Source organism: Flavobacterium sp. FG19, from assembly GCF_057809475.1.
In genome coordinates this window covers 57,672-115,342 of the sequence record NZ_JBMDKA010000021.1, presented here as the reverse complement: position 1 = coordinate 115,342, position 57,671 = coordinate 57,672, and the positions used below count along the sequence as shown (strand labels likewise).

Here is a 57,671-nt window from a genome sequence, read left to right as displayed (position 1 = left end):
AACTTATTTTCTTCCGGTTTTAAAACTTTCCATTTTACTTTCATGATTCCATAAAAACATGACAATTATTAACTAGTAAAAAAAAATGAAAACATCACATTATTTATTAATTTTTAAACTTCATGTCATGAATTTTATTAAACAAATTGAAAGGATAAAAAGGATCCACAAACTAATTTGTGGGGAAAAAACAGGGGCACCTACTGTTTTTGCCCGAAAACTGCATTTAAGCAGGAGCCAGCTTTATAACCAATTAGAGGTAATTAAAGAATTGGATGCTCCTCTTAAATACTGTAAAAAAAGACAGACCTTTTACTACGAAACCCCATTTGAACTGGTATTTAATTTATCACTTAAAATCATTAAAAATGATGAATCTAGAGAAATTTTTGGAGGTTCTTACTTCCGTCCAAGTTTATTGGACGGAACTATGATAAGTTTGCCTTAACAAAAACGTTCCCGGGAAAATGATTTTGTTGAAATTTATTAATTAACCATTTAAAATTTAAGAACTATGAATTTAGAAGAATTAAATTTAGTAGAGCTCAATACTCAGGAAGTACAAGAAATTGAGGGAGGAATCTGGTTAGTAGTTCTTGGAGCTATTGCGACTGCATGTATAGCAGATTGGGATAATTTTGAGAGAGGACTAAAAGGTCTGCCTTGTAAAAATTAATTATGTCTTAAAAAATTTAATAGAATTATTATGAAAAATCAAGGTAAATTAACCGGAAAAAAGAGAATGATAAATGTTTTTTTTAAAATTATACTTTTTGTTTTTCTTTTATTTGTTTTTTCACGATGGGATTCTATAGAAGGATTTATTAAGAAATTTTTTAACTAAAATAATTTAATATGGAAAATTTGGAAGAAATAACAATAGAAGAAGCAAATGAAATTTGTGGAGGTGCAACCTTTGCGTACAGAGTAGGTGAATTTATTAGATTCTCGGGTCACGCATATTTATCTGGTGTCTCAAATGCATATGATATGGTTTATTCTTGGTAAACAAGTTTATTTTTAGATGAGGGATTTTTTAGATTCCTCATCTAAATTTTTTTTTAGTATGAAAAAGGTATTCCTCGTAAGCATATTAATCTTTCTTTTTAGAGTAATAGATTTATATACAACAAAAGCAGGTATTAAAAATTTTCAAAAAGAAGAACAGAATCTTATTGTAAAAATGACGGGAATGGAGATGGAAACTTTCTTTTTAATGGAAGTGATTTTGGCACTTCTCTTAGTAGCCTGTTATGTGTTTTATGTTAAAAATAAAAGTTTGTTTTTTATAAAAGCAACTAATTTAAAAGAATATTTCAATTTATTTTTTTTCGATAAATCCACCTCAAAAATAAAAGATTGGCTTACTTATTTTAATTTAAAAAAAATACTTGTTTTGTTTGGATCCTGCATTCCTGTTTTTGTAATAACTACGAGCATTGTATTTTCATTAAATAATTGTTGGGCAAGTTTATACAATCAAAATAATCAAACGGCAATACAATATTATTTGCTATTAAATGATTACTACTTTTTTGATTTTATAATTTTTGTTTTTCCTGTATTGCTCCTTGTGTTTTTGTTACTTCGAAAATTATATATAGAATTTAGAAAAAACAGCAGTAAAGAATTTAGTAAGACCTATGAAGTAGGTTAGATATAAACAAAATTATAAAAACATGAAAAAAACGGATAAAAAATATTGGTTAATTATGCTATTAACTATGGTAGTTCTGGTGCTTTCAATTTGGTCTTTTGAAAAAGGCGCTGTAATTGGAACTCTAATGGCAAAGTAAATCACTAGGGTTTAAGAATTTTTGAGTTCAAAAAAAGAAAAAATTAATTATTAAAGAAAAACATGAAAAAGACAACCAGCAAAATTGCTCTTTATGCAAGAGTAAATACACTTAGTTTTATTTCTTATCTCTTTATTACAGCCTTTGCTTTATTCTATATAGGGTTCTATTTAGGAAGAATCATGGCGAAATAAAATTTTTGGATAAAAAATGACAATAATTATAAAACTATGTAAAAATGAAAACTAGTATAAAATTAGAAATTATCGCGGCTGCTTTAAGTTTAGTAATTTTTTCGTACTACGGTGGAAAAGTTATGGGTAAAACTATTTATTACCTGTTAAACTAAAATCGTTTGTAATGTTAAAGTACAGAAAAATCTATAGTATTCAATATGTCATTTATATAGCTTTTGCATTATATGTTCTGGGCTATATAATTGGAAGAGTTTGTAATTATTTGTTCTAATTAATTAAATGGTTAAAACACGATAATAGCTCAATAAAATTATTTTTAGATTTCTTAAATTAAAAAGAAAAGTATTATGGAAACACCTGCCTTAAAAATTATCAGATATGCTGTCCTTATTGCGGCATTTGCGTACTTGTGTGGTTATGCTATTGGTCAGTTTCTAAACTCATAATTATTTTTTTATAATAATTATATACATTGAAATAGTATATTCTCAATCAAAATTTCTACCTATAGTATTCTCATAACAAACACTACAGTAGTTCAATAAATGCTATTGTAGTGTTTCGTTTTTTATAAGTAAAAAGTTTATGAATTTCAGTTCAGCCTCGAAAAGTACTTATAAAAACCTTCGCAAAAAATAAATCAATTTTTTTATGGGCATTTTCCTTTCTTTTAAATCATTAAAAATGATGAATCTATAAAAAAAATGGTGATTTATACTTCCGTCCAAGTTTATTGGACGGAAGTATGATAAGTTTGCCTTAACAAAAATGTTCCCGGGAAAATGATTTTGTTTTAATTTATTTATTAACATTTTAAATTTTATAATTTATGGAACTAACAATGATAAATTTAGAAGATTGTGGTTTAGTCGAACTAAACACTAGGGAGAAACAAGAAATTGAAGGAGGGATTGCTCCTTTATTAGTTTATGGTGCTGCATGGTGTGTAGGTTTTGCTGTAGGTTGTGCAATTGTGTATTATTATTCTTAAATAACTAAAAAACATAAAAATGATAAATTTAATAGAACTAAATGTCTCTCCATTATCGACAGAAGAAATGATTGACATTGATGGGGGCATATTGATTGGTCTCGTTATTGTATGTTTTGCAGCAGGTATGGCTTGTGCATTATTGATTTAATCTTGCAGGTGGTGTCTTTCAGACACCACCTTAAAATGACTTATAAGTTTATGTACTCTTTACAGTTTAATTTAAGATTTGGAGAAAATAATATTTCACAAAAAATATTATTAAATGATTCCATCGTACTTATATTTTTAGAAAATAAAAAAAGTGTTTATCTAAAAAAATATGATAAAATTTATTTAATAAACTCAGAAACATTTCATTTATCACCAATAGATTTTTCGCATTTACAAAAACAAAATGAAATTATTTCAAAAAGAATAGGATTTTTTCAGAGAACTAAAAAAACAAATTCTGAAAATATTTTTGAATTTGAATCGAATCTTTATAATTATTATAATGAAGATGACACTTTTAAATGCGTAATAAAAACAATTTTTAATGCAGATTTTTGCCAGACAGCTTATTCGGCTTATTTTAATTTTAACATGAAAAATCAGCTAATGAGTTTTGTTAGACCAAAATGAAATTTTAGCTTATAATAAAACGGAAATATGTTTAAACCTAATGAAGCAAACTGTCGAAACAGAACTAATATCGATTGAAAAAATCGAAATTCCACAAGAGTTGTTAGAAATTGAAAATTATAAAATAATTGAAAATGAAGGAAATTTCTATTGATTCAAAAAAAGTACAATTTTTAGGAATTATAATAAGCATTCCCATTATTATACTCTTTTTGTTGATTTTATATTTTACATGGAATGAACATTTTACAGAGAACTTGAAAAGCATAAAAGCACTATTTCAGGTTTCTGATAACAAAAAAATTAATACTTTTTTAGTTCTAATGATGCCTAACTTAATTCTTTTTGCGGCAATAATTTTACATGAACTTGTTCACGGCTTTTTCATGGCACTATTTTCAAAAAAAGGATGGGAATCGGTGAAATTTGGGTTTTTAAAAAAGTATTTAATGCCTTTTGCAAACTGTATAGAACCTTTATCATCAAAAAGAATGTTGATTGTTGCACTTGCACCCTTTTTTATATTAGGTTTATTGCCTTCAATCTATGGATTTCTTTATAATAATTTGTTTTTTTTATTTATTGGGTTTTCGATGACTTTAGGTGCTGTTGGAGATTTTATTTACTCTTATTTGATACTTAAAGTAGGATTAAATCATAATATTTTAGATCATAAAAGTAAAGTAGGGTTTATAATTATTGATTAAATACATAAAATAAAATGATTGAGCAGCAAAATAGACTGTCCGTTTATCAAGGAAGTAAAGAGCAAGCAATAGTTTTAAAAGCATTACTTGAAAGTTTCTCCATTATGGTTTTTGAAGATTATAATGAAGCAAAAAAAATAATCGATGATTTTAGGTCTTTACAGTTTTAAATGTAACATTTAAAAATACCAAAAATAATTCAATCTCTTTATGAATTCAAGTTATAGGATTGATAATATTCTTAGCTGTAATCTTTTGTTTATTGGATTATTCAGTTGGTTTTTTTTAATAATTATATTTAAATCTTAAATAATGCATTTCAGTTCAGACCCAATAAATACTCTCGAAAATTTAAGGGCAAAAAACAAAACAAAGAGTTTTTCAATCTATTTTATTATTCTCTTAGCGATTCTAATTTTTTTAGGATTACTGCCTGTAATTAAAATCGACATCAGCAGTCAGAGCCGTGGTATAATTCGCAGTAAAACCGATAATGTTCCTGTTTTTACAATGGTAAACGGCAGAGTGGAGGCGATAAATTTAAAGAATAATGCCTTTGTAAAAAGAGGAGACACACTTTTAAAAATCTCTAAAGAAAACCTCGAAAGCGATAAAGGAACTCAGGATACATTGTCTCGTTCTGTTTCATTGCTGCTGCAGGATATTTCAAATCTTTTGAAGAATCAAACAATGTACTTACGCACCTCTACGGCTCGTGAAGATTTTTTTAAATTTCAATCAGGTAAAAATGAACTGCAGAGCAAAATCTCGCAAGCTCAAATAAATTACGATCGGAATAAAGTTTTGTACAATAAAGAAATTATTGCCAAGGCAGAATTTGAAAAATACGAGCATGAATTGCAAATAGCCAAACTCGCTATGTTAAGTTTTATAAGTCAGCAAAAAGTAACATGGGAAAACCAGAAAAGAGATTTAGAGGAGCGTTTAAAAAATCATAGCGGAACAGTCGCTAAAATTAATGCTGAGTCAAACAATTATGTTGTTTTAGCCCCTATTTCTGGCACAATAGAAAATTATTCAGGTATTCAAAAAGGTTCTTTTGTAAATGCTTCGCAATCTATTGCAGTCATTTCTTCGGCTGATCATCTAATTGTAGAAAGTACTGTTTCTCCAAATGATATAGGTTTAATCAGGAAGAACCAAAAAGTAAAATTTCAGCTTGATGCTTTCAATTACAATCAGTGGGGATTACTGGAAGGAAAAGTAATTGATATAGACAAAAACATTACCATACAGGGTGATCAGGCTTTTTTTAAAGTGCGATGCGCATTAAACTCTAAGACTTTGCATTTAAAATCTGGTTACAAAATCAATGTTTCTAAAGGAATGACTTTAACCATAAGATATACTATAACCCGCAGAAGCCTGTTTGATTTGTTATTTGACAAAATTGATGATTGGTTAAATCCAAAACAACGAAAATAATGGCTTCCATAAAAATAAAACAGCATGATATTAAAGATTGTGGTGCTGCTTGTCTGGCATCTATTGGAAACCATTTCAAAGTTAATCTTCCTATAGCGAGAATACGCCAGTATGCCAATACTGATAAGCGGGGCACCAATGTTCTTGGAATAATTGAAGCCGCTGAGAAAATGGGATTTACCGCAAAAGGTGTAAAAGGAGGTTTCGATTCTCTTAATAAAATTCCGCTTCCGGCTATCGCTCATATTGTTACAAAAGAACAGTATCATCATTATGTAGTAATCTATAAAGTTGAAAAATCTGCCATTACCGTTATGGATCCTGGTTTTGGAAAAATGGAAACCTACACTTTTGAAGCATTTCAAAAAATATGGTCAGGAGTTTTAATTCTTTTTGCTCCAAATGATGATTTTAAAATTAGAAACGAAAAAACTTCTCCTATAAAACGGTTTTGGAATTTAATTCAGCCGCATAAGATTGTTTTAGTTCAGGCTTTAACTGGGGCAATAGTCTTTACGGTTTTAGGATTGGCGATGTCTGTTTATATCCAAAAAATAACAGATTATGTTTTAGTAGATGGCAATAGAAATTTGTTGAATTTGCTGAGTATTTCAATGATTGCGATTATTTTGCTTCAAGCCTATATTGGCTCAAAGAAAAGTATTTTTGTCATGAAAACAGGGCAGTTAATAGATGCGAAATTAATCTTAGGTTACTACAAACATCTGCTTCATTTACCACAGCGTTTTTTTGACACCATGCAGATAGGAGAAATTACTTCAAGAATAAATGATGCGGTAAAAATCCGGTCTTTTATTAATGAAACTGCAATAGAAATGATTGTGAATATTTTCATTGTTATTTTTTCATTTGCCTTAATGTTTACCTATTACTGGAAACTGGCTTTGGTTATTGTTTTGGTTATCCCTTTTTATGTTTTAATTTATTTTTTACTCAATAAATTCAATAAGAAAGTCGAAAGAAACGTTATGGAAAATGCTGCAGAACTGCAAACCCAGCTAGTCGAAAGCATCACACATGTTAGAACTGTAAAAGAATTTGGAATAGAAGAATTTTCAAATTTAAAGACAGAGAATAAATTTGTAAAGCTTTTGTTTACCACCTATAAATCGGGATTAAATGTAGTTTTCGCTGCCACTTCTACACAATTTTTAGCTTCTCTTTTTACGGTAATTTTAATGTGGATTGGTTCTGGTTATGTAATTGACAGAGCTATTACTCCCGGAGAATTATTTTCGTTTTATGCTTTAATAGGATATTTTACTTCACCGGTTGCCTCTCTTATTAATATGAATAAAACAGCCCAAAATGCTTTGATTGCAGCTGACAGGCTTTTTGAAATAATGGATTTAGAAAGAGAAGAAACTGAAAATAAAGTTGAGCTGTCAAAAGAAAACTTAGGCGATATAAAATTTGAAAACGTTTCTTTTCGATATGGCTCTCGTGCGGAGGTTTTTAAAAACTTTAATGCAGTATTCAAAAAGAATGAAACAACTGCTATAGTTGGGGAAAGCGGGAGCGGTAAAACAACTTTGATTTCTCTGCTTCAAAATTTGTATCCGATAAAAGAGGGTAAAATTTATATTGGAGATTTAGATGTTCAATTTGTTCATTATAAAAGTTTAAGAAAAATAGTTGGTGTTATTCCTCAGCAATTAAATTTGTTTTCTGGAAATATTATCGAAAATATTGCATTAGGAGATTCGTTTCCAAACATCCAAAGAGTTTTAGAATTATCGCAACAATTAGGTATTAGTGATTTTGTTGAAAAACTGCCCAATGGTTTTGAAACACAGATAGGCGAAAATGGAACAATGCTTTCCGGGGGGCAAAAACAACGAATTGCAATTGCAAGAGCATTGTATAAAAAACCAGATATTTTATTAATGGACGAAGCAACTTCGTCATTGGATACTAATTCGGAAAGAATCGTAAAAGAGGCAATAGATGATTTTAAATCACAAGAAAAAACAGTAATTGTTATTGCACATCGTTTGAGTACAATTGCAAATGCTGATACTATATTGGTAATGAAAAATGGAACTATTGTAGAGTCGGGAAATCATTTAGATTTATTAGAACAGAGATCGGAGTATTATGAACTTTGGAATAAACAGAATCTGTTGTAAAATTGCTACAAATGTCCTATTCTAATGTTTTAGAAAACAATGAGTTCTTTTTAAATAAGGCAACTACCATAATATTATAAGAAAAATCATTATTTTTTGTTTCGAAGAAAACTAAAATTTAGTATATTGTGCCTCAATATTATAATGTAACGGCAGCTAAAATAGTACTTATGATAGTACCTAAGTTTGTAAAACAAGTAAGACTGGGATTAGACTTTTAGTATTTTTTTATTTTGCGGAATACGTATTTGGGCGTTTCCTGCACTAAGAAAATATTCGGTTTATATTTAAAGAACAGGTAAAAAACAGACAAATGATTATGAACTTACTAAACGGAAAAACGCTTAAACATGAAAAATTTTTAACAGCAGTCTTAATTGTTGTTATCAGTCTATTTATCATATATAAACTGGGATACATGGCTGGGAAATTTTACTTTTTATATACACATTAAGCTGCAGGATTTTAAATGCCTTTTTCAAAAGTTATTTAAACCCTGTCTTTTTTTAAGATAATTGTAGTAGTAGTGAAATAAGAATTTGCTTTAAAACTTTGTTAATTAATAAACATTTCAATTTCTCCTTTTAACAAGATGCCGTAACTTTACTTTTCTAAAAAAATGTCATTTCACTTGACATAAAACAGTAAAAGTTACAAATATGGCTTCACAATTATTTTCTCCCATAACCCTTAAAAGTATTACTTTAAAAAACAGGATTGTTATTTCGCCAATGTGCCAGTATTCGGCCATTGACGGCTTTGCAAACGACTGGCATCTGGTTCATTTAGGCAGCCGTGCCAGCGGAGGTGCTGCTCTAATTATTCAGGAAGCAACTGCCGTTTCCCCCGAAGCCAGAATTTCGCCTTCGGATCTTGGAATCTGGAAAGACGAACATATCGAAAAACTAAAAGTGATTAACGAATTTATTGTTTCGCAAAATTCGGTTCCTGGAATTCAGCTGGCACATGCCGGACGAAAAGCCAGTGTTTCGGCTCCCTGGCTGGGCAATAAAAAATTAGATTTCGACCATGAAGGATGGCAGACCGTGGCACCAAGTGCGATTCCGTATCATGAAGGAGAACCATTTCTTCCGGAAGCTTTGGACAAAAACGGAATACGGAAAGTCATTTCAGATTTTAAAACAGCAGCCAAAAGAGCTTTTACAGCAGGATATAAAGTAATAGAAATTCATGCCGCACACGGTTATTTACTGCACCAGTTTTTGTCGCCTTTAACCAATACAAGAACCGATGAATATGGCGGGAGTTTTGAAAACCGAATCCGTTTTACACTTGAAATCCTGGAAGCAGTTCAATCAGAATGGCCTTCTGATCTTCCGTTATTTGTCAGGATCTCAGCAACAGACTGGGCCGAAGGCGGATGGACGCCTGAAGAATCGGTACAGCTTTCCAAAATAGTAAAAGAAAAAGGAGCAGACTTAATAGATGTTTCATCCGGCGGATTGGTTTCACATCAAAAGATTACGTTAGGCCCAGGATATCAGGTTCCTTTTGCAGAAAAAGTTAAAACAGAAGCCGGTGTTTTAACAGGAGCGGTAGGTTTGATTACCGAAGCGGAACAAGCCGAAGAAATTCTGAACAAAGGACAAGCTGATTTAATTTTATTCGCAAGGGAATCTTTAAGAAAACCCAATCTGCCCTTAGATTTCGCCAGGGAATTAAACGATGATATTCAATGGCCTAAACAGTACGAAAGAGCTAAACTTTAATTTTTTTTCGCCGCGAATTCACGAATTATAAATTTTATTAAAAAAAATAAATTTGTGAATTCGTGGCAAACAAATAAACATAATAACATGCAAAAAATAAAAACAGCACTACTATCATACGGAATGTCGGGCAAGGTTTTTCATGCTCCTTTTTTAGACATTCATCCGGGTTTTGAATTATTAGGATCCTGGGAAAGAAGCAAAAAACTCATTCAGGCTGATTATCCAGAAGTTAAAAGTTACCCTTCGATAGAAGATTTATTAGCAGACGATGTTGATCTGGTAATTGTAAACACTCCAGTTGGTACACATTACGAATATGCCAAAAAAGTGCTTGAAGCAGGAAAACATGCTGTGGTTGAAAAAGCGTTTACGACAACAGTTGCCGAAGCTCAGGAATTAGCCAGACTGGCAGAAGAGAAAGGGGTAAAACTGGCCGTTTTTCAAAACAGGAGATGGGACAGTGATTTTAAAACCGTACAAAAAATAATCAACGACGGTGTTTTAGGGGAACTGATAGAAGCGGAGTTTCATTTTGACCGTTATAATCCGCTGTTAAGCCCAAAAGCACATAAAGAGACAGCAAATGACGGAGCCGGGGTTTTAAAAGATTTAGGACCGCATATTATAGACCAGGCAGTTTGTTTATTTGGTTCCCCAAAATCAGTTTTTGGCGATATCAGGATTACAAGAGAAAATTCGCTGGTAGATGACTGGATCGATTTATCCTTGATTTATGAGGATTTCAGAGTGCGTATAAAAGCAGGTTTTTTTGTGAGAGAAGCCAATCCGGCTTATACGATTCATGGCAGGAAAGGTTCTTTTTTAAAACCCCGCGGTGATGTTCAGGAAGATGAATTAAAAATAGGTAAAAAACCCAATTTAGAAGACTGGGGAACAGAGCCCGAAAATCTGCAGGGGCTGCTTCATACTGAAATTAACGGAAAAATAATCCGTGAAGAAATACCAACGCTGCCGGGCAATTATTTTTCATTTTTCGACGGTGTTTTCAATTCCATTACAAACAATGTTACAGAACCTGTCACGGCTCAGGATGGCGTAAAAGTAATGCAGATTATTGAGGCGGCGATTGCAAGCACTGAACAGCGTACAGTAATTAATTTATAAAAATAGAGATCAAATAATCGTAGAGACGCATAGTGCGTCTCTTTTTTTATACATGAAAAAAGGTACTTGCGCAGTCTGTAAAAATTAGAAGGCAAAAGCACGTAATTTATAAACAATAACGTTGTAAATAAGCCAGTGATTTGTAACTTTAAGTAAATAAGCCGCTTTTTTGTACTTTTATGTTATAATCCTTAAAATATACTGATTTTGATAAACTTCAATCCATTACAGCTTTTTCAGACTAAAGGAAAAATCAAGAAAGTTTTTAGAGAAGCCAAAGCCTCTTATTTAAACCGGATTCGTTTTGCCGTTGGAATGTTTTATTTTGGAATGGGATTAAGTTTTGCCACCTGGGCAAGCCGTATTCCGGATATCAAAACGGCGCTGCATTTAACTGAAGGAGATCTGGGTTCGATACTTTTTGCCCTGCCAATGGGACAATTGATTGTTATGCCGTTTTCAGGAAAAATGGTGACCAAATTTGGAAGCCACAGAATTCTGATTTTCTCCCTGATTATGTATGTTTTATGTCTGGCGAATCTGGGTGTGGCTACAACCGGGCTGCAGTTATCAATTGGATTGTTCCTGTTTGGATTGTTTGGAAACCTGGCCAATATCGCCGTAAACACACAAGGGGTTTATACCGAAGTGCTTTTCAAAAAAACAATCATGTCTTCTTTTCACGGTATGTGGAGTTTTGCCGGATTTACAGGAGCATTGGTTGGTTTGGGAATGCTGGCTTTAAAGCTGTCTCCACTGCACCATTTTTTGATTGTTGGAGGAATTGTTCTCTTAATGATAGCTTTCAATTTTCAGTTCTTAATCAGAGCCAAAGAAAAAATCAAACACAATACCGAAAAGAAAAAAATGTTCACCAAACCAGACAGCACTTTACTCTGGCTGGGGGTTATAGGTTTTTGCAGTATGGCCAGCGAAGGGGTTATGTTTGACTGGAGCGGTGTTTATTTTAAAGATGTTGTAAAAGCTCCGGGACCATTGGTAGTTTTAGGGTATACTTCGTTTATGATTATGATGGCCGGCGGAAGGTTTTTAGGCGATGGACTTATTAATAAATTTGGACGGGAACGTGTTATGCAGATCAGCGGTGTCATGATTTCTGCAGGACTTTTTGCGGCTGTTTTTCTGCCGTATATTATTCCGTGTACCATTGCATTCATGGCGGTTGGTTTAGGCGTTGCCACAATTGTACCAACTGTTTACAGTCTGGCCGGAAAAAATCCGACAGTTCCTGCGGGTGAAGCTTTAACCATTGTGTCCAGTGTGAGTTTCCTTGGTTTTTTAATGGGACCTCCGGTAATTGGGCATATTGCACAGAATTTTGGGCTTAAGTTCTCTTTTGCCTTTATTGGTGTTTTTGGTGTCCTGATTGCTTTTATGGTCTCTAAAATAAGAACTTCAGAACATAATTAATTTAAAAGTATTACGGCTTTCTTAATTTTTTTCACATATTTTTTGTAAGAATTTATTTTAAATGTAATTTTTTTTTATATTTGAATTCAGGTTATTTGTATCAATAATAAGACACATTCTTTTCCAAAAACCAATTTTATCTTTTGAATAGAACTGTAAGCCTATTTGTAAAGTAATTGGAATTCTAATGGAAAAAAAATGCACAGTCTTTTTTATGGTATGGTGTTTTGGTTTTGCCTCTGCACAAAAAGAAATAACAGTTACCGGAATTGTTATTGATGCCCGAACCCAGAATCCGCTGGAAAATGTAGTTGTAACGATACAAAATACAGCTGTAATGCAGCTTACATCAAAGTCGGGGAAATTTGAACTTCATATATTTCCTCAAAAAGAACAGCTGCTTTTACTTCGAAACCAGGGATACAAAGATTTCCTTTTAAAATTCCGGTCCAATTCCGGACAGGATATTAACCTTGGAATATTACCTTTAGAAGATACGTATTCAGATGAAGTGCCGGCGGCATTGATCACTTTATCCGATAATGATCTGTCAGAGGATAACAGTTCTTCCGAAATGACTTCTGGTCTTCTGCAGTCTTCAAGAGATATTTTTATGCAGTCTTCGGCATTCAGCTGGGGTCAGGCCCGATTCAGGATTCGGGGCCTTGACAGTGAAAACGGCACCATGATGCTCAACGGAATGATCATGAACAAAATGTATGACGGCAGGCCGCAGTGGAACAATTGGGGCGGACTGAACAATGTACTTCGCAATCAGGAATTTTCTGTTGGTACAGCAGCTTCTGATTATGCTTTTGGTGGTGTTTTAGGAACTCAGCAGATAATGACACGGGCATCTCTGTACCGAAAAGGAGCTCAGCTTACTTTTTCGGGCAGTAATACAACTTATATGTGGCGGGCCATCGCAAATTATGCATCAGGAATGACTGCTTCGGGCTGGGCCTATGCCCTTTCGGCCGGGAAAAGAGGGGCCGATGAAGGGTATTTTGAAGGTACCAGTTTTAATGCCGATTCTTTTTTTATGAGCATCGAAAAAAAGCTGAATGCGAAACATTCCCTCAATTTTTCCGGATTTTATACACCAAATTCCAGAGGAAGAAATTCTCCAAACACCAGTGAAGTAACCGATTTAATGGGAAAAAAATACAACTCGTATTGGGGATTTCAGAATGGTGAAAAACGAAACGCCAGGGTAAAAAACATTGAAGAACCCCTGCTGATGCTCAATCATTATTATAAAATGAACGAAAAAACAAAACTGAATACAGGCATTATGTATCAGTTTGGAAAAGTAGGAACCAGCAATATTGATTATCAAAATGCAGACAGCCCGGATCCGGTGTATTATCGAAAAATGCCGAGTTACTTTAGTTCGCTTTATGCCAAAGATCAGGGGGAATTTTCAGGTACATTTACTCCGGATTATGAAAATGCGGAGAAGAGTAAAACAGTATTTTTAGCCAATTCTCAAATAGACTGGGAATTGTTATACAGGGCTAATCAGAAATTAGGGGCCAATGGTTATGAACCGTCGCAAAGCCATTATGTAGTGTATGAAGACCGGACAGATGATAAGACTTTTGCAGTAAATTCAACTCTTAATACACAAATAAGTTCCAGTCTTTCTTTTGACGGAGGGATTTCCTTTCGGAATTTAAAATCACATAATTTTCAATACCTGCTGGACCTGCTTGGCGGAAAGTATTTTCTGGATATTGATCCGTTTTACAAAGGAAATTTTTCACAATCTGATTTGCAGCACCCGGATCGGGAAGTGCAGAAGGGAGATACTTATGGCTACAACTATCATTTTTTAGCCAATACTATTGATGTTTTTACACAGTTTAAATTCTCATATAATAAAACGGAATTCTATCTTTCACAGTCTTATACGGCATCCGGTTATCAGAGAGAAGGATTGTACCAAAACGGGATTTATGCGAACAATTCATTAGGAAAAAGCGAGAAAGTAAATTTTGAAAATTTTGGATTCAAAGGTGGATTCACCTATAAAATTTCGGGAAAACAATGGCTGTTTTTTAATGGTGCGCATTTAACGAGAGCACCTTCACTTCGAAATACTTTTTCAAATTCAAGACTTAATAATGCAGTAGTAAACGGAATTGAAAGTGAAAATATCAGCAGTGGGGAAGCAAATTATGTATATCGTTCGCCCAAATTGAAACTGCGTTTAACGGGCTATTATACTTTAATTAAAAATACCTCTAAAACTTCGTTCTTTTATGCCGAAGGAATTTTTGATAATGGAGCCGGTTATGATCCCACAGATGCTTTTGTGACGCAGACACTGACACAATTAGACAAGAAAAACACGGGAGCCGAACTGAGTTTTGAATACCAGATTTCATCAACTTTAAAAACCACTTTAGCAGCCGCTTACGGAAATTATATTTACAGCAGTAATCCAAATGTATGGGTAACCAATGATGCCAATGCTGCTAAAAACGGAGCACAAACCACGTTTGATTTTGGACGTGCTTACCTTAAAAATTATAAGCAGGCGGGGACACCTCAAAATGCTGTTTCGTTGGGTTTAGAATATCGGGATCCTAAATTTTGGTGGCTGGGGGCCAACATCAATTATCTGATGGATTGTTATATAGACGTATCGCCCATTGCAAGGACATCACAATTTTACAGCAATCCGGCCAATGGTTTTCCTTTTCCCGAAGCCACTGAAGAAAGAGGAAATGAACTGTTAAAACAGGAAAAATTTAATCCGGTTACTTTATTAAATGTCAATGGAGGAAAATCCTGGCGTATCCATAAAAAATATATCGGCCTTTTTGCCAGTGTTAACAATGTTCTGGACGGAATATACAAAACGGGAGGTTTTGAACAGGCCAGGAATGCTAATTTCAGATCATTAAATCAGGATATTTCCAGCGGTACGCCTTCTTTTGGACCTAAATATTACTATAGTTACGGAAGGACTTATTTTTTAAATCTCACAATTGGTTTATAAACAGAAAAATATAGTTATGAAAAATACAATCCTAAATTTCTTTTTGGTATCGACACTATTGCTGACCTTCGGCTGCAGTACAGAAATCGAGACACCTAAATTAGACTGTACACAACCGGATTTTGAAGTAAACAAAACCGTCGAAAAAGTGTATGAACTTTCAACAAACACGGCTAAACAGTATTCGTATGATGATATTATAGAAGCTTATGTCGTTTCAAGCGATGAAGGCGGGAATTTTTTTAAGACCATTTATTTTCAGACTAAAGGGACAGAAAGTACACCTGCCTTGGGATTTTGTGTTCCTGTAGAGGCATCAAATACTTATATTGATTACAGAATTGGCAATAAAGTATATGTAAAACTTAAAAATCAGTTTACAGATTTGTATTATGGCGGATTGCGAATAGGAAGCCTCTATGTCAGTAATTCCGGTGATCCTGCTGTTGGGCGGATTTCGCAGAACGAATATAAAAACGTGCTTAATGCTTCCTGTACGGTTATAGACGAAAATCAACTGGTTGAATCACTTACTATTGAACAGGCATTAGGAGATAGTAAATTAAACACTTTGATAGAATTAAATGACGTTGAATTTACAGAATCGGCCATTGGTCGTCGTTATTTTGAAGAATCAAATAATATTGGAGGTTCAACAAATTGGAGCCTGAGAGATAAAACAGGAAATCAGATGATCTTCAGAACCAGCAGTTATGCCAAATTTGCGGATCATTTTGTACCAGAAGGAAGCGGAAAAGTAAGAGGGATTTTAACCAAATATGGTTCTGATTATCAGTTGATAGTTCGTAATGAAAATGATGTCGTACTGGATGGAAAAAGAAGCATCCCTTTTTTTGCCGAAGATTTCCAGTCGGTTAAAAACAATGTCAATTTTGCGCTTCCGGGCTGGAGTAATATAGTCGAAAAAGCGGCTAAACTATGGAAAAGTATGGTATATAGCGGAAACGGCTATGCCGAGTTCAATACGACAAGTACAACCGCTGCCGAAAATATAGCCTGGCTTGTTTCTCCTAAAATCGACCTTTCGGGTTATAAAAATGCCGTGTTGTCTTTTAGAAGTGCACAGCATGATTTGAAAGTAGATTCGCCTTTAAACACGCTTGAAGTATATGTTTCGGAAAACTTTGACGGTGCGGCTGTTTCAAAAGCCAAATGGACAAAACTGGAAGCTAAAGTGGCTTCACTGTCTACACCCACAAGAGCATTTATTAGTTCAGGCGGAATAGATTTATCTTCCTATTCAGGAAAAGTTACTATAGCTTTTCGATATGTGGGATCCGGAAAAGATAAAACGCTTAACGGAGCTTTTATGGTAGATGATATAAAGATTTTTGGAGAGAAATAAGGATTGATTTTAAATAATGAAATTAATAGGCTGGTTTTTAGTTATTTATTGAAAAATAAATAGTTTTTGAAGTTTGAATTCCCGAAATATAAGAGAATTTTGTATTTTGGTCATCCCAAATCAATACAAAAACAACATGAAAACCTACTTTATTGCCATCCTAATGATGGTGTTTCCATTCCTGATGCAAAGTCAGGACAATGTTAGATTAAAGCAGATCAATATTGTAAAAACGAATTATCAGAATTCTAAAGACGGTGAAATTGTTAACAAAACGCTGGTTTTTAAAGACGGTAAACTACAAACGATAACCACTTCAGATGTAGTACAGCATTTCTTTTATAACAAAAAAGGACTACTGGATATGACGGTTAAAGATAAGGTAGGGAGCGACTGGAAAGAAGTAGTGAACTATACTTACGACGCTGATAATAACATCACCAAATTTGTAAAAAAATATCAGGAAGGGCCTAATTATATTACCAAAACTGTGGCATTTGTTTATGAAGGTGCGCGTGTAAAAGTAACTACTAAAAAGAGTACCAACCATCAGAATCTGGTAGACGATATTGAATATCTGGTAGAAAACGGAATTATTACAAGACGTACTTCCAGAGACCGAAACAAAGCCATTATTGGAAAAATCGAGTATGTGTATGTAAACGATAATGTTTCAAAACATAAAGGGCTGGTTGGGGATAAAATCTCGAAATCATATACATATGATGATAAAAAATCAGTTGATCAGTTAATTGTACAAAGTTTGTTTGGAGATAATTACAAAGTAATTGTGCCTATGATTTCGTATCATGAAGACGAATTTCCTTTTGAATCAATTTCGTATAACAACGAAGTAAATTTCAGTCCCTCATCAGCAGTTTTAGTAGCCGTGAGCAGGAAGTATAAATACAATAAATTAAACTATCCAATTTCCTGTTCCCAAATAGAAGAAAACGGAATTGTAAAAACAGAAAAAACATTTATTTACGAATAAAATAGTTTACTCATAAGTGCCAGACCATTTATAAGTTAGCTTTTAAGAGCTGATTTATAAATGGTTTGTTTTTTGTCAGAATTTAAAATTGAAATTCTATAATGGTAAGTAGTGTACAAATGATTAAATTTGCATCTTATTTTAAGATATGCTGGATAAAGAAATTATAAATTTTGAGAGAACGGTTGTTGTAGGTATCGTAACTCAAAACCAAAGTGAGGAAAAGCTTAATGAATATTTAGACGAATTAGAGTTTCTGACTTTTACTGCAGGAGGTGAGGTTATGAGACGCTTTTCGCAAAAAATGGAACGCCCGAATCCCAAGACTTTTGTAGGGACAGGAAAAATAGACGAAATCAATCTTTTTGTAAAAGAGAATAAAATATCGACTGTAATTTTTGATGATGAATTATCACCATCACAGCAAAAGAATATTTCGAGAATCATAGATTGTAAAATTCTGGACAGAACCAATCTGATCCTGGATATTTTTGCACAGAGAGCTGAGACTTCTTATGCAAGAACGCAGGTAGAACTGGCCCAATGCCAGTATTTGCTGCCAAGACTTTCCGGTTTATGGACACACCTTGAACGTCAAAAAGGAGGTATTGGTATGCGTGGTCCCGGGGAAACAGAGATTGAAACGGACAGACGTATTGTACGTGACCGAATTTCGTTGCTGAAAGAGAAAATTAAAACGATCGATAAACAAATGAGTATTCAGAGAAGCAACCGCGGCGCTATGGTTCGTGTTGCTCTGGTGGGATATACCAACGTTGGAAAATCGACTTTGATGAATGCCATTGGAAAAAGTGAAGTTTTTGTCGAAAACAAATTGTTTGCCACTCTCGATACTACTGTTCGAAAAGTGGTCATCAAAAACCTGCCTTTTCTACTTTCGGATACCGTTGGATTTATCCGAAAACTGCCAACACAGCTGGTAGATTCTTTTAAAAGTACACTCGATGAGGTTCGTGAAGCTGATTTGCTTTTGCATGTTGTTGATATTTCACATTCGGATTTCGAAGATCATATCGAATCTGTAAATCAGATCCTGCAGGAAATCAAAAGCAATGACAAACCAACGATTATGGTTTTTAATAAAATCGATGCTTATAAACACCTGACGATCGATGAAGACGATTTAATTACGGAAAGAACGAGAAGACACTGGACACTGGATGAATGGAAACAAACCTGGATGAGTAATGTAGGGCAGGACAAAGCACTGTTTATTTCTGCGGCAAAAAAAGAAAATTTTGAAGAATTCAGGGAAATTGTTTACGAAGCTGTCCGCCAGATTCATATTACCAGATTTCCTTATAATAACTTTTTGTATCCGGACTATAAGGATGCTGTTGAAAAGGAAGATGAATAAAATAGAAACGGTTTTTGATTTCCCAAAAGCCGTTTTTTTATTGCTGTTATCTGAGTGCGCTTTACTTTTTCTTTGTTTTAGCTCTTTTTACAGATTTAGCCTCGCCTGGACACAATAAATCTTCCAATGAATCAGGAGTTAGTTTGCCTTTTAACTTATTTAATAAAGAAAAGTGTCTATTAAAAAGTAATAGTATTACCTCTGGAGAGTCTAAATCAGACTTCTTTTCTGCAGCTATACATTCAGTAAAATTGGAAGCGGTTTTGTTGTCAATTGTTATATTTTTAAAAAAGCTGTTTTCAAAATACAGCGTCTTTCCTTCATCTAAGGAGACAATTTTATATATTCCGGCTTTTGCAATTTTTTCTCTACAGGGTTTGTCTTTATGCCCTTCGATACAGACCATGTAATTTGATGGACAAGAATAAAATCTTGCAAATAAAAATGGCTTTTTTGTTATATCATCATTACTTGTTTTTAAATTCTGTATAACTTTATTTTCCAGTGAATCTGCTGCTATGTTTTGAGCTTTACCGGCAAAACAAAAAAAGAACAGTAAAACAAGGATTGCAATTTTATTATTTTTCATTTCTGTGTTTTTTTGGCTGGATAATTTTAACCGGACTATTTTATTAAATGTTATAGATGTCCATACTTTTTCCTTATTCTGGCTCTTTCCAGTGATATGGGAATTGTTGGACATAGTATATCTTCTTCTGATTGTCTCATATTCATGGATTCAAATTCCTTTATTATAGAAAACTTAGCGTCAAGTAACAACATTCTAATGATTGGTTCGCGCCAGACCCTATTCCTGTCTTCTTCACACTCTTTGTCAGTAAGGAAAAAAAGGGTATTCTCTTCATTTAATGGTATTGGTGAAATGAAGTCATTTACAAAATATAAATTATTGTTTTTGCCATCAGAAATTATCTTGTAGACATAAGGGGCTGTATCTAAACATGGTTTGACATCAAATCCGTACAAACAGATGATATATTGGTTTCCGGGAATTGAATAAGTCATTATTACTTTTGAATACTTTTTTGAATCATCATTATTAATCAAATTTGGGTTTACAGTATGGTCTTTCTTTTTCTGTTTTTCCAGATAATCAAGAGCGGCCTTTTCTAGTGAATCTGATACAGTTGATTGAGCTTTAGCAGATATACAGAAAAGAAGTAAAAAGGTGAAAATTAGGGGTACTATCTTTTTCATTTTTAATAGTTCTATTGTATTCGTGATTTGAAATTTATTTCTACAGTAATAAATTTTCTGGAAGTTGCTTTTGAGGACAGTAAAGGAAAAATAGCTTTAGAAAGAAAGTCAGGAATACTTTGAACAATCTGTTTAAAAAAATGATTTAAGGATCTGTAGTTTGAGTTAATAGTATCCATGATATATTATTTTCCAGGTTATTTTTTAATCAAAGCTAAGATAAAAAAATACCCGTTTCTCTATTTTGAAAAACGGGTACATAAAAGTATGTGCCTTTATTAGGATTAAAATCCGAAATTGATTCCTAAACCAAACACTTCTCGGGTTTGAAGCCCTTTAAAGGCATTATCGTCATAAATGGCCTGAAAGGCTAAATTAGCCGAAAGGAACTTGTTTACTTTCATGATAATATTCAGAGAGTAATTGATGTCTACATTTTGAGGATCTTCCAGATAATTGGAATAAAGATTTAAGGTGTTTTCTGCCGTGACATTAGTCATAATAGCCAGTTTATAATACACAGAAGCATAAAAACCCAGCTCGTAACGCATGGTTTTGTTGGCATCGACACCAAAATAAGCTCCGTCGACATAAGGTAACCCCGTGTTTTGATCAATACCCGAGGTGTAAGCTCCGTCAACAAAAGTGAATTTCGAAGTTAAGGGTGCAAAGTTGATTTTTAAATTCTCGTCTTTAGACCAGTAAATACCGGGACCTGTAGTTAAGTAACCCGGAGACATAAACTTAGTGTTTTCTGTTCGGATTTCTTTACCATTGGCATCCTGACCGTAGATATAACCGGTTGTAAACTGAGTTCTGAAATTTAAGAAGTAAGAGTAATACCATTCGCCAAAGGCTTTTTTACCAAGAATGGAGTTAAACTCTAAACGGTCATCTGTCTTTTTTCCAAAATCAGAATTCTTTGTTTGTAAAAGCCCGTACGAAGCCAGAATTTTATTATCCCAGGTTAAATCGTCTTTTTTGTAATTGAAATCATAATTGATCCCCAAAGTACCGGAAAAACTGTCTTCACCTCCCGCAATCCAGTTATTAAAACTGGACTGGTTTAATAAAAGGGAAACAGTTCCTTTTGCTTTCCAGCCTTCCTCTTCAATAGTATCATTGATTTTTTTAACTGCTTTTTCTGTATTTTGAACGAGTTCTTTTTCCGAATTTTGTGCCTGAACAAAAGTAAAGTTCGCCACGATGCATAGTAAAAATGCCAGCTTTCTCATGGTTATTTAATTTAAGTGTATTACCAAATATACTAAAAACCAATTTAAAAATAAGGGATAAGGGCTTGTAAATGCAGGTTATTTCTTAGGTTCTTTGTATAAAGGTACTGCAGAACAAGCTTCGCCGTACATAATACTGCGGGCATATGGCTGTAAATAATTGGCAGCCAAAATATAAGCACGCATAGGTACCGGTTTTCTGGAACAGCCTTTTACTATAACAGGTTTACTTTTGTAAACAGAATAATCGATTTTACTTAAAATTTCTTCATATAAGCTGGCATCCAGATCCTCAAGGGTTCCGTTTACCACTTTTTTAGCATACGGTGCCAGATGAACACTCACGAGTATTAACGCCCAGGCCGGAATAATAGCATCTGTACTGCAGTGTACCGCAGCGTATTGATCCTGATATTGTGACCAGTCGTGATTTTTAAGATGTTCTCTAAAGTCTTTTTCTTTTAACAGGAATCCTTCCAAAAGCCATTGCGAAATATCAATCTGCACACGCATTCCTTTCGGATAATAATCCTCTAAATCAAAAACTTCTAAAGCACTGTTGGCAACTTTATTGATGATTTCTTCCATGTGAAAAATGGTTTCAAGTTTAAAGTTTCAGGTTTCATGTTACGCAGAACTTGAAACTTTAAACCTGAAACAAATATTAAAGCATTCCTAATTCTAATTTTGCTTCTTCGCTCATTAAATCTTTGCTCCAAGGCGGGTCAAAAGTAATTTCTACATCGACATCTTTGATGTTTTCAATGGTTTTTACTTTTTCTTCTACTTCTCTTGGTAAGCTTTCTGCAACCGGACAGTTTGGAGAGGTAAGTGTCATAAGGATTTTTACTTCGTAATCTGTATTGACCATCACGTCGTAAATTAATCCTAATTCATAAATATCTACAGGAATCTCAGGGTCGTAAATTCCTTTTAAAACTCTTACAATTGATTCTCCTAATTCGTTTGTGTCTATTTCTTGTTCCATTTGTTTTTGTTTTTTGAACACTAAGTGTTTTTATTTTTTACCATTAAGATATTAAGGAAATTAAGTTTTGCTTTGTGTATAAATAGTAAGCTTAATTTTCTTTTAACCAATAAGTAAATTAAGGATCGCATCTTTATGAAACTTAATGTCTTAATGGTTTTTAATTTAAAAAAATTAATTTTTGTTTTTTGAATCAAATGCCAAAGCGTACATTTTGATGTTTTTGATCATCGAAACCAAACCGTTGGCACGTGTTGCTGATAAATGTTCTTTTAAGCCTATTTCGTCAATAAAATCGGTGTCGGCTTCCAGGATATCTTTTGCTTTTTGATTAGAGAAAGCACGAATTAAAATCGCAATGATTCCTTTGGTCAGAATGGCATCGCTGTCTGCTGTGAAAACAATTTTATCGTCCTGTTCTTCTCCCTGAAGCCAGACTTTAGACTGACAGCCTTTAATGAGATTCTCGTCTACTTTGTAGTCTTCTTTGATTAACGGAAGACTTTTTCCAAGTTCGATGATGTATTCATAACGCTGCATCCAGTCGTCGAACATTGAAAATTCGTCTATTATTTCGTCTTGTATTTCTTTGATTGTCATAATTATTCTTTAGCAAAATCAACCAGTAAATTCACCAGTTTTTCTATTTCCTTTGGCGGGAAACCATTATCGAAACCTGTTGTTTCGTATGTTTTTTGATTTTGGGTTATTTTTAAATTTCCTATTGCGGCACCATCATAAAAACGTTTTTCGGTAGGCGCTTTTAAGGCAGAAAGGTTTTCTAAATTGATTTTAGCAAACTCAGCCGTAATTTTATTCCATTTCGAAGCATCAATTTTACTTTCAACAGGCTGCTGATCCCTTCCGTTTGTAACAGAAACAGTCTGATTTTGAACCACAATCTTTTTGAAATATCCTCTCGACATTGCGGAATATTCAATTTGAGTTGAAGTCATATCTGTTTTTTTCTGACTGCAGCATCCAGTCGCTATGAAAAGGGTTAAAAGCAATAAAGACAATATTCTCATAAAAATAGGTTTTAGCTTAACATGGTTTGCGCTTTCTTAACGGCTTCAACCATTAAATCAATTTCTTCTTTGGTATTGTAAAATGAGAAAGAAGCACGAATCGTTCCCGGAATACAGAAGAAATTCATAATAGGCTGGGCACAATGATGTCCGGTTCTGACCGCAATTCCTAATTTATCGATTATAGACCCAATATCATAAGGATGAATACCGTCAATATTAAACGAAATTACGGATGCTTTATTCTTTCCTGTTCCGTAGATTCTTAAACCTTCAATTTCAGACAGACGCTTTGTAGCATATTCTAAAAGCTCGTTTTCGTATTGCTGAATGTTCTCAAAACCAACACTATTTAAGTAATCAATTGCAGTTCCTAAAACAATTCCGCCTGCAATATTGGGTGTTCCGGCTTCAAATTTATGCGGCAGATCAGCGTAAGTTGTTTTTTCGAAAGTAACTTCTTTAATCATTTCACCGCCGCCCTGATAAGGAGGAAGTTTGTTTAACCATTCTTCTTTTCCGTAAAGAATTCCCGTTCCGGTTGGTCCGCACATTTTATGTCCTGAAAAAGCATAAAAATCACAGTCTAATTCCTGAACATCCGGTTTTAAATGCGGAACTGCCTGTGCGCCATCAATTAAAACTGCTGCTCCAGCTGAATGTGCTTTGTCAATAATATATTTAATTGGGTTAATGATTCCCAGCGCATTTGAAATATGATTTACCGTAACCACTTTTGTTTTTTCAGAAAGTAAAGCATCAAATTCTTCGAGGATTAATTCTCCATTTTCATTGATTGGAATTACTTTTAAAACAGCTCCCGTTTTTTCACATAACATCTGCCATGGCACGATGTTACTATGATGTTCTAAGGAAGAAACAATCACTTCGTCGCCTGGTTTTAAAATAGAAGCAAAACCGTTTGTAACTAAGTTAATTCCATGAGTTGTTCCTGAAGTAAAAAGTACTTCGTGAGCAAATCTGGCATTGATATGGTCTTTTACCTTGCCTCGGGAAATCTCGTAAGCATCGGTAGCTAATTGACTTAAAGTATGAACGCCTCGATGAATATTAGCATTGATTTCGTGATAATATTTTACTTCTGCCTCAATTACGGCCTGCGGTTTTTGCGAAGTAGCTCCGTTATCGAAATATACTAATGGTTTTCCGTTTACAGTTTGTGAAAGTATTGGAAAATCGGCTCTTATTTTTTGGATATCTAACATGTCTTATTTAGAAAAAATCTATGTACAAAAGTACTAAAACTAAATTTGTTTATACAGCAATTCTATAATTTCCTTTTATGATACCATTGTTACAGGCCGTAAATGCTGATTTGGTAAAAAACAATTCGGTTTTCTGAATTATCCGAACCGGATTTGTAATTTGTACTGTAAAAACGTGAACATAAATTATTTATATTGCAATAAAAATACTAACATATCATGAAAAAATTTCTCAAAGTATTGCTGCTTGCAGTGGTTCTCGCTTTTTTGTATTTCGGATTTACGACCTATCCGAAGCTTGATTTGATTTCTGGTTTTTCTGCCAAAAGTGTTGCATCTGGACACTTTATTGACAATCGACCGTTGGATTTAATCCAAAAAACAGACAATGATATCGACATGATTGATTTGGCGAAAAACTCGATTGACGATGCAGGAAAATTTGCTATTTCTTCTGTTTACGGACTTAAAGAAAGAAAAGCCATTTATCGCGAAGGTTTGGGAGCAACTTTGATTAATGATAACTATGATCTTTCAAAACCTTATCTGCTTCCAAAAAGAACGAAGCTCGAAAACAATCTTCCTTTCCCGTACGGGAATAACGAACCTAAAGATACTGCATTTTCGAATGTTGATTATTCGAAATTAAAAAAAGCGGTAGATAATGCTTTTGATAAAACGGGTGCAAGAATTAAAAGAACCCGCGCTGTTGTGGTTTTGTATAAAGATCATTTGATTGCTGAAAAATACGATACTGGTTTTAATAAAGACAGTAAGATTTTAGGCTGGTCAATGACTAAAAGTATCACAAGTTCTGCTTTTGGGGTTTTGGCAAAACAAGGGAAAATTGATATTTATAAACCTGCTCCAATCAAAGAATGGCAGAACGATGAGCGTAAAAACATTACGATCAATGATTTGCTTCACATGAATTCTGGTTTAGAATGGGAAGAGAATTACAGCACAATTTGCGATGCCACAAAAATGCTTTTTCAGGCCGAAGATATGGGAAAAGTGCAAATGGATAAACCAGCAAAATATAAACCCAATACACATTGGTATTATTCTTCTGGAACGACCAATTTATTATCGAGAATTTTAAGAAGCCAATTTAAAACCCAACAGGAATATCTTGATTTTTGGTACAGTGCCATAATCGACAAAATTGGAATGAATTCGATGATTGTGGAACAAGATATGTCAGGAACTTTTGTAGGTTCGTCTTACGGATGGGCAACACCACGCGACTGGTCTAAGTTTGGATTACTATATCTAAGAAAAGGAAACTGGAACGGCGAGCAAATTCTTGATGAAAGCTGGGTAAAATATACAGCAACGCCAACCAATACTTCTGAAGGAAAATATGGAGCACAATTCTGGCTAAACGTCGGAGGGAAATTCCCGGATGTTCCTCGTGATATGTTTTATTGCAGTGGTTACCAAGGTCAGATGGTGGCAATTATTCCATCTAAAGATATGGTAATTGTGAGAATGGGAGTGAGAGAAGATGAACCCGGATTTGATTTTAATGGGTTTTTGAAGGAGGTTATTGCTTCTGTTGGAAAATAAAATTTAACCGCAAAGGCGCAAAGTAAAAAGCGCAAAGTTCGCAAAAGTTTATTAAAAAACTTTGCGAACTTTGCGTAACCTTTGTGTCTTTGCGGTAAAACCTGACTACAAATCAAACCCTAAATTCACGCCTAATTTCATGGCAATGATTTTAGTAATTCTTTGTTTTAATTCAGGTATTTTAATGCTTTCGATAACAGCATTTGAGAATGCGTACATCAATAAAGCTTTAGCTTCTTTTTTCGGGATTCCGCGTGACTGCATGTAGAACATGGCTGTTTCGTCAAGCTGTCCAACCGTACATCCGTGAGAACATTTTACGTCATCGGCAAAAATCTCTAACTGCGGTTTTGCATTGATCGTTGCTTTGTCGCTTAATAAAATATTGTTGCTTTTTTGGAAAGCATTTGTTTTTTGAGCTTCTTTTTCAACCAAAACTTTTCCGTTGAAAACTCCAGTCGAACGATCAGAGAAAATTCCTTTATAATCCTGGAAACTTTCGCAGTTTGGTGTTGCGTGGTTTACCAAAGTATAATGATCAACATGTTGTTTGTCATTCAAAATAGAAATTCCGTTTAACGTACTGGTTAATCTCTCTCCGAAATGGTAAAAGTTTAAGTTGTTACGCGTCAGATTTCCTCCAAAAGAGAAAGTATGAACCGAAGCGTGACTTTCTTGCTGCTGCGACACATAAGTGTTGTCAACTAAGTTTGCTTCGCTGTTATCGTTTTGGATTTTATAATAATCTACAATCGCACGTTTCTGAGCAAAAATCTCCGTAACCGAATTGGTTAAAACCGGATTTTCATTCAAACTTTGGTGACGCTCAATAATCTGAACATGTGAATTTTCACCCACAATTACCAAATTTCTTGGCTGAACCATTAAAGCCGATTCGTTTCCTGTTGAGAAATACATGATCTCAATTGGTTTATCAGCTACTTTTTTCTTTGGGATATTGATAAAAGCGCCTTCAATTGCAAAAGCCGTATTCAATGAAGTCAAGCTGTCATCTTTACTTGCAATTTGATTGAAGTAGGTATCAATAACCATTTTATATTTTGGTTTGGTCAATGCCGATGACATTAAGCAAACATCGATTCCGTCGTGAGTTGTAGAAGATAAATGCGAACTGAAAACACCATCAATAAATACTAATTTATAAGTATCAATTTCGTGTAAAAAGTATTTTTTTACCTGATTGAATTCGATTGCATTTTCCTGCTTAGGAAAAACCGTAAAGTCATTTTTTAAGATGGCGTTTAACGATGTGTATTTCCAGGCTTCTTCTTTTTTGGTTGGAAAACCTTTATTTTCGAAGTTTTTTATAGCATTGGTACGTATGTCATGTAAATCTGAATGTACATCGACACGCTCCTCAAAAGCCATAAAAGACGATACTAATTTTTCTTTTAAATCCATTTCTTTAGTTATAAGTTATGAGTTATAAGTTATGAGTTTGGTAAACTGTAAACTGTAACTGTAAACTAGTTTTCTGCTTTGATCCAGTCGTATCCTTTTTCTTCTAATTCGTAAGCCAATTCTTTTCCTCCGGATTTTACGATTCTTCCGTTGTAAAGAACGTGAACGAAATCAGGAACGATATAGTCTAATAAACGCTGGTAGTGAGTGATTACGATAATAGCGTTTTTGTCGCTTTTTAATTTGTTTACACCGTTGGCAACGATTCTTAAAGCGTCGATATCAAGACCAGAATCGGTTTCGTCAAGGATGGCCAATTTTGGCTCTAACATTGCCATTTGGAAAATCTCGTTTCTTTTTTTCTCTCCTCCGGAAAATCCTTCGTTAAGAGAACGGGAAAGAAATTTACGGTCGATTTCTAATAACTCTGATTTCTCACGAATCACTTTCAGCATTTCGTTAGCCGGCATTTCTTCTTGTCCGTTTGCTTTACGGGTTTCGTTGATAGCCGTTTTCATGAAGTTGGTAACGCTGACTCCAGGAATTTCTACCGGATATTGAAAAGAAAGGAAAACGCCTTTATGTGCTCTTTCTTCTGGAGCTAAATCACCAAGATCTTCTCCGTCAAGGATTACTTCACCATCTGTAACTTCATAGTTTTCGTTTCCTGCAATAACAGCAGAAAGTGTACTTTTTCCGGAACCGTTTGGTCCCATGATAGCGTGTACTTCGCCGGCTTTAACTTCTATATTAATTCCCTTAAGGATTTCTTTATCACCAATCGCGGCGTGAAGGTTTTTTATTGATAACATTGTTCTTTATTTTATATAAATGTCAATTCTATTTTTGTTTGTTGGTTCAGGATATTAGCATTAAAATGCGCGTGTCCTAAATATTCCATGCCTAAATAATCGGCTGATTTTTGAAACGGAATGTAAAAACTTTCGTCGGTTTCATCGTCGTGAGAATTTGATATCACTCCGATTTTTTTTCCTTTCAGTTTTCTTCCGGTTTCTTTTTCAATTCGGATTAAATCTGAAATCCTGTCAAAAAAGACCTTCATAATTGCGCTCATATTGTACCAATAAATAGGCGTTGCAAAAATTAAAGTGTCATACTTTTCGATAATTCCTCTTATCAGAGGCAAAAAATCATCGTCTATATTTTTGCTTTCGTAATCATAATAGGAGATAGTGTAATCACTTAAATTAATTACATCTATTGAAGCTTCTTTCGAAATTTCGTCCACAATTCTTGTTGTGTTTCCGTTTTTTCGGGAAGAACCTAAAATGATGACTTTTTTATTTTCCATTAATACTTATTAGTATATATTTTTTGTGGAATAATTATTTCCACAATTTGTCTAGATCTTCAATATTCATTTTAATGCCTCTGCCTTCCTCTATATCTTTTTGTCCTTGTAATATCTCTTTTACAAATTCGGGATTGTATGGTTTTTCTTGTATCTCAATCTCGAATCCAAGACGTTTTGCCAAAGCTTTTAGAACTGGTAAATCTTTCTTCTTGACATTTTTCAGCATTAAATTCATATTGTCTCATTTTAAGCTAAAGATTTTCTTTTTTGTTCAAACTAACAACTTGAAACTTTAAACTTGAAACAAATTTTATCCTACAGATCCTTCTAAAGAAATTTCTAATAATTTCTGAGCTTCAACCGCAAATTCCATCGGAAGCTTGTTCAGGACATCTTTACTGAAACCGTTTACAATTAAGGCAATCGCTTTTTCAGTAGGGATACCTCTTTGGTTGCAATAGAAAACCTGATCTTCTCCAATTTTACTGGTGGTTGCTTCGTGCTCAATTTTTGCAGATGGATTTTTACTTTCGATATAAGGGAAAGTATGTGCACCACAATTGTTGCCCATTAATAATGAATCACATTGAGAAAAATTTCTGGCATTCTCTGCTCTTGGAGAAATTTGCACTAAACCACGGTAGCTGTTTTGAGATTTTCCAGCCGAAATACCTTTAGAAATAATAGTCGATTTAGTGTTTTTTCCTAAATGGATCATTTTAGTTCCGGTATCTGCTTGCTGGAAATTATTGGTTACAGCGATAGAATAAAATTCTCCAACTGAATTGTCTCCTTTCAATACACAAGAAGGGTATTTCCAGGTTACAGCAGAACCAGTTTCAACCTGTGTCCAGGAAATTTTAGCGTTTGTTTCGCATAAACCTCTTTTGGTTACGAAGTTGTAAACCCCGCCTTTTCCTTCTTTATTTCCAGGGAACCAGTTTTGAACGGTTGAATATTTAATTTCAGCATCATCCAAAGCGATTAATTCAACCACAGCAGCGTGTAATTGGTTTTCGTCACGACTTGGCGCTGTACATCCTTCAAGGTAAGAAACGTAGCTTCCTTCATCAGCAATAACCAGCGTTCTTTCGAATTGTCCGGTTCCTGCCTGATTGATTCTGAAATACGTTGAAAGTTCCATTGGACATTTTACACCTTTTGGAATGTAACAGAAACTTCCGTCAGAGAAAACCGCAGAGTTTAACGCTGCATAGAAGTTGTCTTTTTGAGGTACAACAGTTCCTAAATATTTTTTTACTAATTCCGGATGTTCTTTAATTGCTTCAGAAATCGGGCAGAAAATAATTCCTTTTTCAGCCAACGTTTTCTTGAAAGTTGTCGCAACCGAAACAGAATCGACTACAATATCCATAGCGATATTGTTCATCTTTTTTTGTTCGTCTATAGAAATTCCCAATTTTTTGTACATCTCTAATAATTCCGGATCAACATCATCCAGTGTTTTATTAGGATCTACTTGTTTTGGAGCAGAATAGTAAGAAATTGCCTGAAAGTCTGGTTTTTCATAACTTACGTTGGCCCATTCCGGCTCGATCATTTCTTTCCAGGCGCGGAAAGCCTCAATGCGCCATTCGGTCATCCATTCAGGTTCTTCTTTTTTAAGCGAAATAGCTCTAACAATTTCTTCGTTTAAGCCAATAGGGAAAGTCTCTGATTCTATATTGGTATAAAATCCGTATTCATATTCTTTAGTTTCCAGTTCGATTTTTAAATCGTCTTCGGTGTATTTGCTCATTATTTTTTTATTGAAAGATTTAAAAATTGAAGGATTTAAATATTAAAATCATTTCCATAATTTTTAAATCTTTAAATTTTGCAATTATTTAATTGATTTATAGTGAAAATGATTCACCGCAGCCACAAGTTCTGCTTGCATTTGGATTGTTGAAAACAAATCCTTTTCCGTTTAATCCGCCCGAAAATTCAAGAATTGTTCCGGCTAAATATAGAAATGATTTTTTCTCAACAGCAATTTGTATATCGTTATCTACGAATATTTTATCGTCTTCATTTTTGGTTTTGTCAAATTTTAAATCATATGACAAACCAGAACAGCCGCCGCTTTTTACCCCTACTCTTACGTAGTCGCTGGCAGCATCAAAACCATCATCAGTCATCAAGTCGATGATTTTCTTTTTGGCAGTATCAGAAACCTTTATCATTGTTTATGGTATTTGTTTTTAAAACTTCATTTTTAATCTGCATTTAAATAGTAATCAAATTATTACACAAAATTTAAACGCCAATTTCAATGTTCAAATGAAATTGTCTGCAAAGATACGACTTAAAAACCTTTTTCCATAACGGTTCACATTATTATAACAAATGTTAAAATAGACAGAAGTTATTTTGTTCAATATTTGAGCTTTAAATAGCCTTTATTTTAATAAAAAAAGCAGTTTTCCCGGATTTAGAATTGCAGTTTTAAGAGAAATATTTATCAAAACAAGAATGGTTTTCCTAGTTTTGTCTGCTATAGAAATTTAAGCTCATGAAACTTTATCCAATAGAAGCCGGAAATTTTAAATTAGACGGCGGTGCCATGTTTGGTGTTGTTCCTAAAACGATCTGGAACAAAACCAATCCGGCAGACGAAAATAATCTGATTGATATCGCAGCACGCTGTTTATTAATTGAAGACGGTAACCGCCTGATTTTGATTGATACCGGAATGGGAAATAAGCAGTCGGAAAAATTCTTTGGGTATTATTCGCTCTGGGGATCACATTCTATAGATACATCACTGGCGAAATATGGTTTTCACAGAGATGATATTACGGATGTTTTTATGACACACCTGCATTTTGACCATTGCGGCGGAAGTGTACAATGGAATTCTGACCGGACTTTTTACGAACCTGCGTTTAAAAATGCAAAATTCTGGACGAATGAAAATCACTGGGAATGGGCCGTAAAACCAAATGCCCGTGAAAAAGCATCATTTTTAACAGAAAATATTCTGCCAATGCAGGAAAGCGGACAACTGAATGTTATTGAAAGACCGGACGGTGATTTTGGTTTTTCAAAAGAATTAGGTTTCGGAATTTTCTATGCCGACGGACATACCGAAAAGCAAATGATTCCGCATATTCAGTATCAGGACAAAACTATTGTTTTTTGTGCCGATTTACTGGCAACGGCAGGGCATATTCCGCTTCCGTATGTAATGGGGTATGATACGAGACCGCTTTTAACGCTGAACGAAAAAGCAAAGTTTTTGAATTCGGCTGCAGATAATAATTATTATCTGTTTTTGGAACACGATGCCCATAATCAGATTATAACAGTTGAGCATACTGAAAAAGGGGTAAGACTTAAAGATGTTTTTACCTGCGAAGATATATTTTAAAATAACTGTTTATAACATAAAAAAATACCGTTTTCAACTTAATGAAAACGGTATTTTTAGTTTAACAAATTATAATTATTCAACAATTATTTTTTTCGCAGAAGCGGCATCTCCATTAATTAAGTATAGGTAATAAACTCCTTTTGGCAAACCAGATAAATTGATGGTGTTATCTGTATTTGATGAATTTAATGTAAAGGATCTTACTAATTGTCCTAACGAGTTGTAAACAGTCGCTTTTTCTAAAGTCACATTGGTAATGTTTATTTCTCCTTTTGTTGGGTTTGGATATATTACTGTTTTAGAAAATACTGAATCTTCAACTCCTAAAGTAGAACAATCGGATGAATATACAGCTGCTGCGTCTTTTTTTTCTGCCCAATTTGCATTTGAATAATTTTCATCGTCGACATTAATACAAGTAAGGGAATTGTTTGTAAAATTAGAATAAGTCAGATCAAAATTTTTGTTATTTCCATTTTTCAAATTCAAATACCACAAATTATTAGATGAACAATCAAATTTATTTAACATAACATTTTTAGTTACATCTAAAGATCCTATTTTATTATCGTTACAAATAAAAGTCTCTAAGGCCACGTTGTTAGTCACTCTTAAGGTTTCTAGTTTATTATTATTGCAAATAAAAGTCACTAAGGCCGGGTTTTTAGCCACATTTAAAGTACGCAGTAAATTGTTATTACAGTCAAAAGTATTTAAAGCTAGATTGTCTATTTCTAAAGTTGTCAATTTATTATAAGAACAATTTAAATTTGTTAAGGCGGTGTTATTAAATACACTTAGATTCGTAAGATAATTGTTGCTTGAATTTAAATGAGTTAACGCTGTATTGTAATATAAACTGAGTCCTTTTAATCGATTTGTGTTGCAATCTAAATAAGTCAAAAATGTATTTTTGTAAAGACTCAAACTTTCCAGATCATTTTTGGGACAAAACAAAGTAGTTAAAACAGTATTTTCCGTTAAATCAATATTGGAGATTTTATTTGAACCGCAGTCTAAGTATGTTAAAGATGTAAAGTCTGCAATTCCTGTTAAATTTGTAATATTGCTGGAAGACACATCTAATGATTTTAGTGAAGCTATATTGGTTGTAATTACTTTTCCATTTTTACCATCAGTATCAAGTCCTATATCTATCAATTTTTGCTCAAAAGCTGGATCAGGGATAAGAGTATAAGGAATATTTTCACCACTGCAGTTTGAGTTGTAAAAAGCTTTTGGATCTTTACTAGGACCCCAACTCGAAGTGCTGAAAGCGTCAACATTAATGCATGTCAAATTTGGATTGTCGATAAAGTTACGTTTGCTCAATCTAAGGTTATTACCATTTTTTACATTCAGGTTAAACAGATTGTTAGAGTTGCAATAAAAAGTAGTTAGAGAACCATTATTTGAAACATCGAGATTCAATAACTTATTATTGGAGCAATCAAAGTAAGTCAATTTAGTATTCTTCGAAACATCTATCTGTGGCAATCGGTTATTAGAACAATTAAGATAAGTAAAATCAGGATTATGAGGAATTTCTAAATTAGTCAAAGCATTATAACTACAGCTTAGTTCAGTCAGCTTCAAATTATTTGTTAGGTTTAAATCTCTTATATTTAGGCCACCGCAATATAGAATTTTTAAATTAATATTCTTAGAAACATCAAGAAAATCCATTGTATTATTAGCTGAACAATTTAATGTCGTTAAAGCAATATTTTTTGAAATATCTATTGAAGACAACTTATTAAAACTACAATTTAAGGAAGTTAATTCAGTAAAATCCTCAATTCCTGTAAGATCTGTGATATTTTTAGAAGATAAATCAAGAGTTTTCAGGGAAGAAATGTTTGCTGTTGGTACTTTTCCAGAAAAATAACCTGAATCTAGTCCGAGATTTATTAGTTCTAGTCGAAATCTTGTATCAGGAATAGCAGTGTACTTCCCATCACAAGCTAAGGCATAAGTAGCCCCAGATTCTTTGTTTCCCGTCCAATTTTTATTTGAATAGACTATGTCATCTACAGTGATACATTTCAAATCTTTATTTCCAGAAAAATTTAAATGAAGAATAGCATTCGAGTAAAAAGCTTTATTATTTCCATTTTTTACATTTAAACTTGTCAGGGAGTTGTCTGTACAATATAAAGATGTCAAAGCTATGTTTTTTGAAGCATCCAGACTTGTTAGTAAATTCGCTGAACAATCTAAAGTGACTAAAGCTATGTTTTTTGAAATATCCAGACTTGTTAGTGAGTTCTTGTCGCAAAGCAGCGTGATTAAGGCAGTATTTTTTGAAACATCCAGACTTGTTAATTTATTAGAGGCACATTGTAAATTGGTCAGGGCTAATTTTTCAGAAACATCAAGATTGGTTAGGCTATTATTATTACAAATAACAGTAGTCAAAGCTGAGTTTTTAGAAATGTCAAGGTTGGTCAGCAAGTTGTTCTGGCAATTTAAAGTAACTAAAGCACTATTTTTAGTCAGATTTAAAGTTGTCAACTGCTGGCCTTGACAATTTAGTAATGTTAATGCTGTGAAATCTTGGATTCCCGTCAAATCTTTAACTAAACCAATCCCATTACTATTAGTAGTAATGTTTAAAGAAGTTAATGTAGAAATATTAGCTGTCAGCACTTTTCCGTCTGTTGGGCCAGAGTCGTGACCAAGAGCAATCAGGTTTTTTTCAAAACTCAAATCTGGAATAAGAGTATACTGCTCGGTTCCTTTAGCATAGATCTGTACATAATCTATAGTGGCAGTAAACCCGATATTGTCGAGAGTATTTAAAGAAATACTCAAATCATAAGATAGATTTTGATCTGGTATAAAAGTCGTTTCAACTGTTGTCCAGTTGTTGTCTGTAGCAAAATAACTACTGGAAAGGGTTGTTGAACTCCCATTTTTGTTAATGTTTAATACAATTGGGTGCGAGCTGTTATAATTGCTGCTTAAATATTTGTATTTAAATTTGACGACATAGGTAACTCCAGCATTTAGAGGAACTTGTGATGTAATTTTCGGAATCAAGGCACTATTTGTAAAAGATAGCCTAGCGCTGTTAAATCCTTCCCAATATTCTGCAGTATTTTGAGTAACATTATTTTGAGTCGTCCAATCGGACAATGAAGCGGCGTTTGTCCATTTTTCGAATCCGCCATTTGGTACTAAATTCGTTTGTGCATAAATGGAAAAATTTGCCAGTAAAAGCAATAAAAGTAGTTTTGTTTTCATAGAGTATACTTGTGTTTTTTTGTTTGGAAAATAAGTTTTAGGCTGTAAAAAATATATCTCGTTTTCAATATTCCGAAAACGGAATTTTTTGGTTTAACAGATTGTTTTAACGATTACTCCGTTTTAAATTTCCAAACCTGACCAACAGTTTCTCCTCCATTGTTGTCTTTTACAACAATTTTCCAATAATATTGCTTTGAAGCTTCAAGAGGAACATCAAATGAAGTGTCACTTACATTTTCGGCCGCTTTAACTGTTGGAGGATTTGTTGATCCAAAATATACATCATAAGTTAAAACATCGGAGTCAACATCTGCAGCTTTCCACTTTAGAGAAGCTGAGGTGGTGTTTAAAGTTGTATTTATTGATGGCTCAATCAATTCTGGAGCAAAAGGCAGGTGATTGACTACAGCTGTACCCGCGGTATAAAATTTAAAAGTTTTTGTATAATCACTTGACAGGCCTTTACCGTCAGAAGCCTTTACCCTCCAATAATAAGCTGTATTTTCTTCTAGTAATACAATAGTTGAAAGCGACGAATTGTCGAGTGTTTTTACAATTTGGCTAAAGGCGTTGTCCTTTGCAATTTGAATTTGATAAATAACAGCATCCCTTTGAGCGTCTGTTGATGCATTCCATTGAAAGGTAACGGTATTGTTTAAACATAATTTATTGTCAGCAGGCAGGGTTAGTACAGGAACGGTTGGTGCTGTATTAACGATTACGGCAGGTTCAGAATCATCTCCGCCGCTGCCGCAGGCTGTAAAAATTAAAGTAATAATTGATAAGTATATAAAATTTTTCATTTATTATTTTTTTATGATTTTAATATATTCCGGAGTTTCTAAATAGATTTTGGCTGCGTAGATTCCTGAAGAGAGATTTTCGAGATTTAAAATGACTCTGCCGCTTTCAATATTGTATTTTCCGAGAGAGACTAATTGACCTCCAAAATTGTATAACTCTATGGTAACTTCATTTTTATTACTTGGAATTTCGATTTCAATAGTGCCGGAAGCAGGATTTGGATAAGCTGAAAGGGTAGTACCTAATTCTGCAGATGTAACTTTTTTGGCAAAAACACCTTCACATGCTTTTGCAGTTATTACTTCAACTAATCCCGTTTTATCAAGTTCTATACTGAAATTTTTGTCAGTAGTTTGAAATTGTTCAGTACCGTCAATAAATACGGTAAAAGGAGCGGTTCCTTCTGTGATTTCAACTTCTACTTTTTTAGAAGCGACACTAGATTTTCCGGTAACTGCTGCTCCTTTTTGAATTGTAATCGTATAGCTTTGTTCAAATATTTCACCAGGAATTGTAATGGTAACCGTATAATTTCCTGGTGCAAGTGCTGTTACTTTTAGATTATTATTGGTAAATTCAGTAACGTTTCCATTTATATTTGCTGAGTATGCAAATGATTCTTTTGCTGTAATGTTTATTTCTCCATTATTTTCGCCTGTACAGGATTCCCCCTTGGTTTCCACTGTGAAATTGTCCGAAGGTAATGTTAACTCTCCTGTACATTCAGTGTTAAAAGATGCTTTTGCATCTTTTCTGTTGGACCAGTTTGTGTTGGCATAATTTACATCATCAACAAGAATGCAGTATAATTTTGGGTTTGCAGTAAAAGAAATATTGGAAGCTGTTAGTAATGCATTGCTGCCATTTTTTAAATTTAGGCTTATTAACTGATTATTATTCAGCATTAAATTGGTCAAAGCTTGATTTTGTGATAAATCCAGCTCTTTAAGTTTATTCTGAGAAATAGTCAGGTTTTTTAGCAATACATTTTTAGAAACATCCAGAGCCGTTATTTCATTATATTGCAAATCTAATGTTGTTAATGCTGTATTTTTAGAAATATCCAGACTTATGAAATTATTATAGTTAGCTGATAAATCGGTTAATTTTATGTTTTTCGAAATGTCAACGGAATTTAATTTATTAAAACCAACGTTTAGAGAAGTTAAATTTATATTTTCAGAAAGATCTAGATTTGTTAAACCATTATTATTTGCGCTTAACGATATCAGGGCTTTATTCTGACTAATGTCTAAAGTGGTAATTTGAGTTGAACTAATATCTAAACTTGTCAGTGAAGCATTTTTAGAAACATCAATTGATGAAATCTTATTTCCTCTGACCGATAAAGTTTTTAATGATGAAAAATCCTGAATTCCGGTTAAGTCTGTTATCTCAGAATTTGAAACATTTAGTGAAGTTAGGTTTGCAATTCTTGAAGTTAAAATTTTACCGTTTTTTCCATCTGTATCAACGCCTGATAATATTAATCTGTCTTCAAATTTACTATCGGGAATCAAGGTATAGGTTAAAGTACTGCAATCTGTACTATACGCTGCAGTATTGTCTTTAATTTCAGACCAGTTTGTGTTAGAATAATCCGCGTCATCTACTTGTATACATTCCAGGCTTCTATTTGAAGAAAACGTCAAATTTGAGGTTATTAAATTTACGTTATTCTCATTTTTTAGATTGATGTTTTTTAATTTATCATTATTATAACATGTTACCGTTGTTAGATTTTTGTTTTTAGAGAGATCTAACGTAAGTAAAGGTGTATAAGTGACCCGGATTTCATTGAGATCCGGATTATTGCTTAAATCAATAGATGAAATTGCGGTGGAACTAAAGTTTAAATAAGATAAAGAAGGATTTTTAGAAGTATCTAATGTTGTTATTTTATTATTAGTGCTGACAGATAAAGACTTAAGAGCGGGATTATGAGAAACATCAACAGATGGAAGATTATTTGTAGAACAATCCAGAAAGATTAATTTATTACTTTCGGGAATTACCAGGTTTTCCAGATTATTGTTCATGCAGATAAAATATTCCAAACGGGTAACTTTAGAAGCATCAAGATTTGTTAATTTATTTCTTTGGCACCATAAAAAAGTAATATTAGGATTGTTTGAGATATTTAATGTTTGTAAAGTATTATCTGTACAGATTAATTCCCATAACAGTGGATTTTTAGATACATCTAAATCGACTAAGTTATTTGTTTCACAACGCAATGATTGTAAAAGAATATTCTTAGAGGTATCAAGTGAGGAGAGTTTGTTTTTTGTGCAATAAATAGTTGTCAAAGCTGTATTTTGAGACAGGTTCAAACTTGTTATTTGGTTTTCAGAGCAAAACAGCTGTTCCAAAAGGATGTTTTTAGAAAGGTCTAAATTTGAAAGTTGGTTATTGGTAACTGATAAATAGGTTATAGCAGCATTATGAGATAAATCGATATTTGTAAATTTATTAGTACTAATGCCTGCGAACTCTAATTTTGAATTACCTGATAAATCTACATTGCTTAGTTGATTTTCTGATAAATTCAAAATTTTCAAATTAGTATTCTTAGAAATATCAACTGCTGCTAATTGATTTGAGTAACAATTTAGATCTGTTAAGGCAGTATTTTTAGTAAGATCAAGCGATGTTAATTTATTAACGTTGCAATTTAAGATTTGTAAATTTGTAAAGCCTTGTATTCCTGTAAGATCAGAAATATCTTTTCTGCTGACATCCAAATTTTTTACATCTGCTATTCGTGAAGTCAGAACCTGACCGTCAGGTGAACCGCTATCTATACCTAATGAAATTAAAGCTTTTTCAAAATTAATGTCCGGAATTTTAGTGTACTGTGCAGGAGCTTCGTTAATATCTATAACCGAAACATTATCAATCAGGATTTCAGAATTAAGAGATCCTGTAGTCCAGATATCCACTTCTATATTTTCGCTTACCGTTGATGTATAATCAAATTCAATTTTTCTCCATTCCGTAGTAGAAAAAGTAACATCTGATTTTTTGATTATTTCTGCTTTAAAAGTACCTGGCTTATGATACAGACTTAAATCAACTGAGGAGAAAGTTCCTTTTACCGTTTTGTGATATAAAGTAACACGATAGGTTTTATTGGCCTCAACAGCAAAGTATTCACTGTTAATATAATTGAATGTTCCGCTCGCAATCATCATATTGGTGCTGGAAGAGCCATTCTGAGCCGTTGAACTTTGCGAAATATAACCGCTGAAATAACGGTACCAGTTATCAGGCTGTGATGAAGAAGACCAGATCTCGAAACTGCCGTTTGGTACTAAGTTGGTTTGTGCATAAATAGAAAAATTTGCCAGTAAAAGCAATAAAAGTAGTTTTGTTTTCATAGAGTGTATTTGAAGTTCAGTAACGCAAGTGTACGGTTTACAATTTTAAAATCCTTACGGGAAAACGTAAAGCAGTGTAATTTTTTTGTTGAATTTTACCGTATTTCAAACAAATAAAAAGAATGTTCAGATTACTCTGATAACCAGATTTGTGAGATGTATGTTTTTTTTACTGATACTCGTATTTAAGATTAAAAAGGTATGATGAAAAGTCGTTTTTTTATGAAAAACAGCTGTAATAATTTGATTTATAAAAGATTGATTGCGTTGTGAAAAGGGATAATTTTAATCGAAATTTCATAACACATTGTTAACAGTTAGTTTTTTGTAACAAAAAAGCATAATTTAGACCCATCTTTTAACTTTACAATATATTATAGATACATGAGTTACATAAAACCTATTAAATTATCTGCTTTTGCATTACTTGTTTTAGCAGGCTGCAGTGCAACTATACAGGCACAGGTTTCAACATCAAAAGAGTTTGTTAAAGCTCCTTTGACGGTGGTAAAAAAAGCGCCGGTTAGCGAAAATGAATTGAAAAGATGGAGTCATCTGGATCTAATTAAAGATTCGATTCCCGGAATGAGTGTTGATAAAGCTTACGCTGAATTACTGCAAGGGAAAACAGGTCAGAAGGTTATCGTAGGAATTGTAGATTCTGGTGTCGATATCGAGCATGAAGACTTAAAAGGAAAAATCTGGACGAACCCAAAAGAAATTCCGGGTAACGGAATCGATGATGATAAAAACGGATATATCGATGACGTAAACGGATGGAACTTCCTTGGCGATGCGGTTCATGAAAATCTTGAAATGACCCGTATTGTTAAAAAAGGAGACGATGGATCGGCTCAGTATAAACAAGCTCTGGCAGAATATACAGCAAAATACGAAGAGGCTTTACAGGACAAACAGCAGGTAGATTTTTTACTGGATGTTCACAATACAATCAAAAAAGAACTTAACAAAACAACCTATAAAATTGAAGATTTAAGTGCTGTAACTTCTACAGATCCTAAAGTCGCAAAATCTAAAGCGATCATGACGCAAATCTTCACCAATGCAGGACCAACTTTTGATCCGGAAGCAGATTTTGAAGAATACAGAGAGCAGGTTTACGATCAGTTAAATTACAATTTAAATAAAGAGTTTGACGGTAGAAAAATCGTAGGAGATAATCCTGAAGACATCAAGAACACCCGTTACGGAAATAATGTCGTTTTTGGTCCGGACAAAGAAAAAGCCCTTCACGGAACTCACGTTGCCGGAATTATTGCTCAGATCAGAGGAAATAATTTAGGAGGAGACGGAGTAGCTGAAAATGTTGAAATCTTAACGGTAAGAGCGGTTCCTGACGGAGATGAGTACGATAAAGATATTGCTCTGGCTATTCGTTATGCGGTTGATAACGGGGCTAAAGTAATTAACGGAAGTTTCGGAAAAAGCTTCTCTCCGCACAAACAGTGGGTATACGATGCTATTAAATATGCTGCAAAAAAAGATGTACTGATTGTTCACGCAGCAGGAAATGACGGATACAATATTGATGAGACCAAAAACATCAATTACCCAAATGATGCTGAGGATAACGTTAAAGAATTTGCAGACAACGTAATCACAATTGGAGCCATCAATAAACAATACGGAGAGAATGTTGTAGCATCATTTTCGAATTTTGGAAAAATAAACGTAGACGTTTTTGCTCCGGGTGAAGAAATTTACGCAACAGTTCCAAACAATAAATACAAATATTTACAGGGAACTTCTATGGCGTCTCCAAATGCGGCTGGTGTTGCGGTACTTATTCGTTCGTACTATCCAAAATTAAAAGCAGCTCAGGTTAAAAAGATTTTAATGGACTCCGGAGTGGCGCTTCCTTCAAAGGTAGTTTTAGGAAAGAGCGAGAATCCGCAGGAACAGCCTGTGCCGGTTTCTTCTGCAGAATCTTCTAAAACAGCCAAAATGATCAATGCTTATAATGCTTTGTTAATGGCAGAGAAAATGTCGAAGAAATAAGAAATATTTAGATTACTAATCCAATGGAAGAGTGGCAGCTCTTCCATTTTTATTACAAGAATTATGCGAAAAATTATTTTACTTTCTTTCCTAAGCCTGGGGTTAAACTCCGCTTTTGCACAAAATGCGCCTTACTGGCAGCAGCATGCCGACTATAAAATGGAGGTTGCGATGGATGTAAAAAACTATCAGTATAAAGGGAAACAGGAATTGGTTTATACCAATAATTCTCCTGATACTTTAAAAAAAGTATTTTACCATTTGTACCCAAATGCTTTCCAGCCGGGAAGTGAAATGGATGCCCGTTTGCATTTTATTAAAGATCCTGACGGAAGAATGGTCAATAAAGTGAAAACTGCTGATGGAAAAGAAGTAAAACAAAGCCGGATTGAAACTTTGAAACCAAACGAAATTGGATTTTTGAAAGTTACTAACTTTAAACAAGATGGTGTTTCAGCTCAGACCAGAGTTTCAAATACTGTTTTAGAAGTTACGCTGGCAAAACCAATCCTGCCTAATTCAAAAACGACTTTTACTTTAGATTTTGAAGGACAGGTTCCGGTACAAATTCGTCGTTCAGGAAGAAACAACAGCGAAGGAATTGAACTTTCGATGTCACAGTGGTATCCAAAATTAGCCGAATTTGATTTCGAAGGATGGCACGCTGATCCATATATTGCAAGAGAATTTCACGGTGTCTGGGGTAATTTTGACGTAAAAATTACAATCGACAAAGAATATACAGTTGGAGGTTCAGGATACCTGCAGGATAAAAATGCAATCGGACATGGTTATGAAGATGCAGGTGTAACGGTGGTTTATCCTAAAAAAGCAAAAACACTTACCTGGCATTTTATTGCACCAAATGTTCACGATTTTACATGGGCAGCAGACAAAGATTATGCACATGATATTGTAAAAGGACCAAACGATGTCGATTTGCATTTCTTTTACAAAAACACGCCAAAAGTGGCAGAAAACTGGAAACAGCTGGAGCCTTTAATGGTAAAAGTTATGGATTATTATAACAATAGAGTGGGACAATATCCGTACAAGCAATACTCCTTTATTCAGGGCGGTGATGGCGGAATGGAGTATGCAATGTGTACTTTAATGTTAGGAAACGGAACTCTTGAAGGAATTTTGGGAACAGCAACACACGAATTAGGACACTCCTGGTTCCAGCATATTTTAGCTTCAAACGAATCAAAACACCCCTGGATGGATGAAGGTTTTACAACGTATATCGAAGACAGTGCTTTAAATGAACTAAAAGGAGATAAAAAAGAAGTGAATCCGTTTAAAGGAAATTACAATGCTTATTACAGTTTAGTAAATTCCGGTAAAGAACAGGCGCAGACTACTCATGGAGATCGTTATGATGAAAACCGTCCGTATAGTATTTCGTCTTACATAAAAGGAAGTATTTTCCTTTCACAGTTAGAATATGTTATTGGAAAAGAAAATGTAGACGCCACTTTAAAAAGATATTTCAATGATTTTAAATTCAAACATCCAACTCCAAACGATATTAAAAGAACTGCTGAAAGAGTTTCGGGAGCGGAGTTAGACTGGTATTTAACAGACTGGGCACAAACCACCAATACAATTGATTACGGTATCAAAGATGTTGCTGACAATGCAGGAAAAACAACCATTTCTTTAGAAAGAATTGGAAGAATGCCAATGCCGATTGATTTAAAAGTGGATTACACTGACGGAACTTCTGAAACATTCTATATCCCTTTAAGGATGATGAATTTCATAAAAGCGAATCCAAATCCAAACGAAAAAAGAACAGTTTTGGCTGATTGGGCTTGGGCGCAGCAAAACTACAGTTTTACGATTGACAAAAACAAAACGGCAATCAAAAAAATCACTATCGATCCAAGCGGATTAATGGCTGATGTGAAACAAGCCAACAATGTTTTTGAAGTGAAGTAAATACTAAAATATAGAATTGAAAAAGCCCTTAATTGAATTTTAAGGGCTTTTTTATTTTTCAAATTTATTCCAAAATTATAAAAGTTATATTGTTTTTATATCAGCAGTGACTATCGCCTGTCTTTTTTTTAAAGGAACCCATTCACGGTAACTCGCAGATCTCCATAACCATTCAACAGGACCGTAGTTGTATTTTGAAAGCCACCATTTGCTTATAAATAACTGAATGATAAATACAAAAATGGCGAAAATAAAATAAAACCAATACGGCATTGAATCTGCAATTCCAAGTCCAACTCCTGAAAAAACAAGGGCTGCCAATACATTTTGACTCATATAATTGGTTAATGTCATTTTTCCGCCTGCACTAAAATAGCCGAAAACGGTTTTTAATTTACCATTATTATAGAGCAGACAGATTCCGGTCGATATAAAAATCATCGTACTTAGAACGAGCCAGTACAGCGGATGGAAAACTTTTAGAAATGCTGCTTTATAAATGATCGCAATATTAAATATGAGTCCGATAACCATTGTGCAAACCAGACTAATAATGCAGAGATGTTTTAGGAGTTTTTTGAAGTTTGTCAAACGATCAAAGAAGTTTAGTTTTTGAAGCAGAAATCCAAAAAGCATACAACCCAGCATTACATAATGAGCCGTAATGGCATAACCCGGAACAATAATCTGCTCGTAAAATGAAGCAAGGAGGTTAAACCTGAAAAAATCAATCCAGTTTCCGGAATGGTATAATTTTAAGTACTCAGGATTAGTTGCAATCGCCGGATGTTCAATTTTCAGGCCATTGATATAAGCCATTAAAAAAGGCGTTGTGAGTACAATTACAGCAGAAATAATAGCTAAGGTTTTGGCAGAACATCTGTAAAAAAGCAGTAATACAAGCCCCAGAAACGCATAATCCTTTAAGATGTCGCCAAGCCAGAAAGAGGAATTAATAAAAGCTAAAATAAAGAGCAAAATCATTCGCCACGCAAAAAAAGCAATGGGATTTTTTCCTTTAGAGGCTACATTGTTCAGTAAAATGGCAAATCCATAGCCAAATAAAAGGGTTAGTAACGTCCAGGATTTTGTCGAGAATAAATAGCGGTTAACAACCTGAAGTATTTCCGAAAAAGTATCGTACTTCATTTCCTTTTCTACACCAATGTACAGAAAGTCAAGATAATTGCCAATGGCTACACCCAGTATAGCCCAGCCCCGAAGTATGTCGACAATAGCAGTTCTTCTGCTTTGTTCGACAGGATGATAAGAATTTGTCATTTGATTGATGTTTTTGATGTGATTTTGATTGATGATTTTGGAATAAATTTGATTATTGTTAAACGGAATCAAAAGTAGATAAATTATACAATTAAAGGTTTTTCTTAAAAATAAAATGTATAAAAAAAGCGCGTTATTTTTAAATAACACGCTTTAAAGTTTATTGTTTTAAAATTACGCCAGATGTTCCAGCATATCTTTAGTCATCGATTCCAGATCAAATTTATGATTCCATCCCCAGTCTTCTCTTGCAGAAGAATCGTCGATGCTGGCCGGCCAGCTGTCTGCAATTTTCTGGCGGAAATCCGGATTGTAGGTAATTTCAAAATCCGGAATATGTTTCTTGATTTCAGCAGCAATTTCAGTAGGCGTAAAACTCATTGCTGCCAGATTGTAGGAAGAATGTATTTTGATCTGCTCAGCAGGTGCTTTCATGATATTTATAGTGGCATCAATAGCATCATCCATATACATCATTGGCATTTTGGTTTCAGATGACAAAAAGCATTCGTATTTTTTATCGGCAATCGCTTTATAGAAAATATCAACCGCATAATCGGTAGTTCCGCCGCCCGGAGGAGTCGACCAGCTGATGAGGCCCGGATAACGAATACTGCGAACATCAACACCGTATACATTATGGTAATATTCGCACCATCTTTCGCCGGACTGTTTACTGATTCCATAAACCGTTGAAGGTTCCATAATGGTATATTGAGGGGTATTTTCTTTTGGGGTTGTAGGTCCAAATACAGCAATACTGGAAGGCCAGAAAATCTTTTGGATTTTTTTGGCTTTAGCCAGATTTAAAACATGAAAAAGCGAGTTCATATTTAAATCCCAGGCAAAGGCAGGATTTTTTTCTGCCGTAGCCGATAAAAGAGCGGCCATTAAATAAACATCGGTGATTTTATGAACTTCAACCAGATGCTCAATCTGATTAAAATCTAAAGCATTGATAACTTCAAATGGACCCGAATTAACAACATCAGTATTTAATTTTCGAATATCGGAAGCAATCACATTCTCGGTTCCGTATAATTTACGCAGTTTCTGGGTCAGCTCAGTCCCAATCTGGCCGCATGCACCAATAATTAATATTTTTGGGTTCATTTTGTTTAGATTTTAGTCTGGCAAATATAACGTTTTCGCAAATAAAAGCGATTTTTATAACATTAAATTATGAAATCAACAAAGATAAAGTTTGATTTTTAGAGTATTCTTTAAATGAAAAGGCTTGAGTCTGTCGGAATTCTTGTTTAAAAGAACTCTGTAAACAAAAAACAAAGAAGGTAAGGAAGTGCAAAATACCTGTTAAAATAAGGTTTGAAGACTGAAAATCAGAATTCGTAATTGTAAATTTACTTCGTAACTTTGCACCCTAACATTGTATCAGATGAAATATAAAATAGCGCTGTTTTTACTTTTGATTTTTGCACTGCACTCCTGTCAGAATGAGAATGAAAGGCGTCTTGCCGAAAATGCAAAAGAAGCTAAGAAGAAAGAAAAAATCTTTAATAACATCAATAAAGCCTGGATTTTTATAGACGAGCCTATTAATGAAGTTTCGGAAGAGAATGTAAAAAACTGGACAGAATGGCGCGATTTCTTAAAAGAAATAGGCGATAAACCGAGAAAAACGATTGGGGCTTTTCAGAAAAAATCAACCGCAATTTCAAAAAAAGCAATGGCTTTGAATGATAATATTCCGGCACAGTTCAATCAGCCGCAGATTAAAAGCCGTATTTCTATTTTGATTACAAAAGTCAGAATGATGGATTTGTTTATTCATTTAAATCAGATTCCGGATGACAAAGTAGCTTTCCTGATAAGTGAAATCAACAAAGAACTGGTTTCACTGGAAAGGCAGATGGACAAAATTGTCGAAAAAGCCAAAATCCCAAAAGAAGAAGGAGAAGCTGATTTTCTCAAAATGTTAGACACCACACGTGCAATTCCGAATTCGGGTGCACCTCAGGTTCCAATCCAACAATAGATCAAAACCATCAAAATTGAGTAAAAACGCCTTATATACAATTTATGACAATCTGCCAAAAGCAGAGCAGATTGCTAAAAGTTTACTGGAAGGAAATCAGATCAAAATGAACCTTAATGGTTTATTGGGATCTGCGGTTTCGTTTATAATCCGTTCTGTTTTTAAGAAAACCGAGCTGCCTTTTTTAGTTATTTTAGATAACAAGGAAGAAGCGGCCTATTATTTAAACGATTTAGAACAAATGATCGGGGAGCAGGACGTGTTGTTTTATCCGGCCTCTTTTCGTCGTCCGTATCAGGTTGATGAAACAGACAATGCCAATGTTTTGCTTCGTGCTGAGGTTTTAAACCGAATCAATTCCCGTAAAAAACCAGCTGTAATTGTTACCTATCCCGAGGCACTTTTTGAAAAAGTAGTAACACGTCAACAGTTAGATAAAAATACTTTAAAAGTTGCTTTAAACGACAAAATTTCGATTGATTTTATCAACGAGGTTTTATTTGAATACGAATTTAAAAGAGTTGATTTTATTACAGAACCCGGAGAATTTTCAGTTCGCGGAGGAATTGTGGATGTATTTTCTTTTTCTAACGATCATCCGTACCGAATTGAGTTTTTTGGAAATGAAGTAGACAGCATCAGAAGTTTTGATGTAGAAACGCAATTATCTGTTGAAACACATAAAAAAATCACGATTATTCCGAATGTTGAAAACAAAGTATTTCAGGAAAACCGTGAAAGTTTCCTGGATTATATTGCCGAAAAAACGGTTCTTTTCATCCAAAATACCGACGGACTTTTTAGTCAGTTAGACAAACAATTTGCAAGGGCAGAAGAAGCTTTTGAGAAATTATCCAAAGAAATAAAACATGCCGAGCCGGAACAATTATTCCTGAACCAGGCTGCATTTATTAAACGAGCTTTGGATTTTTCGATTGTAGAACTGGCTTCAAAACCTATTTTTAAAACCACAAAAAAATTCGAGTTTCATATTCAGCCTCAGCCGTCTTTCAACAAACAATTTGATTTACTGCTGAACAATCTGAGCGATAATCATTTTAACGGATACAAAAATTATTTGTTCTGTTCGAATGAAACACAGGCGAAACGTTTCCACGATATTTTTGAATCGTTGGACGAAGCCAATTCAGAGAATATACGCAAACAATATAATACCGTTGTACTGCCTTTGTATCAGGGTTTTATTGATGAAGAAAACCAGATAACGGCTTATACCGATCATCAGATTTTTGAGCGTTATCATAGATTCAATATCAAAAACGGTTATTCTAAAAAACAGAATATTACGCTGAAAGAATTAACAGCGCTTTCTGTAGGCGATTATGTAACGCATATCGACCACGGAATCGGGAAATTTGGCGGATTGCAGAAAATTCAGGTCGAAGGCAAAACGCAGGAAGCTATTAAACTGGTTTATGCCGATAATGATATTGTGTATGTAAGTATTCATTCGCTTCATAAAATTTCGAAATACAACGGAAAAGACGGTGCACCGCCTAAAATCTACAAATTAGGTTCGAATGCGTGGAAGGTTTTAAAACAGAAAACCAAAGCACGTGTTAAACATATTGCGTTCAACTTGATTCAGTTGTATGCGAAACGCCGTTTGGAAAAAGGATTTCAGTTTGCGCCAGACAGTTATCTGCAAAACGAATTAGAAAGTTCGTTTATCTACGAAGATACACCAGACCAAATGAAATCGACTCAGGAAGTGAAAGCCGATATGGAAAGCGACCGTCCAATGGATCGTTTAGTTTGCGGGGATGTTGGTTTTGGGAAAACCGAAGTTGCGATTCGTGCTGCTTTTAAAGCGGTTGACAATAGTAAACAAGTCGCTGTTTTAGTTCCGACCACAATCCTGGCGTATCAGCATTTTAGAACTTTTTCAGAGCGTTTAAAAGATATGCCGGTTTCTATTGGATATTTAAACCGATTTAGAACGGCAAAACAAAAAACACAGACGTTAAAAGATTTAGCCGAAGGAAAACTGGATATTGTTATTGGAACACATCAATTAGTCAATAAAAATGTAGTTTTTAAAGATTTAGGTTTATTGATTGTGGATGAGGAACAAAAGTTTGGTGTTAACGTAAAAGATAAATTGAAAACCATCGCTGCTAATGTTGATACCCTGACATTAACCGCAACACCAATTCCGAGAACACTGCAGTTTTCGTTGATGGCAGCACGCGATTTGTCTGTAATTACAACGCCTCCGCCCAATCGTTATCCTATTGAAACCAATGTGGTTGGGTTTAATGAAGAGATTATTCGTGACGCGATTTCGTACGAAATTCAAAGAAACGGACAGGTTTTCTTTATCAATAACCGAATTGAAAATATAAAGGAAATTGCCGGAATGATTCAGCGTCTCGTTCCAAATGCAAGAGTTGGAGTGGGCCACGGACAAATGGACGGCGCTAAACTCGAAGAATTGATGTTAGGTTTCATGAACGGAGATTTTGATGTTTTAGTTGCCACCACAATTATCGAAAGCGGACTGGACGTTCCAAATGCTAACACGATTTTCATCAATAATGCCAATAATTTTGGACTGTCAGACCTGCATCAAATGCGCGGTCGGGTAGGGCGAAGCAATAAAAAAGCATTCTGTTATTTCATTTGTCCGCCGTATTCATCGATGACCGAAGATGCCAGAAAACGTATTCAGGCGCTGGAACAATTCAGTGAATTGGGGAGCGGTTTCAACATTGCGATGAAAGACCTTGAAATTCGTGGTGCAGGAGATTTATTGGGCGGCGAACAAAGCGGTTTCATTAATGAAATTGGTTTTGATACCTACCAAAAAATCATGAATGAAGCCATCGAGGAACTAAAGGAAAACGAATTCAAAGATTTATATCCGGAAGAAAATGATATTGATACGAAAGAATACGTAAAAGATATTCAGATCGATGCCGATTTTGAATTGTTATTCCCGGATGAATATATCAATAACGTTTCAGAACGTTTGATTTTATACAACGAACTGAGTACCATAAAAGACGAAACAGGTTTAAAAGAATTCGAAAGAAAGCTAATAGACCGTTTTGGGCCATTGCCAAAACCTGCCATTGCACTTTTAAACAGTATTCGTATCAAATGGATTGCAACGAAAGTGGGAATCGAAAAACTGGTCTTAAAACAAGGCAAAATGATTGGTTATTTCGTTTCAGACCAGCAGTCAGATTATTACCAATCGTCTAAGTTTAGAAACGTATTGAATTTTGTTCAAAAACAAAGTACGCTTTGTAAAATGAAAGAAAAACAAACCGTAAACGGATTACGTTTATTATTGACTTTTGAAAATGTGAAGTCGATAAAACGTGCGTTGGAGCTGATGGAGTTGTTTGAGGAGTAAAAAAAGACAGCCACGAATTCACGAATTATTTAAATACAGATTTTAAAAATAAATTCGTGAATTCGCGGCTAAAAAAATTAAGTTTTATTTACCTTTTACTTAAGAAAAATCTTAGAACTAAAAAGTTTTCTTTGATTCAAATTTTCAAAGACAACTTTATATGCAGAATCAGCTTATTCTTCTATTTTTATTTTTAGGATTAACTTCAGTTTTCGCTCAGGAAAAAGGCAAAATCGTTTTCAGGGATTCCTTAAAATCAGAAACTATTGACCCGCTTCGTCCGGCAAAAGCAGCATTTTATTCGGCTGTATTGCCTGGTTTGGGCCAAATTTACAATCAGAAATACTGGAAACTTCCTTTGGTTTATGGTGCCATTGCCGTTAGTACTTATTTGTATATTGACAATCAAAAAAGTTATACTGTTTACAGGGATGAATATAAAAGAAGGCTGGAAGGCAGAACGAGTGATTCTGAGTATCTGGCAGGATTAACAGAAAGCCAGCTCTTAACGGCTCAGAAAGGCTATCAGAGAAACAGGGATTTATCGGCATTGTTTATAGCCGGATTTTATATTTTAAATATCATTGATGTCAATATTGATGCCGCTTTATCACAGTTTAATGTAAGCGAGAATCTGACTTTTAAACCTGCTTTAATCAACAATGATATAAGCTTCAGGAATGATTTTGGGTTTGCCCTGAATTATTCGTTTTAACACTAAAACAAGAAAGGCGTATAAAAATATCATACGCCTTTCTTGTTTTATAAATAGTGTTAGATTATTCTAATTTTAGATAATGAAGTCCTTTTTTCCCCGATATAATAATTTTTGTTTTAGAGAAAGAAATTTGATTCACTGTTGAGCCTGCAGGCAGTTCTAATTCTAATTCCCAGCTGGCACCTGAATTAGTAGTAGATAATATTTTATCACCAGACTGAATGTACCATTGTGTTTCTGATCTCAGGAAAATGGCATTAACGTCTTCTTTGATAACATTCCATGATTTTAACATATCTGTAGACGCTACTAATGTTTTACTGGTTAGATTTACAGCCAGGACTTTATTAATATTTTTGAATTTATAAGTACTTAAATCTGTATTGGCTTTAGAAATGGTATCAATAACAGTCCAGTTGTTATATCCGGTAGGAGATTCTAATATTACATTTTGCTGGTTATTGGAACCATATTTCATATAATCATTCATGATCCCTAACTGATAAAATTTGTCATTAGAAGTCGATTTTCCTAAGGATACAAATGCTACACGGAAAAAAGAATTTCTTACAGTCCAGGCCGGAGGATCATTTTTAACGATAGTTTTACCATTATCTGCAGTATAAAGCTGGCCACCGGTAACGGTCGAGATAATGCTGCTTTTGCCGTCTGAATAACTCACTCTTAATCCGTTTATCGCAGGACTAAATGCTTTTGATTCGATAGCATATTCCTGTCTTGTTTCGAATGTATTGTCAGAATAAAAAGCAGATGATGTATGGGTTAAAATACCTGTTTTATCCGTTAACATTCTAAAATGTCCGTAGTTTGCCATGCTTGAAGCCAGTTCTACTGCTTTAAAACCGGCAGCATTCGGAGTCAGTTTTTTTGGATTGCCGGAAAAACCAAGATCTCCATAGGTATTGACTAAAGAAAATATAGTATGGTTTTCGTCAAACACATCCGAAGTCATAATTTCTGAATTGCCTAAAGCATTGAGTTTGTTCCATCCCTTTTTTATAACAAAAAAATCAGTACGTTCACTATAAACATTTTTGACAATTACCTTAAGGGTATTTACACCTTCTTTTATATCGTCATTAATAGGAAGAATGATTTTGGTTTCGGTAATTTCTTTAGCCGTTACGTCAACATCATTAATCAATACTCTGGTTGGAAAATCTTTATTGGTAAAGTTGGTTCCTGTAATTTCAAGATTCTCTCCTTTGATTAAAAAATCAGAGGAAAGTGCTGTTATAGTAATAGGAAGAGGATCTTTTACGACAGGCGTGACAGGCGTTTCGGTTTTATCTCCGGAATCATCGCCGGAACAGGAAGCAAATAGTCCTCCTAAAAGGATAGTAATTAAAAGTAATTTTATTTTCATTGATTTAGGGATTTAATTTCTCCGCAAAAAAATGAAATTATTTGATCGAATCCTTACGGGAAACCTCATTTACGGGTTGTTTTTATGTAAAAAAGAAGGGCATATGAAACGTCATATGCCCTTAAAAATAGGGGGTTAAGAATAATTATTTAACAATCAGTTTTTTAGTCGATTTAAAATCTTTGGTAACAATATTGACAATATAAATTCCCGAAGCCAGACGATGGTCAATTTTTCCGGAAGCGGATAGTTTTTCCGTTAAAACCGTTCTTCCGTTCATATCTGAAACCGAAATTACAGCAGAATCCCCGTTTTCTAATTCCGGTAATAAAACGTGAAATTCGTTGTTTACCGACGGATTTGGATAAATACCAGTCATTTTTTCAGCTTTTGAAACTTCTTCAATATTCAAAGCCGTTTTGGATGTTCCAACGGTTGTAGGTTCCAATTGCCATTGGGCGCTGTACCAGCCGTCCTGTGAATTTCCGTATTGAGCAGCACCCGTTTGGTTTTCGATATGAATAATGTTTCCGGTCTGCCATCTGTTTCTTAAGCGAACCCAGGTTCCGTCAATATAATCGCCGGACCATTGTGCACTCCAGAAAGTAGTGTCGGTAATATTACACTGAACTGTTCCGGTTTGACCTTCGATATTCATTAATTCTCCTGTTGCGACATTTTTTAATACAAAATAAGTAGCATCAATAGCTATTTTCTGCCATTTATAGTTGTTTCCTGAAACGGTTGTTCCATAACCTGTATTGGTTCCGGAATCAGATAAATAAGCGCCTGTCCATCTGTTTTTGATCGTGTAATAATTTCCTCCGCCAGAAGGAGTAGAAACGGTTACGGCACAGGTACTGGTTTTGTTTCCGTCAACGGTTGATACCGTAATTACAGCCGTTCCATTCGCGACAGCGGTAATTAGACCCGAGCTATTTACAGCTGCCACAGCCGTATTGTTTGAACTATAGGTTACCGATTTATTAGTTGCATTTGCAGGAAGAACAGTTGGTGTTAATTGCTGAGTTCCGCCAACATTTAATGCTGCTGTAGATGGACTCAAACTAACACTTGTAACGGCAGCACCAGTTCCCGGATTTGAATCGTACCAGGTACTGTTCATGTACCATCCTGTTTTATTTCGGCTTAAGTCGGCTGTTTGATTAGTTCCGTCATTAAAGATTAAATTCGTTGAGGTAACATTTGTAAAGGTATAACTGTACCAGCCATTTCCATTATCATTCATATTTACTCCCGGCCAGTTAACCGTTACTAAAACCCCTGTTGGCAATGCATTCCAGTAATAGATTTTAATTCCAGTTCCCCAATTGGATGGTTTATAGAAATAAACCGTAAAATTAGTATTCGGATTTACCGTTATTGCAGCCGCAGCCGTTTTATTTCCATCCTGAGTTGTTGCTGTGATCGTTGCAGTTCCGGCAGCAACAGCCGTTACAAGTCCGCTTGAATTTACTGTTGCAATTGCTGTATTACTAGAACTCCAAGTTACATTTTTATTGGTTGCATTTGTAGGCGAAATCGTTGCTGTAAGCTGTTGTGTGTTTCCTGCATATAAACTTGCAGAAGTTGGCGAAACAGCCACGGAAGAAACGGGAATCGCAGCAACTGTTATAGCCGAAGTGGCTGTTTTATTTCCGTCAGCAGTAGTAACTGTAATGGTTGCCGTTCCAGCAGAAACTGCCGTAACCAATCCAGAAGCATTTACTGTTGCCACAGCCGTATTGCTGGACGACCAGCTTACGTTTTGATTGGTGGCATTTGCCGGAGCAATCGCAGCATTTAACTGCTGTGTTGTGCCTAAACCAACGGTTGCTGATGTTGGACTAACCGAAACACCAGTAACGGCAACAACCGGAGCATTGGTATTGGTTAAAACCAAATATTCGAAAGCCGCAAAATTACGTGCAGCACCAGCGGTTAAAGTTACCGAAGCATTATTGTTGTACGGATTTGCATAAGTTCCCGCTAAAGCAGCCGGAATAACATACGATTTGGAAGCATTTCTCAAATTTGACATTACGATAACTTTTTCTGTGCCTAATGTTTTTGTGAAAATACAGATATCATCATTCGCATAAGTCGTTAAATCTCCTCGTCTAATTGCTGCGCTTGCTGTTCTGAAATTTAAGATTTTAGCAAAATCTGCAGCAGCGGTTGGGTTTTGAGACCAGTTGAATTTGAAGTTTTGCCAGGGCCAGTCGGTTTTGGGTTCGTAGTCGATTTCCTGTCCGCTCATTAAAAAAGGAACTCCTCTCATGTAAGCTGAAACTAAGAAATTGGCAACCACTCCGTTATGGTTTTTAAATACTACAAATGGCCTTCTTACCCCATCATCATTGGTATAAGTATCATGATTTCCGGTATATCTAACGATTTGTTGATTAGCCGTTGCTTTTGCATATTCGTAAGTGGTCTGGTCCTGCATTCTTTGCGAAACAGGTCCTCCGCCGGCAATATCATATAAACCAGCGTGAAACCAACGATCACCGTAATTCATATCAAAACCAACTTCAAAATTTTCCTGTCGGTCACCTTCAGCTAACATTAATAATTTATGAGATGTGATTCCTCTAAGGTTTGAATTCACTTCTGACCAGAAATCTAAAGGAGGATTGTTGGCATAATCACAACGGTAACCATCGATATTGGCTGCAAAAATCCAGTAGCGCATCGCGTCTTTGATAGCAGCTCTTGTAGCCGGGCTATTCAGATCCAATGCGGCAATATCGGAGAAGTTTCCTAACTGCTGAATGGTTGTTCCAGTTCGTTTATAGTATTCAGGATGCGAAACGGTCCAGCCATGATCCCAGGAAGTTCCATTGATGGCAATATCCAGGATAACAGCCATTCCACGGCTGTGAGCGCCATCGACCAGAGTTCTTAAATCGGCCAGTGAACCATATTCAGAACCAACGGCTTTAAAATCTTTGATACAATAGGGCGAAGCCGAACTTCGGGAATCGGTGCCATGCGGGAAAATCGGCATTAAATAAATGACATTTGTACCAAGTGCCTTTATATTGTCTAATCGGGCGGTTACTCCGGCTAAATTTCCGTTGGCACTAAACGGCCGAATATGCACCTGATACATGTTGATATCTCTCGTATCGGGAACACCAGCAAAAGGTGTCCCGTATTGTGCAGGATCCTGTGCATAAACGGATCCTGTAAATAATAATACAAAGCAAACCAGTACTTTGGTAATATGAAATAATCTAGTGGTAATGTTGATTTTCATAATAATAGTTTTTGCATGCTTGTCGGCATTTCTAACTAAAATTCATTCTCACTCGCATTGTTTTTAAGTTCGACAAACATTTTGTGGTTAATAGTTTTCAAGTAGTAAGTTTTAATTTTTGCTCAGAAATGAGCGTAGGTTTCCTGCCACGAATTCTCGAATGAGGATTTATCTAGAAAATCTCAATTCTGAAAATTCGTGAATTCGCGGCAAAAAAAACTTAGAAACTGAGTATCTCAGAATCTTAGCACCTTAAATTATAATTTTTTCAATCCTTTTAAATCTGAAGCAGTTCCTTCTTTGATGCTAATGGCAGCACCACCGCCCGGAGCTAAATACTGCTTCAATTTGGTTTTTGAGTTTACGATCACTTTAGTAACAGTATATTGCTGTGGATTTTTATTCCAATTGGCATCTTTAGCATCAGCATAAATAGTCGCGATGAAATTTTTTCCAGCTGGTAAATAATCAAATGAAATGTTTGCTGTTCTGGCATTTTCATCTGTAATTCCGCCAATAAACCATTCGTTTTTACCTTTTGCTTTTCTTGCAATGGTAATATAATCGCCAGGCTCGGCTTCCAGAATGTAACTGTTATCCCAGTCTGCAGCAACGTCTTTAATGAACTGAAATGCATCCGGGAATCGCTCGTAATTTCCAGGAATATCAGCAGCCATCTGCAGTGGACTGTACATGGTTACATAATAAGCTAATTGCTTTACTAAAGTGGTGTTTACCCGTTGTGAACTTCCTGTTCCGTAATAAGACAAGTCTGTTTGGAAAATTCCAGGCGTATAATCCATTGGACCTCCCATTAAACGGGTAAAAGGTAAAATAGTGGTATGATCCGGAGCTAATCCTCCCATAGATTCGAACTCAGTACCGCGCGCTGATTCCTGAGCAATCCAGTTTGGAAAAGTACGGTTTAATCCCGTCGGGCGAACCGCTTCGTGGCTGTTGACCATAATTTTATAATCGGCAGCACGCTGAGCAACGTTGATGTAATGATTCACCATCCATTGTCCGTCGTGATGTTCGCCACGTGGAATAATCTGTCCTACGTAACCTGTTTTTACCGCATCATAACCGTTATCATTCATAAACTGAAAGGCACGATCTAAACGACGCTCATAATTTGTAGCCGATCCAGAAGTCTCGTGGTGCATGATAATTTTCACCCCTTTTGAAGCTGCATAAGCATGAACGGCTTTTACATCAAAATCAGGATAAGGCGTTACAAAATCAAAAACTTCTTCTTTCCAGTTGCCGATCCAGTCTTCCCAGCCAATATTCCAGCCTTCGATAAGAATGGCATCGAAGCCGTTTTTAGCAGCAAAATCAATGTATTCTTTTGCACGCTCTGTTGTGGCTCCGTGTTTTCCGTTTGGCGTAAGTTTGGTAAAATCATCCGTTATTTTTACGTTGTTTTCTTTTCCAAAAGCCCAGGTGCTTCTTCCAGCTACAAAATACTCCCACCAGATTCCGATGTATTTTACTGGTTTAATCCAGGAAACATCTTTATAACTTGTAGGTTCGTTAAGGTTTAAAATTAATTTTGAAGCTAAAATATCTGTTGCTTTGTCGCTTACCACAATCGTTCTCCACGGAGTCTGGGCATCGGTCTGCATATATCCTTTTGCACCAAGTGCGTCGGGTGCCAGATGACTGATCATTTTGTTGTTTACAGCATCAACTTCAAGATACATGGCTGGATAATTAATTAATCCCGCTTCGTGAATGTTGATATATAAACCGTCATCAGATTTCATCATAGACGGGGTTTGTACAGACAATTCTTTTATGGGCTGCTGTGCATTGATCTCGATCGTTGCTTTTTTCATCAGTGATGGAATCTCTGAAATTTTTGAGGTTGTATAGGCATATTCGTTGGTGTCATAATCTCCCGGAATCCAGAAAATTTTATGAT

48 protein-coding genes (1 of these 48 only partly in view) are annotated in these 57,671 nt (G+C 34.7%); 26 read left to right on the top strand and 22 right to left on the bottom strand.

Annotation, left to right across the window (positions count from 1 at the left end; translation table 11 throughout):
* Positions 1-127 precede the first annotated feature (127 nt).
* The 19 genes from ACODST_RS19520 (at position 128) to hflX (ending at position 18,945) form a co-directional block, all read left to right on the top strand.
* Complete coding sequence (locus ACODST_RS19520; RefSeq protein WP_488933762.1) at positions 128-448, top strand: hypothetical protein; 321 nt, start codon at positions 128-130, stop codon at positions 446-448.
* Between the two features lie 66 nt (positions 449-514).
* Positions 515-676, top strand: a complete 162-nt coding sequence (locus ACODST_RS19515) for a class IIb bacteriocin, lactobin A/cerein 7B family (RefSeq protein WP_488933761.1) — start codon at positions 515-517, stop codon at positions 674-676.
* A 179-nt stretch (positions 677-855) separates the two neighbouring features.
* The gene (locus ACODST_RS19510) at positions 856-1,008 is read left to right on the top strand and encodes a hypothetical protein (RefSeq protein ID WP_488933760.1); all 153 of its coding nucleotides are present in this window, start codon (positions 856-858) and stop codon (positions 1,006-1,008) included.
* A gap of 58 nt (positions 1,009-1,066) precedes the next feature.
* The gene (locus ACODST_RS19505; protein ID WP_488933759.1) at positions 1,067-1,657 is read left to right on the top strand and encodes a hypothetical protein; all 591 of its coding nucleotides are present in this window, start codon (positions 1,067-1,069) and stop codon (positions 1,655-1,657) included.
* Between the two features lie 201 nt (positions 1,658-1,858).
* Positions 1,859-1,990, top strand: coding sequence for a hypothetical protein (locus ACODST_RS19500; RefSeq protein ID WP_488933758.1), 132 nt, complete (start codon positions 1,859-1,861; stop codon positions 1,988-1,990).
* 832 nt (positions 1,991-2,822) lie between these two features.
* Positions 2,823-2,984: a class IIb bacteriocin, lactobin A/cerein 7B family gene (locus ACODST_RS19495; RefSeq protein WP_488933757.1), complete on the top strand. Its 162-nt coding sequence runs from the start codon at positions 2,823-2,825 to the stop codon at positions 2,982-2,984.
* Positions 2,985-3,003: 19 nt separating this feature from the next.
* Entirely contained in the window at positions 3,004-3,135 is a 132-nt protein-coding gene (locus ACODST_RS19490; protein WP_488933756.1) for a hypothetical protein, read from the top strand.
* A gap of 50 nt (positions 3,136-3,185) precedes the next feature.
* Complete coding sequence (locus ACODST_RS19485; RefSeq protein ID WP_488933755.1) at positions 3,186-3,608, top strand: hypothetical protein; 423 nt, start codon at positions 3,186-3,188, stop codon at positions 3,606-3,608.
* A 134-nt stretch (positions 3,609-3,742) separates the two neighbouring features.
* On the top strand, positions 3,743-4,315 hold the full coding sequence (locus ACODST_RS19480; protein WP_488933754.1) for a DUF3267 domain-containing protein: 573 nt from the start codon (positions 3,743-3,745) through the stop codon (positions 4,313-4,315).
* A gap of 14 nt (positions 4,316-4,329) precedes the next feature.
* Positions 4,330-4,485 carry a hypothetical protein gene (locus ACODST_RS19475; RefSeq protein ID WP_488933753.1) on the top strand — a complete coding sequence of 52 codons (156 nt, stop codon included), beginning with the start codon at positions 4,330-4,332 and terminating at the stop codon, positions 4,483-4,485.
* Positions 4,486-4,627: 142 nt separating this feature from the next.
* The gene (locus ACODST_RS19470; RefSeq protein ID WP_488933752.1) at positions 4,628-5,761 is read left to right on the top strand and encodes an HlyD family secretion protein; all 1,134 of its coding nucleotides are present in this window, start codon (positions 4,628-4,630) and stop codon (positions 5,759-5,761) included.
* Positions 5,761-7,911 (top strand): peptidase domain-containing ABC transporter, encoded by a 2,151-nt coding sequence (locus ACODST_RS19465; RefSeq protein WP_488933751.1) that lies wholly within the window; start codon positions 5,761-5,763, stop codon positions 7,909-7,911. Before ACODST_RS19470 ends, ACODST_RS19465 begins: the two co-directional genes overlap by 1 nt.
* A 659-nt stretch (positions 7,912-8,570) precedes the next feature.
* Positions 8,571-9,641 carry an NADH:flavin oxidoreductase/NADH oxidase gene (locus ACODST_RS19460; protein WP_488933750.1) on the top strand — a complete coding sequence of 357 codons (1,071 nt, stop codon included), beginning with the start codon at positions 8,571-8,573 and terminating at the stop codon, positions 9,639-9,641.
* A gap of 87 nt (positions 9,642-9,728) precedes the next feature.
* Positions 9,729-10,769 (top strand): Gfo/Idh/MocA family oxidoreductase, encoded by a 1,041-nt coding sequence (locus ACODST_RS19455; RefSeq protein ID WP_488933749.1) that lies wholly within the window; start codon positions 9,729-9,731, stop codon positions 10,767-10,769.
* Between the two features lie 207 nt (positions 10,770-10,976).
* Positions 10,977-12,200 carry an MFS transporter gene (locus tag ACODST_RS19450; RefSeq protein WP_488933748.1) on the top strand — a complete coding sequence of 408 codons (1,224 nt, stop codon included), beginning with the start codon at positions 10,977-10,979 and terminating at the stop codon, positions 12,198-12,200.
* Between the two features lie 187 nt (positions 12,201-12,387).
* The gene (locus tag ACODST_RS19445; RefSeq protein ID WP_488933747.1) at positions 12,388-15,207 is read left to right on the top strand and encodes a carboxypeptidase-like regulatory domain-containing protein; all 2,820 of its coding nucleotides are present in this window, start codon (positions 12,388-12,390) and stop codon (positions 15,205-15,207) included.
* A gap of 16 nt (positions 15,208-15,223) precedes the next feature.
* Positions 15,224-16,573, top strand: coding sequence for a DUF5689 domain-containing protein (locus tag ACODST_RS19440; protein WP_488933746.1), 1,350 nt, complete (start codon positions 15,224-15,226; stop codon positions 16,571-16,573).
* Between the two features lie 136 nt (positions 16,574-16,709).
* Complete coding sequence (locus ACODST_RS19435; protein ID WP_488933745.1) at positions 16,710-17,567, top strand: hypothetical protein; 858 nt, start codon at positions 16,710-16,712, stop codon at positions 17,565-17,567.
* 148 nt (positions 17,568-17,715) lie between these two features.
* Positions 17,716-18,945: a GTPase HflX gene (gene hflX / locus ACODST_RS19430; protein WP_488933744.1), complete on the top strand. Its 1,230-nt coding sequence runs from the start codon at positions 17,716-17,718 to the stop codon at positions 18,943-18,945.
* 61 nt (positions 18,946-19,006) lie between these two features.
* On the opposite strand, the gene ACODST_RS19425 is transcribed toward hflX, so the two are convergent.
* The 8 genes from ACODST_RS19425 to ACODST_RS19390 all read right to left on the bottom strand — a co-directional run bounded on the left by ACODST_RS19425 (position 19,007) and on the right by ACODST_RS19390 (position 24,640).
* Complete coding sequence (locus tag ACODST_RS19425) at positions 19,007-19,534, bottom strand: hypothetical protein (RefSeq protein WP_488933743.1); 528 nt, start codon at positions 19,532-19,534, stop codon at positions 19,007-19,009.
* Between the two features lie 50 nt (positions 19,535-19,584).
* On the bottom strand, positions 19,585-20,163 hold the full coding sequence (locus tag ACODST_RS19420; protein ID WP_488933742.1) for a hypothetical protein: 579 nt from the start codon (positions 20,161-20,163) through the stop codon (positions 19,585-19,587).
* A 284-nt stretch (positions 20,164-20,447) separates the two neighbouring features.
* Positions 20,448-21,398, bottom strand: a complete 951-nt coding sequence (locus tag ACODST_RS19415; RefSeq protein WP_488933741.1) for a DUF3078 domain-containing protein — start codon at positions 21,396-21,398, stop codon at positions 20,448-20,450.
* A gap of 78 nt (positions 21,399-21,476) precedes the next feature.
* Positions 21,477-21,986: a DUF2480 family protein gene (locus tag ACODST_RS19410; RefSeq protein ID WP_488933740.1), complete on the bottom strand. Its 510-nt coding sequence runs from the start codon at positions 21,984-21,986 to the stop codon at positions 21,477-21,479.
* Positions 21,987-22,062: 76 nt separating this feature from the next.
* Positions 22,063-22,386: an SUF system Fe-S cluster assembly protein gene (locus ACODST_RS19405; RefSeq protein ID WP_012023258.1), complete on the bottom strand. Its 324-nt coding sequence runs from the start codon at positions 22,384-22,386 to the stop codon at positions 22,063-22,065.
* Positions 22,387-22,560: 174 nt separating this feature from the next.
* On the bottom strand, positions 22,561-22,986 hold the full coding sequence (locus ACODST_RS19400; protein WP_488933739.1) for a SufE family protein: 426 nt from the start codon (positions 22,984-22,986) through the stop codon (positions 22,561-22,563).
* Between the two features lie 2 nt (positions 22,987-22,988).
* Positions 22,989-23,414, bottom strand: coding sequence for a hypothetical protein (locus tag ACODST_RS19395; RefSeq protein WP_488933738.1), 426 nt, complete (start codon positions 23,412-23,414; stop codon positions 22,989-22,991).
* An 11-nt stretch (positions 23,415-23,425) separates the two neighbouring features.
* Entirely contained in the window at positions 23,426-24,640 is a 1,215-nt protein-coding gene (locus tag ACODST_RS19390; protein WP_488933737.1) for an aminotransferase class V-fold PLP-dependent enzyme, read from the bottom strand.
* Between the two features lie 219 nt (positions 24,641-24,859).
* On the opposite strand from ACODST_RS19390, the gene ACODST_RS19385 reads away from it, so the two are divergent.
* Complete coding sequence (locus tag ACODST_RS19385) at positions 24,860-26,209, top strand: serine hydrolase domain-containing protein (protein WP_488933736.1); 1,350 nt, start codon at positions 24,860-24,862, stop codon at positions 26,207-26,209.
* 105 nt (positions 26,210-26,314) lie between these two features.
* Here ACODST_RS19385 and sufD read toward each other — a convergent pair whose 3' ends face one another.
* From sufD to ACODST_RS19355, 6 genes are all read right to left on the bottom strand, one after another.
* On the bottom strand, positions 26,315-27,631 hold the full coding sequence (sufD, locus tag ACODST_RS19380; RefSeq protein ID WP_488933735.1) for a Fe-S cluster assembly protein SufD: 1,317 nt from the start codon (positions 27,629-27,631) through the stop codon (positions 26,315-26,317).
* 65 nt (positions 27,632-27,696) lie between these two features.
* Positions 27,697-28,443, bottom strand: coding sequence for a Fe-S cluster assembly ATPase SufC (gene sufC, locus ACODST_RS19375; RefSeq protein ID WP_163391696.1), 747 nt, complete (start codon positions 28,441-28,443; stop codon positions 27,697-27,699).
* An 11-nt stretch (positions 28,444-28,454) separates the two neighbouring features.
* A complete protein-coding gene (locus tag ACODST_RS19370) occupies positions 28,455-28,943 on the bottom strand; it encodes a flavodoxin family protein (protein ID WP_488933734.1) in 489 nt (162 codons plus the stop codon).
* A 34-nt stretch (positions 28,944-28,977) separates the two neighbouring features.
* Complete coding sequence (locus ACODST_RS19365) at positions 28,978-29,181, bottom strand: DUF2683 family protein (protein ID WP_488933733.1); 204 nt, start codon at positions 29,179-29,181, stop codon at positions 28,978-28,980.
* A gap of 75 nt (positions 29,182-29,256) precedes the next feature.
* Entirely contained in the window at positions 29,257-30,705 is a 1,449-nt protein-coding gene (sufB, locus tag ACODST_RS19360; protein ID WP_488933732.1) for a Fe-S cluster assembly protein SufB, read from the bottom strand.
* Between the two features lie 97 nt (positions 30,706-30,802).
* Positions 30,803-31,132 (bottom strand): HesB/IscA family protein, encoded by a 330-nt coding sequence (locus tag ACODST_RS19355; RefSeq protein ID WP_073413404.1) that lies wholly within the window; start codon positions 31,130-31,132, stop codon positions 30,803-30,805.
* Positions 31,133-31,461: 329 nt separating this feature from the next.
* Between ACODST_RS19355 and ACODST_RS19350 the strand changes: the two genes are divergently transcribed.
* Complete coding sequence (locus ACODST_RS19350; RefSeq protein ID WP_488933731.1) at positions 31,462-32,319, top strand: MBL fold metallo-hydrolase; 858 nt, start codon at positions 31,462-31,464, stop codon at positions 32,317-32,319.
* A gap of 75 nt (positions 32,320-32,394) precedes the next feature.
* Here ACODST_RS19350 and ACODST_RS19345 read toward each other — a convergent pair whose 3' ends face one another.
* The 3 genes from ACODST_RS19345 to ACODST_RS19335 form a co-directional block, all read right to left on the bottom strand.
* On the bottom strand, positions 32,395-35,568 hold the full coding sequence (locus tag ACODST_RS19345; RefSeq protein WP_488933730.1) for a T9SS type A sorting domain-containing protein: 3,174 nt from the start codon (positions 35,566-35,568) through the stop codon (positions 32,395-32,397).
* 113 nt (positions 35,569-35,681) lie between these two features.
* The gene (locus ACODST_RS19340; RefSeq protein ID WP_488933729.1) at positions 35,682-36,374 is read right to left on the bottom strand and encodes a glycoside hydrolase family 78 protein; all 693 of its coding nucleotides are present in this window, start codon (positions 36,372-36,374) and stop codon (positions 35,682-35,684) included.
* Between the two features lie 3 nt (positions 36,375-36,377).
* Positions 36,378-39,755: a T9SS type A sorting domain-containing protein gene (locus ACODST_RS19335; RefSeq protein ID WP_488933728.1), complete on the bottom strand. Its 3,378-nt coding sequence runs from the start codon at positions 39,753-39,755 to the stop codon at positions 36,378-36,380.
* A 384-nt stretch (positions 39,756-40,139) separates the two neighbouring features.
* Here ACODST_RS19335 and ACODST_RS19330 point away from each other — a divergent pair, with 384 nt between their 5' ends.
* Together ACODST_RS19330 and ACODST_RS19325 are read left to right on the top strand one after the other, a co-directional pair.
* A complete protein-coding gene (locus ACODST_RS19330) occupies positions 40,140-41,774 on the top strand; it encodes a S8 family peptidase (RefSeq protein ID WP_488933727.1) in 1,635 nt (544 codons plus the stop codon).
* Positions 41,775-41,837: 63 nt separating this feature from the next.
* Positions 41,838-43,718: a M1 family metallopeptidase gene (locus ACODST_RS19325; protein ID WP_488933726.1), complete on the top strand. Its 1,881-nt coding sequence runs from the start codon at positions 41,838-41,840 to the stop codon at positions 43,716-43,718.
* A gap of 84 nt (positions 43,719-43,802) precedes the next feature.
* Here the strand turns inward: ACODST_RS19325 and ACODST_RS19320 are convergent, their stop codons facing one another.
* Positions 43,803-44,999: a DUF418 domain-containing protein gene (locus ACODST_RS19320; protein ID WP_488933725.1), complete on the bottom strand. Its 1,197-nt coding sequence runs from the start codon at positions 44,997-44,999 to the stop codon at positions 43,803-43,805.
* Positions 45,000-45,173: 174 nt separating this feature from the next.
* The gene (locus ACODST_RS19315; RefSeq protein ID WP_488933724.1) at positions 45,174-46,112 is read right to left on the bottom strand and encodes an L-threonine 3-dehydrogenase; all 939 of its coding nucleotides are present in this window, start codon (positions 46,110-46,112) and stop codon (positions 45,174-45,176) included.
* Positions 46,113-46,395: 283 nt separating this feature from the next.
* Here ACODST_RS19315 and ACODST_RS19310 point away from each other — a divergent pair, with 283 nt between their 5' ends.
* The 3 genes from ACODST_RS19310 to ACODST_RS19300 all read left to right on the top strand — a co-directional run bounded on the left by ACODST_RS19310 (position 46,396) and on the right by ACODST_RS19300 (position 51,092).
* Positions 46,396-46,995: a hypothetical protein gene (locus ACODST_RS19310; protein ID WP_488933723.1), complete on the top strand. Its 600-nt coding sequence runs from the start codon at positions 46,396-46,398 to the stop codon at positions 46,993-46,995.
* Positions 46,996-47,011: 16 nt separating this feature from the next.
* The gene (mfd, locus tag ACODST_RS19305) at positions 47,012-50,377 is read left to right on the top strand and encodes a transcription-repair coupling factor (RefSeq protein ID WP_488933722.1); all 3,366 of its coding nucleotides are present in this window, start codon (positions 47,012-47,014) and stop codon (positions 50,375-50,377) included.
* 160 nt (positions 50,378-50,537) lie between these two features.
* Positions 50,538-51,092, top strand: a complete 555-nt coding sequence (locus ACODST_RS19300; RefSeq protein ID WP_488933721.1) for a DUF5683 domain-containing protein — start codon at positions 50,538-50,540, stop codon at positions 51,090-51,092.
* A 64-nt stretch (positions 51,093-51,156) separates the two neighbouring features.
* Here the strand turns inward: ACODST_RS19300 and ACODST_RS19295 are convergent, their stop codons facing one another.
* The 3 genes from ACODST_RS19295 to ACODST_RS19285 form a co-directional block, all read right to left on the bottom strand.
* Positions 51,157-52,482: a hypothetical protein gene (locus ACODST_RS19295; RefSeq protein WP_488933720.1), complete on the bottom strand. Its 1,326-nt coding sequence runs from the start codon at positions 52,480-52,482 to the stop codon at positions 51,157-51,159.
* A gap of 145 nt (positions 52,483-52,627) precedes the next feature.
* Positions 52,628-55,744, bottom strand: coding sequence for an Ig-like domain-containing protein (locus ACODST_RS19290; protein WP_488933719.1), 3,117 nt, complete (start codon positions 55,742-55,744; stop codon positions 52,628-52,630).
* 257 nt (positions 55,745-56,001) lie between these two features.
* Positions 56,002-57,671, bottom strand: the 3' portion of a protein-coding gene (locus tag ACODST_RS19285; RefSeq protein ID WP_488933718.1) for a glycoside hydrolase family 97 protein. 511 nt of this gene lie beyond the right edge of the window; the window shows 1,670 of its 2,181 coding nt (coding positions 512-2,181); its start codon lies off the right edge, out of view; it ends in the stop codon at positions 56,002-56,004.

Excerpts from the sequence above, each read along its gene's own strand:
- ACODST_RS19345 (WP_488933730.1), bottom strand. The coding sequence starts at position 35,568 with ATGAAAACAAAACTACTTTTATTGCTTTTACTGGCAAATTTTTCCATT.
- ACODST_RS19480 (WP_488933754.1), top strand. The coding sequence starts at position 3,743 with ATGAAGGAAATTTCTATTGATTCAAAAAAAGTACAATTTTTAGGAATT.
- ACODST_RS19340 (WP_488933729.1), bottom strand. The coding sequence starts at position 36,374 with ATGAAAAATTTTATATACTTATCAATTATTACTTTAATTTTTACAGCC.
- ACODST_RS19440 (WP_488933746.1), top strand. The coding sequence starts at position 15,224 with ATGAAAAATACAATCCTAAATTTCTTTTTGGTATCGACACTATTGCTG.
- ACODST_RS19290 (WP_488933719.1), bottom strand. The coding sequence starts at position 55,744 with ATGAAAATCAACATTACCACTAGATTATTTCATATTACCAAAGTACTG.
- ACODST_RS19500 (WP_488933758.1), top strand. The coding sequence starts at position 1,859 with ATGAAAAAGACAACCAGCAAAATTGCTCTTTATGCAAGAGTAAATACA.
- ACODST_RS19310 (WP_488933723.1), top strand. The coding sequence starts at position 46,396 with ATGAAATATAAAATAGCGCTGTTTTTACTTTTGATTTTTGCACTGCAC.
- ACODST_RS19485 (WP_488933755.1), top strand. The coding sequence starts at position 3,186 with ATGTACTCTTTACAGTTTAATTTAAGATTTGGAGAAAATAATATTTCA.
- ACODST_RS19475 (WP_488933753.1), top strand. The coding sequence starts at position 4,330 with ATGATTGAGCAGCAAAATAGACTGTCCGTTTATCAAGGAAGTAAAGAG.
- ACODST_RS19410 (WP_488933740.1), bottom strand. The coding sequence starts at position 21,986 with ATGGAAGAAATCATCAATAAAGTTGCCAACAGTGCTTTAGAAGTTTTT.
- ACODST_RS19465 (WP_488933751.1), top strand. The coding sequence starts at position 5,761 with ATGGCTTCCATAAAAATAAAACAGCATGATATTAAAGATTGTGGTGCT.
- ACODST_RS19510 (WP_488933760.1), top strand. The coding sequence starts at position 856 with ATGGAAAATTTGGAAGAAATAACAATAGAAGAAGCAAATGAAATTTGT.
- ACODST_RS19400 (WP_488933739.1), bottom strand. The coding sequence starts at position 22,986 with ATGACAATCAAAGAAATACAAGACGAAATAATAGACGAATTTTCAATG.
- ACODST_RS19365 (WP_488933733.1), bottom strand. The coding sequence starts at position 29,181 with ATGAATTTAATGCTGAAAAATGTCAAGAAGAAAGATTTACCAGTTCTA.
- ACODST_RS19455 (WP_488933749.1), top strand. The coding sequence starts at position 9,729 with ATGCAAAAAATAAAAACAGCACTACTATCATACGGAATGTCGGGCAAG.
- hflX (WP_488933744.1), top strand. The coding sequence starts at position 17,716 with ATGCTGGATAAAGAAATTATAAATTTTGAGAGAACGGTTGTTGTAGGT.
- ACODST_RS19395 (WP_488933738.1), bottom strand. The coding sequence starts at position 23,414 with ATGAGAATATTGTCTTTATTGCTTTTAACCCTTTTCATAGCGACTGGA.
- ACODST_RS19415 (WP_488933741.1), bottom strand. The coding sequence starts at position 21,398 with ATGAGAAAGCTGGCATTTTTACTATGCATCGTGGCGAACTTTACTTTT.
- ACODST_RS19425 (WP_488933743.1), bottom strand. The coding sequence starts at position 19,534 with ATGAAAAATAATAAAATTGCAATCCTTGTTTTACTGTTCTTTTTTTGT.
- ACODST_RS19355 (WP_073413404.1), bottom strand. The coding sequence starts at position 31,132 with ATGATAAAGGTTTCTGATACTGCCAAAAAGAAAATCATCGACTTGATG.
- ACODST_RS19300 (WP_488933721.1), top strand. The coding sequence starts at position 50,538 with ATGCAGAATCAGCTTATTCTTCTATTTTTATTTTTAGGATTAACTTCA.
- ACODST_RS19295 (WP_488933720.1), bottom strand. The coding sequence starts at position 52,482 with ATGAAAATAAAATTACTTTTAATTACTATCCTTTTAGGAGGACTATTT.
- ACODST_RS19325 (WP_488933726.1), top strand. The coding sequence starts at position 41,838 with ATGCGAAAAATTATTTTACTTTCTTTCCTAAGCCTGGGGTTAAACTCC.
- ACODST_RS19320 (WP_488933725.1), bottom strand. The coding sequence starts at position 44,999 with ATGACAAATTCTTATCATCCTGTCGAACAAAGCAGAAGAACTGCTATT.
- sufC (WP_163391696.1), bottom strand. The coding sequence starts at position 28,443 with ATGTTATCAATAAAAAACCTTCACGCCGCGATTGGTGATAAAGAAATC.
- ACODST_RS19405 (WP_012023258.1), bottom strand. The coding sequence starts at position 22,386 with ATGGAACAAGAAATAGACACAAACGAATTAGGAGAATCAATTGTAAGA.
- ACODST_RS19315 (WP_488933724.1), bottom strand. The coding sequence starts at position 46,112 with ATGAACCCAAAAATATTAATTATTGGTGCATGCGGCCAGATTGGGACT.
- sufB (WP_488933732.1), bottom strand. The coding sequence starts at position 30,705 with ATGAGCAAATACACCGAAGACGATTTAAAAATCGAACTGGAAACTAAA.
- ACODST_RS19330 (WP_488933727.1), top strand. The coding sequence starts at position 40,140 with ATGAGTTACATAAAACCTATTAAATTATCTGCTTTTGCATTACTTGTT.
- ACODST_RS19350 (WP_488933731.1), top strand. The coding sequence starts at position 31,462 with ATGAAACTTTATCCAATAGAAGCCGGAAATTTTAAATTAGACGGCGGT.
- sufD (WP_488933735.1), bottom strand. The coding sequence starts at position 27,631 with ATGGATTTAAAAGAAAAATTAGTATCGTCTTTTATGGCTTTTGAGGAG.
- ACODST_RS19390 (WP_488933737.1), bottom strand. The coding sequence starts at position 24,640 with ATGTTAGATATCCAAAAAATAAGAGCCGATTTTCCAATACTTTCACAA.
- ACODST_RS19495 (WP_488933757.1), top strand. The coding sequence starts at position 2,823 with ATGGAACTAACAATGATAAATTTAGAAGATTGTGGTTTAGTCGAACTA.
- ACODST_RS19490 (WP_488933756.1), top strand. The coding sequence starts at position 3,004 with ATGATAAATTTAATAGAACTAAATGTCTCTCCATTATCGACAGAAGAA.
- ACODST_RS19460 (WP_488933750.1), top strand. The coding sequence starts at position 8,571 with ATGGCTTCACAATTATTTTCTCCCATAACCCTTAAAAGTATTACTTTA.
- ACODST_RS19420 (WP_488933742.1), bottom strand. The coding sequence starts at position 20,163 with ATGAAAAAGATAGTACCCCTAATTTTCACCTTTTTACTTCTTTTCTGT.
- ACODST_RS19385 (WP_488933736.1), top strand. The coding sequence starts at position 24,860 with ATGAAAAAATTTCTCAAAGTATTGCTGCTTGCAGTGGTTCTCGCTTTT.
- ACODST_RS19520 (WP_488933762.1), top strand. The coding sequence starts at position 128 with ATGAATTTTATTAAACAAATTGAAAGGATAAAAAGGATCCACAAACTA.
- ACODST_RS19515 (WP_488933761.1), top strand. The coding sequence starts at position 515 with ATGAATTTAGAAGAATTAAATTTAGTAGAGCTCAATACTCAGGAAGTA.
- ACODST_RS19470 (WP_488933752.1), top strand. The coding sequence starts at position 4,628 with ATGCATTTCAGTTCAGACCCAATAAATACTCTCGAAAATTTAAGGGCA.
- ACODST_RS19370 (WP_488933734.1), bottom strand. The coding sequence starts at position 28,943 with ATGGAAAATAAAAAAGTCATCATTTTAGGTTCTTCCCGAAAAAACGGA.
- ACODST_RS19335 (WP_488933728.1), bottom strand. The coding sequence starts at position 39,755 with ATGAAAACAAAACTACTTTTATTGCTTTTACTGGCAAATTTTTCTATT.
- ACODST_RS19505 (WP_488933759.1), top strand. The coding sequence starts at position 1,067 with ATGAAAAAGGTATTCCTCGTAAGCATATTAATCTTTCTTTTTAGAGTA.
- ACODST_RS19435 (WP_488933745.1), top strand. The coding sequence starts at position 16,710 with ATGAAAACCTACTTTATTGCCATCCTAATGATGGTGTTTCCATTCCTG.
- ACODST_RS19445 (WP_488933747.1), top strand. The coding sequence starts at position 12,388 with ATGGAAAAAAAATGCACAGTCTTTTTTATGGTATGGTGTTTTGGTTTT.